The organism is Dickeya chrysanthemi NCPPB 402, from assembly GCF_000406105.1.
Classification (GTDB): Bacteria; Pseudomonadota; Gammaproteobacteria; order Enterobacterales; family Enterobacteriaceae; genus Dickeya; species Dickeya chrysanthemi.
The window spans coordinates 2,266,599-2,324,269 of record NZ_CM001974.1 but is presented as its reverse complement, the minus strand read 5'-3'; the positions used below and the strand labels follow the sequence as shown (position 1 = coordinate 2,324,269).

The 57,671-nt window shown below is 51.8% G+C and carries 43 protein-coding genes and 3 pseudogenes (1 of these 46 only partly in view); 28 read left to right on the top strand and 18 right to left on the bottom strand.

The window, feature by feature from the left end; translation table 11 throughout:
- Positions 1-191: the 5' end (the start) of a DUF1471 family protein YdgH gene (ydgH, locus tag DCH402_RS10375; RefSeq protein ID WP_040001012.1), read on the bottom strand. 760 nt of this gene lie to the left of the window's left edge; only the first 191 of its 951 coding nucleotides appear in the window; the start codon lies at positions 189-191; its stop codon lies off the left edge, out of view.
- 510 nt (positions 192-701) lie between these two features.
- Here ydgH and pntA point away from each other — a divergent pair.
- Together pntA and pntB are read left to right on the top strand one after the other, a co-directional pair.
- On the top strand, positions 702-2,234 hold the full coding sequence (gene pntA / locus DCH402_RS10370; RefSeq protein WP_040001010.1) for a Re/Si-specific NAD(P)(+) transhydrogenase subunit alpha: 1,533 nt from the start codon (positions 702-704) through the stop codon (positions 2,232-2,234).
- Between the two features lie 10 nt (positions 2,235-2,244).
- Positions 2,245-3,633, top strand: coding sequence for a Re/Si-specific NAD(P)(+) transhydrogenase subunit beta (pntB, locus tag DCH402_RS10365; protein WP_040001009.1), 1,389 nt, complete (start codon positions 2,245-2,247; stop codon positions 3,631-3,633).
- Between the two features lie 94 nt (positions 3,634-3,727).
- On the opposite strand, the gene uspE is transcribed toward pntB, so the two are convergent.
- The 5 genes from uspE to sodC all read right to left on the bottom strand — a co-directional run bounded on the left by uspE (position 3,728) and on the right by sodC (position 9,388).
- A complete protein-coding gene (gene uspE / locus DCH402_RS10360) occupies positions 3,728-4,699 on the bottom strand; it encodes a universal stress protein UspE (protein WP_040001008.1) in 972 nt (323 codons plus the stop codon).
- A gap of 133 nt (positions 4,700-4,832) precedes the next feature.
- Positions 4,833-5,585: a fumarate/nitrate reduction transcriptional regulator Fnr gene (gene fnr / locus DCH402_RS10355; RefSeq protein ID WP_012769793.1), complete on the bottom strand. Its 753-nt coding sequence runs from the start codon at positions 5,583-5,585 to the stop codon at positions 4,833-4,835.
- 288 nt (positions 5,586-5,873) lie between these two features.
- On the bottom strand, positions 5,874-6,413 hold the full coding sequence (ogt, locus tag DCH402_RS10350; protein WP_040001007.1) for a methylated-DNA--[protein]-cysteine S-methyltransferase: 540 nt from the start codon (positions 6,411-6,413) through the stop codon (positions 5,874-5,876).
- A gap of 174 nt (positions 6,414-6,587) precedes the next feature.
- The gene (locus tag DCH402_RS10345; protein ID WP_040001006.1) at positions 6,588-8,531 is read right to left on the bottom strand and encodes a methyl-accepting chemotaxis protein; all 1,944 of its coding nucleotides are present in this window, start codon (positions 8,529-8,531) and stop codon (positions 6,588-6,590) included.
- A 332-nt stretch (positions 8,532-8,863) separates the two neighbouring features.
- The gene (gene sodC / locus DCH402_RS10340; RefSeq protein WP_040001005.1) at positions 8,864-9,388 is read right to left on the bottom strand and encodes a superoxide dismutase family protein; all 525 of its coding nucleotides are present in this window, start codon (positions 9,386-9,388) and stop codon (positions 8,864-8,866) included.
- Positions 9,389-9,765: 377 nt separating this feature from the next.
- Here sodC and DCH402_RS10335 point away from each other — a divergent pair, with 377 nt between their 5' ends.
- Both DCH402_RS10335 and DCH402_RS10330 read left to right on the top strand, forming a co-directional pair.
- Positions 9,766-10,338, top strand: a complete 573-nt coding sequence (locus DCH402_RS10335) for a hypothetical protein (RefSeq protein WP_040001004.1) — start codon at positions 9,766-9,768, stop codon at positions 10,336-10,338.
- A gap of 204 nt (positions 10,339-10,542) precedes the next feature.
- Positions 10,543-12,504: a methyl-accepting chemotaxis protein gene (locus DCH402_RS10330; protein ID WP_040001003.1), complete on the top strand. Its 1,962-nt coding sequence runs from the start codon at positions 10,543-10,545 to the stop codon at positions 12,502-12,504.
- A gap of 79 nt (positions 12,505-12,583) precedes the next feature.
- On the opposite strand, the gene DCH402_RS10325 is transcribed toward DCH402_RS10330, so the two are convergent.
- On the bottom strand, positions 12,584-13,861 hold the full coding sequence (locus tag DCH402_RS10325) for a PTS ascorbate transporter subunit IIC (RefSeq protein WP_040001002.1): 1,278 nt from the start codon (positions 13,859-13,861) through the stop codon (positions 12,584-12,586).
- 204 nt (positions 13,862-14,065) lie between these two features.
- Positions 14,066-14,572 (bottom strand): phenolic acid decarboxylase, encoded by a 507-nt coding sequence (locus DCH402_RS10320; protein WP_040001001.1) that lies wholly within the window; start codon positions 14,570-14,572, stop codon positions 14,066-14,068.
- 143 nt (positions 14,573-14,715) lie between these two features.
- Here DCH402_RS10320 and DCH402_RS10315 point away from each other — a divergent pair, with 143 nt between their 5' ends.
- Entirely contained in the window at positions 14,716-15,678 is a 963-nt protein-coding gene (locus DCH402_RS10315) for a LysR family transcriptional regulator (protein WP_226051427.1), read from the top strand.
- On the opposite strand, the gene DCH402_RS10310 is transcribed toward DCH402_RS10315, so the two are convergent.
- Positions 15,646-16,770, bottom strand: coding sequence for an ROK family protein (locus tag DCH402_RS10310; RefSeq protein ID WP_050583291.1), 1,125 nt, complete (start codon positions 16,768-16,770; stop codon positions 15,646-15,648). The two genes, DCH402_RS10315 and DCH402_RS10310, sit on opposite strands and share 33 nt — an antisense overlap.
- Positions 16,771-17,258: 488 nt before the next feature.
- Between DCH402_RS10310 and DCH402_RS10305 the strand changes: the two genes are divergently transcribed.
- The 6 genes from DCH402_RS10305 to DCH402_RS10280 all read left to right on the top strand — a co-directional run bounded on the left by DCH402_RS10305 (position 17,259) and on the right by DCH402_RS10280 (position 22,864).
- On the top strand, positions 17,259-18,338 hold the full coding sequence (locus tag DCH402_RS10305) for an ABC transporter ATP-binding protein (RefSeq protein WP_040001000.1): 1,080 nt from the start codon (positions 17,259-17,261) through the stop codon (positions 18,336-18,338).
- Positions 18,335-19,189 (top strand): ABC transporter permease, encoded by an 855-nt coding sequence (locus DCH402_RS10300; protein WP_040000999.1) that lies wholly within the window; start codon positions 18,335-18,337, stop codon positions 19,187-19,189. The genes DCH402_RS10305 and DCH402_RS10300 overlap by 4 nt, the downstream gene beginning before the upstream one ends.
- A gap of 3 nt (positions 19,190-19,192) precedes the next feature.
- Positions 19,193-20,026: an ABC transporter permease gene (locus DCH402_RS10295; RefSeq protein WP_040000998.1), complete on the top strand. Its 834-nt coding sequence runs from the start codon at positions 19,193-19,195 to the stop codon at positions 20,024-20,026.
- A gap of 38 nt (positions 20,027-20,064) precedes the next feature.
- Positions 20,065-21,198, top strand: coding sequence for an extracellular solute-binding protein (locus tag DCH402_RS10290; RefSeq protein WP_081642156.1), 1,134 nt, complete (start codon positions 20,065-20,067; stop codon positions 21,196-21,198).
- A 127-nt stretch (positions 21,199-21,325) separates the two neighbouring features.
- Positions 21,326-22,084: a glycerophosphodiester phosphodiesterase family protein gene (locus tag DCH402_RS10285; protein ID WP_040000997.1), complete on the top strand. Its 759-nt coding sequence runs from the start codon at positions 21,326-21,328 to the stop codon at positions 22,082-22,084.
- Positions 22,085-22,099: 15 nt separating this feature from the next.
- Positions 22,100-22,864, top strand: a complete 765-nt coding sequence (locus DCH402_RS10280) for an inositol monophosphatase family protein (protein WP_040000996.1) — start codon at positions 22,100-22,102, stop codon at positions 22,862-22,864.
- A gap of 73 nt (positions 22,865-22,937) precedes the next feature.
- Here DCH402_RS10280 and DCH402_RS10275 read toward each other — a convergent pair whose 3' ends face one another.
- From DCH402_RS10275 to DCH402_RS10250, 6 genes are all read right to left on the bottom strand, one after another.
- Positions 22,938-24,494: a ferritin-like domain-containing protein gene (locus tag DCH402_RS10275; protein WP_040000995.1), complete on the bottom strand. Its 1,557-nt coding sequence runs from the start codon at positions 24,492-24,494 to the stop codon at positions 22,938-22,940.
- A 115-nt stretch (positions 24,495-24,609) separates the two neighbouring features.
- On the bottom strand, positions 24,610-26,448 hold the full coding sequence (locus DCH402_RS10270; protein WP_050583363.1) for a GMC family oxidoreductase: 1,839 nt from the start codon (positions 26,446-26,448) through the stop codon (positions 24,610-24,612).
- Positions 26,445-26,903, bottom strand: coding sequence for a hypothetical protein (locus tag DCH402_RS10265; RefSeq protein WP_040000993.1), 459 nt, complete (start codon positions 26,901-26,903; stop codon positions 26,445-26,447). Before DCH402_RS10265 ends, DCH402_RS10270 begins: the two co-directional genes overlap by 4 nt.
- A gap of 560 nt (positions 26,904-27,463) precedes the next feature.
- Positions 27,464-29,983: a putative virulence factor gene (locus tag DCH402_RS10260; RefSeq protein WP_040000992.1), complete on the bottom strand. Its 2,520-nt coding sequence runs from the start codon at positions 29,981-29,983 to the stop codon at positions 27,464-27,466.
- Entirely contained in the window at positions 29,980-32,970 is a 2,991-nt protein-coding gene (locus DCH402_RS10255) for a virulence factor SrfB (RefSeq protein ID WP_040000990.1), read from the bottom strand. The genes DCH402_RS10260 and DCH402_RS10255 overlap by 4 nt, the downstream gene beginning before the upstream one ends.
- A gap of 2 nt (positions 32,971-32,972) precedes the next feature.
- Positions 32,973-34,301, bottom strand: coding sequence for an SrfA family protein (locus DCH402_RS10250; RefSeq protein WP_040000989.1), 1,329 nt, complete (start codon positions 34,299-34,301; stop codon positions 32,973-32,975).
- Positions 34,302-34,725: 424 nt separating this feature from the next.
- Here DCH402_RS10250 and DCH402_RS10245 point away from each other — a divergent pair, with 424 nt between their 5' ends.
- From DCH402_RS10245 to DCH402_RS10205, 9 genes are all read left to right on the top strand, one after another.
- Complete coding sequence (locus tag DCH402_RS10245) at positions 34,726-35,583, top strand: SDR family oxidoreductase (RefSeq protein WP_040000988.1); 858 nt, start codon at positions 34,726-34,728, stop codon at positions 35,581-35,583.
- Positions 35,584-36,108: 525 nt separating this feature from the next.
- Positions 36,109-36,492, top strand: a complete 384-nt coding sequence (locus DCH402_RS10240; protein WP_040000987.1) for a M10 family metallopeptidase C-terminal domain-containing protein — start codon at positions 36,109-36,111, stop codon at positions 36,490-36,492.
- A 256-nt stretch (positions 36,493-36,748) separates the two neighbouring features.
- Entirely contained in the window at positions 36,749-37,060 is a 312-nt protein-coding gene (locus DCH402_RS10235) for a protease inhibitor Inh/omp19 family protein (protein ID WP_040000986.1), read from the top strand.
- A 16-nt stretch (positions 37,061-37,076) separates the two neighbouring features.
- Entirely contained in the window at positions 37,077-38,804 is a 1,728-nt protein-coding gene (locus tag DCH402_RS10230) for a type I secretion system permease/ATPase (protein WP_040000985.1), read from the top strand.
- A gap of 13 nt (positions 38,805-38,817) precedes the next feature.
- Positions 38,818-40,164, top strand: a complete 1,347-nt coding sequence (locus tag DCH402_RS10225; protein WP_040000984.1) for an HlyD family type I secretion periplasmic adaptor subunit — start codon at positions 38,818-38,820, stop codon at positions 40,162-40,164.
- A 12-nt stretch (positions 40,165-40,176) separates the two neighbouring features.
- Positions 40,177-41,577, top strand: a complete 1,401-nt coding sequence (locus DCH402_RS10220; RefSeq protein ID WP_040000983.1) for a TolC family outer membrane protein — start codon at positions 40,177-40,179, stop codon at positions 41,575-41,577.
- 167 nt (positions 41,578-41,744) lie between these two features.
- On the top strand, positions 41,745-43,187 hold the full coding sequence (locus DCH402_RS10215; RefSeq protein ID WP_040000982.1) for a serralysin family metalloprotease: 1,443 nt from the start codon (positions 41,745-41,747) through the stop codon (positions 43,185-43,187).
- A 151-nt stretch (positions 43,188-43,338) separates the two neighbouring features.
- Positions 43,339-44,778 (top strand): serralysin family metalloprotease, encoded by a 1,440-nt coding sequence (locus DCH402_RS10210; protein ID WP_040000980.1) that lies wholly within the window; start codon positions 43,339-43,341, stop codon positions 44,776-44,778.
- A gap of 416 nt (positions 44,779-45,194) precedes the next feature.
- Positions 45,195-46,631: a serralysin family metalloprotease gene (locus tag DCH402_RS10205; protein WP_081642154.1), complete on the top strand. Its 1,437-nt coding sequence runs from the start codon at positions 45,195-45,197 to the stop codon at positions 46,629-46,631.
- Between the two features lie 275 nt (positions 46,632-46,906).
- On the opposite strand, the gene DCH402_RS10200 is transcribed toward DCH402_RS10205, so the two are convergent.
- The gene (locus DCH402_RS10200) at positions 46,907-47,602 is read right to left on the bottom strand and encodes an expansin EXLX1 family cellulose-binding protein (RefSeq protein WP_040000979.1); all 696 of its coding nucleotides are present in this window, start codon (positions 47,600-47,602) and stop codon (positions 46,907-46,909) included.
- Positions 47,603-47,896: 294 nt separating this feature from the next.
- Positions 47,897-48,334: pseudogene (locus DCH402_RS23085) on the bottom strand (hypothetical protein).
- A gap of 1,177 nt (positions 48,335-49,511) precedes the next feature.
- Here DCH402_RS23085 and DCH402_RS10190 point away from each other — a divergent pair.
- A pseudogene (locus tag DCH402_RS10190) lies at positions 49,512-50,515 on the top strand (acyltransferase).
- Positions 50,516-50,630: 115 nt separating this feature from the next.
- Here the strand turns inward: DCH402_RS10190 and DCH402_RS10185 are convergent.
- Positions 50,631-51,524, bottom strand: coding sequence for a LysR family transcriptional regulator (locus DCH402_RS10185; protein ID WP_040000977.1), 894 nt, complete (start codon positions 51,522-51,524; stop codon positions 50,631-50,633).
- 154 nt (positions 51,525-51,678) lie between these two features.
- On the opposite strand from DCH402_RS10185, the gene DCH402_RS10180 reads away from it, so the two are divergent.
- The 7 genes and pseudogenes from DCH402_RS10180 to DCH402_RS23075 form a co-directional block, all read left to right on the top strand.
- Entirely contained in the window at positions 51,679-52,830 is a 1,152-nt protein-coding gene (locus tag DCH402_RS10180) for an NADH-dependent flavin oxidoreductase (protein WP_040000976.1), read from the top strand.
- A gap of 42 nt (positions 52,831-52,872) precedes the next feature.
- Complete coding sequence (locus DCH402_RS10175) at positions 52,873-53,472, top strand: FMN-dependent NADH-azoreductase (RefSeq protein WP_040000975.1); 600 nt, start codon at positions 52,873-52,875, stop codon at positions 53,470-53,472.
- A gap of 229 nt (positions 53,473-53,701) precedes the next feature.
- Entirely contained in the window at positions 53,702-54,106 is a 405-nt protein-coding gene (locus DCH402_RS10170) for a YybH family protein (RefSeq protein ID WP_040000973.1), read from the top strand.
- A gap of 907 nt (positions 54,107-55,013) precedes the next feature.
- On the top strand, positions 55,014-55,907 hold the full coding sequence (locus DCH402_RS10165) for a hypothetical protein (protein WP_152486913.1): 894 nt from the start codon (positions 55,014-55,016) through the stop codon (positions 55,905-55,907).
- Positions 55,908-56,054: 147 nt separating this feature from the next.
- Positions 56,055-56,381 (top strand): hypothetical protein, encoded by a 327-nt coding sequence (locus DCH402_RS22330; RefSeq protein WP_152486912.1) that lies wholly within the window; start codon positions 56,055-56,057, stop codon positions 56,379-56,381.
- A 444-nt stretch (positions 56,382-56,825) separates the two neighbouring features.
- Positions 56,826-56,987, top strand: a complete 162-nt coding sequence (locus DCH402_RS22610; RefSeq protein WP_161624069.1) for a hypothetical protein — start codon at positions 56,826-56,828, stop codon at positions 56,985-56,987.
- A gap of 491 nt (positions 56,988-57,478) precedes the next feature.
- Positions 57,479-57,671 (top strand): annotated as a pseudogene (locus DCH402_RS23075) (hypothetical protein); the annotation flags it as partial.

Sequence of the window (57,671 nt, the reverse complement as noted above, 5' to 3'; positions counted from 1 at the left end):
CCACGCTCATCTGCCTTTTGGGACGCATCAGCAGCGGCTTCGTAAATGGCATCGTAACGACCAAAAAAGGTAATACGTTCAAAGGGTTTGAGTGATTCTGCTTTCTCTGGCGTAAGTTCCTGCGCAGCCTGCGCCGAAAACGCTACTATTGATAAGAAAGTGGATGCAACAACGCAAGTTTTCAGCTTCATAAACAATCCTTTCGCCTGACGCATACGGTGAATACGTACCAAGCCGTGTTCTGTGGTAGCCGCTGATTATGGCACGGAACATCATGTTATGCCTCTGCATTTTAAGCCAAATTCCGCAAATTCGGCGGGCGGATGGCGGAGAAAAAGAAAAATGGAAATAATCACGATTAATAATCGAATTCATTTTATAAACCATATTTATCGCAATTAATGTGGTTAACAAAGCGTTAACAGTGCCTTTTTGTGAGATAGCGTTGAATATTGTGATAGCAATAATGCTAGAAAAACTTGTTTTAGCTGTGATTTTTGACCGTAAACAGACGCTGCCGCCTACCATAACTCTGCTTTTAGAACGTAATGGTTTTAGCAGTGGATCATTAATTCCATTTTAAGTAGGTTATAAAGGGACTTATCGCTGCCGCCAAGGGTGCCGGCAACAGCGACAAGTTATTTTTCAAGTGATTGATACAGCCTATATAAAACCTTCGTGACAACGAAAAGGGATTCACAATGCGTATTGGTGTACCAAAAGAGAGGTTGGCCAATGAAGCCCGTGTCGCAGCCACGCCAAAAACGGTGGAACAACTGCTGAAACTGGGCTTTGAGGTCGCTATTGAGAGTGGGGCAGGCAAGCTCGCCAGTTTCGACGACAGTGCTTACGCACAAGCGGGCGCGACGATCCTGGATACCTCGGCGGTCTGGCAGAGCGATATCGTGCTTAAGGTGAATGCGCCGCTGGATGAGGAAATCGAATTAACCCGCGCCGGCAGCACGATTATTAGCTTCATCTGGCCGGCGCAGAACCCGGCGTTGCTTGAAACGCTGGCGGCGCGTCAGGTGACTGTTTTGGCGATGGATGCCGTGCCGCGTATTTCTCGTGCCCAATCGATGGATGCGCTGAGTTCGATGGCGAACATCGCCGGTTATCGCGCCATCGTTGAGGCGGCGCATGAGTTCGGGCGCTTCTTTACCGGCCAGATCACGGCGGCAGGTAAAGTGCCGCCGGCCAAGGTGTTGATTATCGGCGCCGGCGTGGCTGGCCTGGCGGCGATCGGGGCGGCGGGGAGCCTGGGCGCCATCGTGCGTGCGTTTGATACCCGCCCGGAAGTAAAAGAGCAGGTTAAAAGCATGGGCGCCGAATTCCTGGAACTGGCGTTCGAAGAAGAAGCCGGCAGTGGCGATGGCTATGCCAAGGTGATGTCCGAGGCTTTCATTAAAGCAGAGATGGCGTTGTTCGCCGCGCAAGCGCAGGACGTGGATATTATTGTCACCACGGCGTTGATCCCCGGCAAACCGGCTCCGCGTCTGATTACCCGCGAGATGGTACAGAGCATGAAACCCGGCAGCGTGATTGTTGATCTGGCGGCACAGACCGGCGGTAACTGCGAATTGACCATCGCCGATCAGGTCACGGTGACGGAAAATGGTGTGAAAATCATCGGTTATACGGATCTGCCAAGCCGCTTGCCGACGCAGTCGTCACAGTTGTACGGCACCAATCTGGTGAACCTGTTGAAGCTGTTGTGTAAAGAGAAAAATGGCGAGATCGATATCGATTTCGACGATAACGTGATTCGCGGCGTGACGGTCATTAAGTCCGGCGAACTCACCTGGCCGGCACCGCCGATTCAGGTTTCTGCACAACCGCAGCAGGCTAAACCGGCTGCCGCTGCCGCAGCTAAGCCGGATGCCAAGCCAGCTTCACCCTGGAATAAATTTATTTTTATTGCCATCGCCATCGTGCTGTTCGGCTGGCTGGCGAATGTGGCGCCGAAAGAGTTCCTGTCTCACTTTACGGTATTTGCGCTGTCCTGCGTGGTGGGATACTACGTGGTCTGGAATGTCAGCCACGCGCTGCATACGCCGTTGATGTCGGTCACCAATGCCATTTCCGGCATTATTGTGGTGGGGGCGTTGTTGCAGATTGGGCATGGCGGATGGGTGTCCTTCCTCTCCTTCATCGCCGTGCTGATCGCCAGCATCAATATTTTCGGCGGGTTTACCGTCACTCAGCGCATGCTGAAAATGTTCCGCAAGAATTAAGGGGTAACGGATGTCTGGAGGATTAGTGACGGCAGCGTATATCGTTGCTGCAATTTTGTTTATTTTCAGCCTGGCGGGTTTATCCAAACACGAGACGTCACGTCAGGGGAATATTTTCGGCATTAGCGGGATGACCATTGCGCTGTTGGCGACCATTCTGGGGCCGAATGCCGGCAACGTCGGGTGGATTATCGCGGCGATGGTGATCGGCGGCGCTATCGGCGTGCATCTGGCACGCAAGGTAGAAATGACCGAAATGCCGGAGCTGGTGGCGATTCTGCACAGTTTTGTCGGTCTGGCGGCGGTACTGGTCGGTTTCAACAGCTTTATCGGCGAAGGCGATATTGCTGACCCGATCATGGAAAATATCCATCTGACCGAAGTGTTTCTGGGCATTTTCATCGGTGCGGTGACTTTTACCGGTTCGATTGTCGCGTTTGGCAAACTGCGTGGTCTGTTTTCATCCAAACCACTGATGCTGCCGAATCGCCATAAACTGAATCTGCTGGCGCTGGTATTATCATTCCTGTTGCTGCTGGTGTTTGTCAAAACCGCGAGCACCGGTATGCAGGTGTTTGCGCTGTTGTTGATGACGCTGATTGCACTGGCGTTTGGCTGGCATCTGGTGGCGTCTATCGGCGGTGCGGATATGCCGGTGGTGGTTTCCATGCTGAACTCCTATTCCGGTTGGGCGGCAGCGGCGGCAGGGTTCATGCTGAGCAACGATCTGTTGATCGTCACCGGTGCGCTGGTGGGTTCTTCCGGTGCCATTCTGTCTTACATCATGTGCAAGGCGATGAACCGTTCGTTTATTAGCGTGATTGCCGGTGGTTTCGGCACGGATGGCTCGTCTACCGGTAGTGATGACGCGGTCGGTGAACATCGTGAAACCACGGCGGAAGAGGTGGCGGAATTACTGAAAAATTCCACCTCGGTGATCATTACGCCGGGCTATGGCATGGCGGTGGCGCAGGCACAATACCCCGTGCATGACATTACCGCTAAATTACGCGCTCGCGGCATCAACGTCCGTTTCGGTATTCACCCGGTAGCCGGGCGCTTGCCGGGTCATATGAACGTCCTGCTGGCGGAAGCGAAAGTACCTTATGATATCGTGCTCGAAATGGATGAAATCAATGATGATTTCACCGATACCGATACCGTACTGGTGATTGGCGCTAATGATACGGTTAACCCGGCGGCGCAGGAAGATCCGCATAGCCCGATTGCCGGTATGCCGGTGCTGGAAGTCTGGAAAGCGCAGAACGTTATTGTGTTCAAACGTTCGATGAATACCGGCTATGCCGGCGTGCAGAATCCGCTGTTCTTCAAAGAAAATACACAGATGTTGTTTGGCGATGCGAAAGAGAGCGTCGAAGCAATTCTGAAGGCCTTGTAAGTCAGGCTTCTCGGAAAGTGAATACCTCTGATAAACCAGGGGCCGATGGCCCCTGTATCTTGTAGCGTGTTTATGTAGTGTGACCTTTCGGCCCTCAGGCCGTTTTGCCCTGATGGCTAGCCTCGTTTTCTCCCTGCAATGTGATCGGAGAAACAAAGTCATCCGGTTTAATCGCCAGCAGATCACATTTAAGGTGATCGATCACATGTTCTACCGTATTGCCGATGAACGCAGCCGATAGGCCGGTGCGCCCCAGCGAGCCCAGCACAACCACCCCCGCCTGCAGATGCTCCGCCAGGTCGGGAATCACCTCTTCGGGCAGCCCTTTCTCTACATGTGTCACACGTTCATCCAGATTGAATTTCTGACGAAGCGACTTCATGGCCAGCAGGTGTTGACCGCGGATAGCGCCGTTATAGACGCCGGGGTCGAAATCCGGCAGTTCAATCGCGATATTGATGGGGGTAACCGGATACGCCCCAACCAGGTGCACCTCGGTTTGATTCACCTGACGCGCCAGGTCCAGCGCTTCCGATACCAGTTTGATATTGAGCGGGTCGTGATACGGGTCTTCGCTGGCCAGATTGACCGCCACCAGCGCACGACTGCCTTCCGGCCATGGCTGATCTTTCACCATCCAGACTGGGCAAGGACATTTGCGCAATAACTGCCAGTCGGTAGGGGTGAAAATCACCGCTTCCAGCCTGTCGTGTTGGTGAGCCATTTTGAGCAATAGATCGTGATGACCGGCAATAATCTCCTGAATAATGGCTTCATAAGGTTTGTTATGCCAGACTACCTTGATATCAATGGAAATTCCCGCATCAAGATAGTATTTACACTGTTCCGCAATCCATTCGGTTCGTTGGGCGATAACCCCTTGTCTCATCTCGGTTCTTTCATCCGGAGAGAGCAGAGTGGTCATTTCGTAGGAAAAGTCGTAAATGGGCAAAAACGCCTTGATACGCCCCCCCAGTCGCTGGACCAGATAAACGGCACGCCGCAGTGCGGGTTGGTCATCCTGATTGGGGTCAATAGCTACCAGTAAATTCTGATACTTCGCCATAGCTCCTCCTGTTGGCTGTCACTCTGCAGCCTGCCCGTTAAGAGTAACGCAAGGAAATCGCTTTGAACAACTGGTGATAGAAGCCGGATCAACAATTCAGAGCAATCATTGATCCGGCACAGGGCTGGTAGAGTTAAGCTTTACTGCGTGATGAACCCGCCAGTTCAGCCAGCAACTCCGTATTTTCGATAGTGATATATTTGCCTTTCACCGCCAACATGCCGGTTTTCTGGAAACGGCCAAGCAGGCGACTAATGGTTTCCACCGTTAAACCGAGATAGTTGCCGATGTCGCCGCGGGTCATGGTTAGACGGAATTCCCGAGGCGAGAAGCCGCGCTGGGCGAAACGGCGGGACAAATTGTAAATGAATGCAGCCAGACGCTCTTCAGCATTTTTCTTCGACAACAGCAGAATCATGTCCTGATCGCCACGGATTTCGCCGCTCATCAGCCGCATCATTTGCTGGCGCAAATTAGGCATTTTACCGGACAGGTCATCCAGCGTTTCAAACGGGATTTCACACACCATGGAGGTTTCCAGTGCCTGAGCGAAGCTGGGGTGCTGGGCGTTGCCGATAGCGTCAAAACCCACCAGATCGCCGGCCAGATGGAAACCGGTGATTTGTTCATCCCCTTGCTCGGTAATCGTGTAACTTTTAATGGTGCCTGAGCGGATGGCATACAGTGATTTTAGTTCGTCACCCGCCTTGAACAACGCTTGCCCTTTCTGGATGGGTTTTTTCCTTTCGATAATGTTGTCGAGTTGATCGAGTTCGTGCTCGTTCAACGTGAAAGGAATACAGAGCTGGCTGATACTGCAATCCTGACAGTGGATTGCACAACCGCCAGACTGAATGCGTCGGATTATTCGCTTTTCAGGAATCATAGGCTTTACTCAGGCGATAATTGATATTGGTCAATTTTAACAGCTTTTATTGGGTCTGATAAGAGCCACTATCTGTGGAACTGGTCAGTAAATAGTGAGCTTATTAATATTTTTACCATGATATACCCGTCATACTTCAAGTTGCAGGTGCGTTGGCTGCGTTCGTTCACCCGAATCACTTACCTGAGTAAGCTCATCGGGATTCTCTCTCTTGCCGCCTTCCTGCAACTCGAATTATTTTGGGTATATTGGGCGTTTTTAACCCGTTAACTCGCGACGCTCGCTAACTTATCGACGGGTATTGAATAAATCTTGCTGCGGCAAATACCCTTCATGGGTTAATAGCCAGTGTTTACGATGAATACCGCCGGCATAACCGGTCAGCGTGCCCTGTGAGCCGATGACGCGATGACAGGGGACCACAATACTGACGGGATTAGAACCGTTCGCCAGGCCAACAGCGCGTGCAGCGCCGGGTTGTCCGAGTCTGGCGGCCAGCTCGCCGTAGGTCGTGGTACTACCGCAGGGGATCGTGCGAAGCGCCTGCCATACCTGCCGCTGAAAGTCGGTACCCGCTGCGGCTACCGGCAAGGCGTCAATAATATTGAGGTCGCCGGCGAAATAAGCGCGCAGGGTATCGGTTAATTCACCGGGGTTATTACAGGCCTTTAACACAAACGGATCGTGACGATAACGCTTATTCAGAGATTGATAGAGCTTTTCTTCATATTCACGCCATTCCACCGCCCTAAGATGATAATTTTCATCGGTTATCAATAATAATTCCCCTATGGGCGTGGAAAGCGAATCAAATAAAAATGTCTGCATGGATATCGTGTTATAAAACGCCGGTCAATGATAATGACGCGCTAACCTGATTTGATCGTGGCGGCATTGTCGCTTTAATAGCGTCGTCTGTCACATAAAAACTGCAGGATTTTTTCAGAAAGGGACGGCGGCGATAATCGGGCAACCCGACATCGCCGCCGATTGGGGCGGGGTTTAGGATGACGCCAGTTTTTGAAGTGTAGTCAACTGGTTAACCGCATCCTGCATCGCATCCATGCCTTTGGCCAGGTTTTTAAGGTTACCCAGATTAGACGTCATATTGCTCCGGTCTTTATCTGTCTCCGCACTCATGTCGGCGATTTGATTCGCCGCCGAGATACTTTTATCCGCCATTTGCGCCGTCGTTGTGACCGTTTGCTGTGCAATGGAGCGAATATGCGCGATGGTTTGAACCGCTTCGTTGATGCTGTGAGTAGTGGCATCCACCTGTTCTTTGGACGAACTGGCCAGTTTGCGTACCTCTTCGGCGACCACGGCGAATCCCCGTCCGGCTTCTCCCGCCCGTGCCGCTTCCACCGCCGCGTTCAATGCCAACAGATTGGTTTTATCGGCAATAGCGTTGATGCCGCTGGTAATCTGGCTGATGCCTTTTGAAATGCGTTCCAGATCGTTGAGGCCGGTTTCAAGGCGGAGTTGCGCTTCCTGGGTTTTTGAGGCGGATTCACTGATCGCGCGGATACTCGTCTGGGCGATATCCAGCGTATCGCTTTGCCTTAGCGTCGCCTGTTCCAGTTGGGGCATGGTCGTCAGCAAGGGGACCAGCGCCTGTTCATAATCAACCACTTGTTTGACCACGTTGGACTGGATGTCATGCAGCGCTTCCCAACGCCGTAAGGCACGCTGGGCATAGTGCCCGGCATAGGCCGCGTATTCGACCGGAAAGTGCGTCATGGCTTTCACATCGCGATCGAAAAAGGCCAACGCCGACAGCGTCTGGTTGATAGGGACCCCCAGAATTTCGCCAAAACTGGAAAACCCTGCCGCAGGCACCTGATCGAAGAATTGGGCCTGTTCCAGTTCGGTGTTGCCTGCCCGGCGGAGTACGCAGTCGTTAAGCAGAACCAGATCCGGTTTACCGTATTGCGAGACGAACTGTTGCCAGTCTCGCTCGGTGGTGGAGATAAAATCTGTTGATTGCATAAGGTACAGACGGTCGCCGAACTCCAGATCGCAGAAAAAAGAAATGTGGTCTTCTTTGATTGAAGCCACCGAGCGAACGAAGTACTCGTCATTGACTTTAACTGCAAAGGTTTTTCCCGCCAGATGTTCACCGATTTGATTCGGCTGACAACGCAGGCATGAAGCGATCGCCTCAATAATAGGTTGCTCATGGCCACTGGCGTCAAAAACGGACTTCACTGTGCGGTCGACCGGGTCCGCCTCTGCGACCAGCCAGCTTTGTTTTGTCGGTTCAAAGTTCTGGCTCTTGAATGGCGCGAAGGACTTGCCGGGTGCCATTTGGCAGAACACTATCACCGCTTTTCCTTGCAGTACCGCATTGTCGGCGCCAATGTACGTTCCGCTAAAGTCCAGCCGTCCGCCCGCTGCACCGCCGATAGTCAGACAAGGGAAACGGCGACAGGCATACCAGGCTTGCATCAGAAACCCTTCCGACGCCGCCAGACCGTCACAATAAATCAGCGCAAAGGTGTTATCCGAAGAGAGCGGCATGCTGACATTCAGACGTTCCAGCTCCCGCTTGATCCCCTCGATTCTGGCACGGGCGCTGTGCTTGTCATGCACGTGCAGGTCTACCAGATGCACTTCATGTTTGGCGATCAGCGACTGCGGCATCCATAGCCAACTACCATACGGGCTGTTCATGTCGCAGTACGTGGAGTTATTACGTTGACTGCACAATGCCCCTGTAGACGACAGAGTAATAACGGTTCGATTAGGCGCAGAGAAACGTTGCCAGGCGCGGTTGACCTCCGAAAAGTTGGCTTCGGGCGGCACAAATGCCAACAGCAAACCCGGTTTTGATGGTAAACCGAGTGCCGACAGCGAGGTGGGCAAAGCATCACAGCGATAGGCCCCACGAGCAGGGCGATTCCTTTTTAAACCCGGGATTGTGATATTGCTCAGGAAAGAAGACATAATATTCCCACTCCCTATATTTAAATTAATTTAATGGGAAGCCCAGTTCATCCTACGAGATGCCATCAGTGCGTAGGGTGATCCTGATCACCTGATTTCACTGAAATAAGTAAGAAATTCATTTCCGTGTACAGGATCACACCGATAATTACCCTCGTTACTGTAGCGATTGCATGGCAATTGCTACATTTTGTAACATCTGGTAAATATTTAGCTTAGTTAATGTATTCTTAAGGTTGCCTTACTTCTATGACGTAGCGTGTAGGTTGCTGGAGACTATCTGGAAAGGGGGCCGATACCGTCTGTTTTAGGCTACATCGGCCAACCTTGTGTTATTGAATGACGCCGCAGGCGATACGCATGCCGCCGCCGCCGAGTTCTTTCGGCGTATCCGCGTAGTTATCACCGCCGGTATGAATCATCAGCGCGTGATTTTTTACTTCCGCGAGCGATTTTAGCCGTGGGGCCAGCACTTCGTAACTGGCGGTGCCATCGCCATTAACCACCAGCCCCGGCAGGTCGCCAGGATGGCCTTTGTCGTTATAAGGGCCGAGATGTTTACCGGTTTTCAACGGGTCCAGGTGTCCGCCCGCGGCCAGAGCCGGTACTTTGTTGCCATTTTGTTCACCCGGCGCGCAACTGCCGTTGGCATGGATATGAAAACCGTGGATGCCCGCGGGCAACCCTTTCAGGTTGGGGCTGAACAGCAGCCCGTATTCCGTTTCGGTAATCGTGATATCGCCAAGGGTATCGCCGTCTCCTGTCGGTAGCGCCTCTTTTAACGTTACCGTGGTGCTGGCCGCGTGGGCTACCGCGCTGACCAACAGGCCGGACAGAATTAATGCTTTTAGTTTCATGATGTTCCCTCTTTTCCGTTGCGTTGGTTTGCTGTGCGGTGAGTATTGCGCGGCAAAACCGCGGTCATGCCGAAGACATTAAGGTGTCGATTCGCTCAACAAAACTGATTCACCCATCAAAACTGATTTACCCATCAAAACTATAGTTGCCATGATGCGGCACGCCAGTATTTTTAGTGACGTTGTCACGTTTGATTGGCATAAATCCGGCGGCGAAATCCGGATTACAATGGTTTATCACACAGGATTGGGGGGATGGAGTGACGCAATCGCGCTAAAAGTTGGCGCTATCACACTGATAAATCAGCAATGCGATATATAGTGTAATCAGGGGATGGAATGATGATTAAAAAATTAGGCATGAAGGAGACAAGAAAATGAGTAAGGGCGTGATAACGAAAGGGCTGTGTGGTCTGTTGCTGGCGATGCCGCTCTATGGTTTTGCCGACAACAATAATCCGGATCTGATTGCCGGTTATACCTCACAACAATTGGCTGATGCCTTACCGACAGTGATTGACGGCCTGAAACGTCGGGGTGTGCAAGTGGATGCGAAAGAGCATTCGGTGCAGGCGGAATATGTCGATACGGACACTAAACGTAAGACATTGGTGACTATTTATATGCCGCCGACGGCGAGTGGGCAGGCGACTGTCGGTGATAATGAACTGGATGCGGTGGTCGCCAGTTCTGAGAAAGAAATGCTGCGCCAGCGTATTCGGCCGGAAAAAAAGGATCTGGTTGCCGATGGCGCGCCAAGGTTCCGTTGTCTGTTGACCATCCTGAATGATCAGGTCGTGCATTCGTTATGTTCTGCCGTGGTGAAAGGTCGGGTGGTGGAAATCCAGCCGGTTACACTGGTCGATAATAAAATGTTTGAACCGGCACAGCAGCGTCAGGCCGGCGTGGTATTGGCAATCGGCAAGAGTTTATTAGCCCCCGCTAAATGATGATAGCCAGTATTCAGCCCTGCCGACCGGCAGGGCTTTTGTATTTTGATGATAAAAAATCAGTAATGATCAATTAAAAGCAAATTGTGGGTTAAAGTGTGATATTTATCACATATAATTGCTAAAATAAAACCAATATTTTCCGATAAGTAAAATATCTGTACGCCTTTATCATGGCGTATCCACCTGGTCGGAGAAGCAAGGATGAGTGTATTTGGGAATGCAGTGAGAAATTTAAAAATTTCTCATAAGCTGTATGGCGGGTTTGGTATTGTATTGCTGCTGGTTATTCTGGCATCCGCTTTTAGCTCGGTGCGTTTTTTCATGATTCGGGACTTGTATATTAAAAGTTCGATTATGAATGACATGGGAAATTTTATTGATCTTACCCGAATTGCCCGTATTAAGTTCACCTATACCCTCAATAATGACAATCTCAACAACCTGAATAAATATCTGGATCAAGCCCGTCAGTTAAATGAAAAAACGAATGCATTGCGCTGGGATGAGGCTTATCAGGCGGATTTTAAAAATGTGGCGCAGGATTTTACCGATTACGCCAAAAATATCGATCGCGTCAAAAGTAGCGTTGACGGCATGAATGAGGTCACGAAGGATATCGCGGCGCTTGACCAGAAAGAAGCCCTGAGCGATGTGCTTTACACTACTGCAAATGATATCAATCTGTTACGTCAGTATCATCAGACCACCGTGCTCTATGCGCAACTGGTGGATAAAGTGCATTTGTTGCAAAAAGAAGGCAGCGATGCGGCGTTTAAAGCGATGCAGGGCGTTTACTCTCAGGCGAAGAAATCTTTCGATAGTTTGAATGGCGCATTCTCCGCGGAAGCAAAAAATAGTATCAGCGAGCTGGGTAACCGAATTGAGCGTTACAATCAGAGCGGGGTGAAATATAACGAGAAGGTTAATCAGTTGAAAGCGTCTGATGCCGCGCTCAGAGCGACCGGGGATAAACTGATTAATGACATTGATGGCATTCTCAAAAAGATCGGTACCCGTAACGAAGATATCATCAATAATTCAGTGTTCCAGACGGTCATTTCCGGCATCATCGCTGCGATGCTGGGATTATTTATTGCCTGGTCGGTCACGCGCCAGATTACCCGACCGGTGATTGCCAACCTGAAACTGGCGGAGAAGATCGCCAGCGGCGATTTGTCGGCCAGCGTGACGGTAGAGCGCCACGATGAGCTGGGGCAGTTGACGCTGGCCATGATGTCGATGACGGAAAAGCTGCGCCAGTTGATCGCCGATATTCGGCATAGCGTTTATAGCGTGGCAAAAGCCTCGTCTGATATTGCAGCCGGCAATAATGACCTGTCGTCACGTACCGAACAGCAGTCGTCGGCGATTGTCGAGACTGCCGCCAGTATGGAGCAACTGACCGCTACCGTGAAAAACAATGCTGACAATGCTCGCCATGCCAGCCAGATTTCTGAACAGGCGTCTGATAACGCCAACCGGGGCGGCGAGATCATTCACCAGGTGATTCAGACGATGGATGATATTTCCGGTAGTTCGAAAAAGATTTCCGATATCACTACCGTCATCAACAGTATTGCATTCCAGACTAATATTCTGGCGCTGAACGCTGCGGTGGAAGCGGCGCGCGCAGGGGAGCAAGGGCGCGGTTTCGCGGTCGTCGCCGGTGAGGTACGCAATCTGGCGCAACGCAGTTCGCAGGCGGCTAAAGAGATCGAGGGGTTGATTTCAGAATCGGTGACCCGGGTCAATACCGGCACGGTGCTGGTGTCGGATGCGGGGAGCGCCATGGATGACATTATGGCATCCGTCAAGCGGGTGCACGACATCATGGGGGAAATCGCCTCGGCGTCGGATGAGCAAAGCCGCGGCATCGCACAAATAGGCGCGGCGGTATCAGAAATGGATACCACTATCCAGCAGAACGCCTCAATGGTGCATGAATCATCGGCGGCGTCGAATTCACTGGAAGATGAAGCGGCGAAGCTGTCGCAACTGGTGTCGGTATTCCGTCTGTCGACACAGGATGAATCACAGGCATCGGGCTATCTCCCGTCGCTGAGCAACCACCGGCCACGTCAGGCCGAACCCGCCAATCGGCCGGCGGCGCTGCCTGGCAGCCGCTCAGCCCGTTCGTCAGCGGATAACTGGACGACGTTCTGAGTCGGCGCATTGGGTATGACGGATAACAACGGCAGGCCCTGGTGGCCTGCCGTTGTGTTTGATAGACCTTAACGCTCGGTCAGTTAAACCAGCGCAGCAGACGATCCAGAATCAGTGACGGCAGTGTGAAATCCGGATCGGCGAACGTGACGCCTTGTGCGCCGAGATGCGAAAACAATGGCAGCGTCAGCGCCGGCAACACACAGAGCAACAGGCCGTTCAGGCTGCTGGCCAGCACCGCACCGCGCACACCGCCGGTCGCGTTTCCGAAAATAGCGGCGGCGCCGCCGGTGATGAAGCTGGCCATGATACCCGGCACGATAATCGGCAGCCCGATCAGCGGGAACAGCAGAATACAGACCAGCTCTACCGAGAAGCTGACCAGAAAACCGATCAACGTAGCGTTGGGGGCTTTGGTAAAGAGCACCATCACGTCGACGGCGGGAATGGCGCCAGGGGCGAATACGTTGGCGAATCCTTTAAATGCCGGCACGATTTCAGCCGTAAACAGGTTAACGCCTGCTTTCGCCAGATACAGTCCGCAGGCAAACGTAGCGGATTGCTCCAGAATAAAGATCACTACGTTTTTATCCGCGGCACCGGTGCCGTATACCATTACCATGGCGTCTTTAATTTGCGGCTGGGTGGCAAACAGGCAGGAAAGCAGCAACAGCACCAGCATGGTCAGCAAGGTGGCGACATTCGGTTCCCGCAAGAAATCAAAACGCTGGCTGAGCGTCAGGTGCTCCGTATCGCTGTTTTTGTTGCCAAACCATTTTCCCAGATAAGAACCGATCACGTAGGAGGTGATGGCGGCGTGTGAAATGGCGTACTCGTTAGAACCGATTATCGCGCGACTGAACCGGCTGAGAATATAGGGCGAGGCGGCCATATAAATGCCGATCAGCAGTGATGAAACGATAATAATCGTGGTGTTGCTGTAATTGAGTTGAATCAGCACCGCGGTAAACGCAAACGCCATGAACAACACCAAATGCAGCGACAGGTAGATATATTTTAAGCGGGTAAAGCGGGCCAGCAGAATATTCAGCAACATCGCGAACAGCAGAATCAGTGCGGCGGTGGCGCCGATCTTGTCGATGGTTGCCGCCATAATGGCTTCATTACTGGGCACCACGCCGGCGATATCGAAAGCATGAGAAAACAACGAACTGAAAGCCGTCAGTACTTTCATCAGAATGCCGCCGCCGATTTTTATCATGGTAAAACCGATAAACGACAGAAAAGTGCCGGTGATCAGGCGGGAAAGCGACGCGCGCTGAAACAACAAACCGAGAAATGCCACGATGGCAATAATGACCGCGGGGGTTTTAACCAAACTAAGCAAAATATCCATGTTTCATCATCCATAAAGTTAGCGGTTATCCAGTAAACCGAAATAGGCCGTATTCACGCTGGATGGCGGATTTTTGCATTTTTTAAAATGGCGTTCCACTTTAATCTGGTGATGACATGACGCCTGATAATGCCGGTAAAAGTGAGGGAAGGTAGATAAAAATGAGCCGAAAAGCGGCGGACCGAATAGTCCGCCAGGCGATGTTTAGCGCAGGTTCTGCGGGAAATTGTCCGGCAGATCGCTGGCCGGGCAATTGATTACGCTATTGTCGTTTTCGCCGCAATCACGCACAAAGGTAATAGTGGCAAATTCGTCAATCACTTCAGTCGGGTAGGCGGGGCCTGCCGCACGGTAAGACTCCATCAACGGAATGTGATCATTCTGGAAGCAGACGGTTTTTTCCGGATTGTTGATGACCCAGCGCGGGAAGAAAATGGTGCCGTGGAAAATCCGATCAGCCAGATTAATGATCAGGCTCACATCGGTACCGGTGGGTTCCGTCCAGGAGATTTTATAGACGTCGCGCGCGACGCGGGCGATAAATACCTGCTGGTCCTTCACCCAGCGATTGGCCACGATACCACTATGAATGCGGTAATCCAGCGTGTGGTCATTTTTCACGTATATCTCGTAATTCCAGCCGTTATCGTAGGTATAGACCAGATGCTTTCCCACAAAACCGCTCAGATCCTGCTTGTCGAAATTGCTCATACTCTTTTCCTTTTTGTTGGCTGGAGATGAGTATAAAGGCGAGTTAATTTGATGAATAACGCTGTTTTTAGTGTTCATTAATTCAATAATTGGATGAATTGAAGTGATGGATCTGGCGATATCAAAAGGCGGGCTGAGGCATGATGTTGACGAAAACGACACTGGAACAATGGGCGTTGCTGCAGGCGGTCGTCGAGCTGGGCGGGTTTGCTCCGGCGGCGCAAGCGTTTAATCGTAGCCAGTCTTCGGTCAGTTATCAGTTGTCGTTGATGCAGGAGCGGCTGGGGGTGTCGTTGTTGGTGCCCTCCGGACGCCGAACGGTGCTGACTGCCCAGGGGCAGCAATTGCTGACGCAGGCAATCCCGTTGCTCAATGCCTTCAGGGCGCTGGAATTGCGGGCAGATATGCTGCGACGCGGCGGCCGAGCCAGGCTTGATCTGGTGGTGGACAGTATCTTCCCTAAACCAATCTTGTTTGGCGCATTACGCACCTTTCAGTTGCATCATCCACATACGCAGGTGCATCTGATGGAGGTGCTGCGCAGTGAAAGCCGGGCGCAGCTTGCCGGGTATCAGGCCGATATCTGGTTAATTTCTCAGCCGTGGGAAGGGGTTAATCGGGGGCGGTTGTTGATGGAAATGGCGTTTGTCGCCGTCGCGCGGGCTGACCATCCGTTGCATCAACTAACAACTCCCTTGTCATTTGCCGATCTTGCTGCTTATCCGCTGATTGAAATCATTGACCGGCAACAACAAAAAGACAGCCTGTATAAACCGGCCAGTACCGAAAACTGGACGTTTACCACCGTCGAGGCGGCGATAGAAGCGGTGATGCACGGCGTCGGCTATGGCTGGATGCCGGAAGCACGTGTCGCATCTGGGCTGGCCTCCGGTGAATTGAAGCTGTTGCCGTTACCACAGGGAGGGCGGCGTTTTACGCCGCTCTATCTGGTGGTGGAAGAAGAGAAACAGCCTTATGACACTGAAGTCGCCATGCTGGTGGCGTTGTTGACGGAAGCGACGGCGGCATCTGATTATCGTGACGTTGTCACTTTATCGGGCGGTACGCCGGCATCAGGTGAAATAGCGGGCTTTGAAAGGCATTAACGCCGCGCCAATGACCGCAGGGTCATGTTGTATCTTGCTCAGCAAGAGTCGCGGATAGCGGGCGGCCTGTCCATAACGTGGCGGTTGCTGGGTGGGGGGAACGCTGAGCAACATTTCTCCCAATGCTACCGGTAATTCGCCGCCAAATACGATGGCGGCCGGGTCTACCACCGCCCGTAGCGCATCAATGGCCCGATTCAGATACGGCCTGACCTCATCAACCCACTCGCGTACGCCAGGCCATTGCGGGTCAAACTGTTGGCGCAGCGCGCTGACCTGCCGGATATTGATGCCGCGGGCATTAAGCCGTTTGAGTAACTCTCCCAGTGCCGGCCGCGAAGGGAATTCCTGCTCGGTATAAATACGGCTGATTTCGCCCGCATTACCGAAAGAACCGCAAAACGGCTGGCCGTTGAGAATGAGGCCGGCGCCAAAACCGTAATTGAATGACAGGTAGCCGAAGGTGGGATAGTTCAGTCCTGCGCCCAGCACGGATTCGCCAATCGCACCGGTGGTGGCGTTGTTTTCTGTCCAGACCTCCAGGTCAAACAGGGTTTCCAGCTCACTTTTGAGATCGATCAGCGACCAGTCGTGCAGCGGCTCCGGTGCATTAAATAACCGTTTTTCTTCCATTAGATAACCGGCGATGGCGAACCCGACGCCAACTACCGCCTGCGCGGGTATGGCGTACTGTTGCAGTGCCTTACGTATCCGTGTTTTCAACATAAACATGGCCCGAGTGCGGTCATCCGGCGGGAGGTCCAGTGTTTCTTCATGCAGCACCTGACAACTGAAATCGCACAGGCAAAATGCCAGCGTATCGGTATTCACCGAAATGCCGATGCTGTAACGCGCGGACGGCGCCAGCTCCAGCGCCGGGCTGGGTTTGCCGCGCCCGTGCACGATACTTTCGCCCAACCGCAGCAATCCGCGATCCAGCAGGTTATCAATAATGCGGTGTACCGATGGCTGGGTGAGATTGGTTTGCGGCGAAACGGCGGAGCGCATGATGCAGCGATGGCGGCGAACAATATCCAGAACCAGACGTTCGTTCACCGTGATGCTTTCGTTGTCGTGAAGTATTGGCCGCATCAGGCGCAACCTCCTGCGAGTGTAGTCATGGTGTGTAGATCCTTTTTATAGTGATAAACCGTACAGTTAGCCGTTTGCTAAGAATGACCTGCCAGGAATGCATTCGATGTCAATTATTAAACGTATTGAATGATAATGTCATTATGTACGAGGGGGATATTGATAAAATAACGCCATTCTTACCAAGGTAATGGGGCTTATTTATATATTTACTTACATATCAGTCTATTGATGAATCTATTTTTTATGACATATATGTAACATATCTGTCATTATTATTATGCATAATGCATTATAAATTGAATTAGCGACGTTTTCACCTTGTATACCCAAAATAATTCGAGTTGCAGGAAGGCGGCAATCTAGCGAATCCCCAGGAGCTTACACAAGTAAGTGACTGGGGTGAGTGAGGGTAGCCAACGCACCTGCAACTTGAAGTATGAAGGGTATAAAACAGGTGTATTGCGGGCTACGGGAGAGCATACGTAATGAGTCGACTGGAAGTAGAATGCGCCAGCGTGGCTTACGGTGATATTCCCGTCCTCAAGGGAGTATCGTTTGATGTCGGCAAAGGTGAATTCGTTACCCTGCTTGGCCCGTCAGGATGTGGTAAAACCACGTTATTGCGCGCGATAGCCGGTTTTGTACCGCTGGACGACGGGCGTATTCGTATTGGTGGCCGGGATATGAATGGCCTGGCGCCGGAAAAGCGCAATACGGCGATGTGCTTCCAGTCCTATGCATTATTTCCCCATCTTACGGTATCGGAAAATATCGCCTTTGGGCTACAACAACGGCCTGTAGAGCGGGAGACGCTGAGCCACCGGGTGGTGGAAACGGCGCTGATGGTGGCGATGGCCGGACATCTCGACAAATTGCCCGGCCAGCTCTCCGGTGGACAACAACAGCGGGTGGCGCTGGCGCGATCGATGGCGGTACGACCGGATGTGATGCTCTTTGATGAGCCATTATCCAATCTGGATGCCAGGTTACGCGAGCAACTGCGTTTACAGATCCGTATGTTGCAACGTAAGCAGGGCTTTACCGCCGTGTACGTTACACATGATCAGGCGGAAGCGCTGGCAATGTCCGACAAGGTGATTGTGATGCACGGTGGCCGCATTATTCAGGCCGGTACTCCGCAGGACATTTATCACCGGCCGGTCAACCGGTTTGTCGCCGATTTTATTGGCACGGCCAATATCATGACGGGTTCCGTCATATCACGCGATGAATATAGCGGGCATTATCGGGTCGCCACCGCACTCGGCGAGCTGATTGTGGCGTCGGATGAGGCGCCGCGTCAGGATCGCGTTTATTTGTGCTGGCGGCCGGAAAACGCCCGTCTGCTACCGATGCCTTCACAGGGGCAAAATATCTTTTCGCTGCGCATCAAACGCCATACTTTTCTTGGCAACCTGACTGACATTGAAGGGTGTTCGCCAGATTCCGATACCCAGAGCTACCGCATTCAATTGTTGGGCTCCCAGCCGTTGCTGGAAGGTGATACCCACTGCTTTTCAGTGCCTCCCGGTGCGTTGCGTTTTTTGCAGGAGGTGGTGACATGAGAGCGTCATTGATGGCGTATCTGTTGCTGTTGCCGGGGGTGGGCGTGATCGTGCTGGCGATGGGGGCCGTCGTAGGGATGGCGTTTTCTCAGTCGCTGGGTTTTTTCAATTTTGCCGGAGACAGTGAATTCTCGCTGCGTTTTTGGCAAACCATGCTGGCTGACGAGCAGCTCTGGCGCTCTTTTTTCTACTCGGCGCGTATTGCGCTGCTCAGTGCGGTGCTGTCGGTCGCATTGGCTTATCCTTTGGCCATCTGGTTACGTAAACCCTTTCCTGGTGCGGTGACCCTGCGTGCCGTGTTGAAAGCGCCGTTGCTGGTGCCGGGGCTGACGGCGGCATTTCTGTTCGTCAATTTCATCTCTTATCAAGGGTTTCTCAACCTGGCGATGCTACGGTTGGGGCTAACGGAACGGCCGATTCGCCTGCAAAACGATGCCAACGGCATTGGCGTGATTGTGCTTCAGGTGTGGAAACAGATGCCGTTTGCGTTGTTGCTGCTGAGCGGTTCGGTGCAGGCCATCGGCGATACCCTGCTGGATGCCGCTCGCAATCTGGGGGCCGGTATGTGGGTTCGTTTCCGCCGTATTGTGTTGCCGCTGACGTTGCGGGCGTTGCAGACCGCCATGATGCTGATTTTCATTGGTGCGGCGGGTGATTTTTCCTTTCAGTCGGTAGCCGGCCCGGTCAACCTGAATTCGATGTCGCAACTGATGTTGCGCGTACAGCAGGCGGGAACGGAAGGCTGGAATCAGGCGGCGGTGGTGGCGGTAATGCTGATGCTGTTGTCGCTGGCGGGAGCCGGGTTATTGGCCTTCGCTACGGGTGCGGCCGTACGTGGCATAAGGGGATAAACGATGCAGCAAACGGCCGTTAACCGACTCAATCGTCTGCTGGTGGCGTTGCTTCTGCTGCTGGGGTGTGTGTGGTTTATCCTGCCGTTTGCCATGGCGGTGCTGTGGTCGCTGGTGGATCCTGCGCATCCCTGGGCTTACCCGGATGTGTTTCCACCGGTGTTGTCACTGCTGCGCTGGCGCGATCTCTGGAATAACACCTCATTGCCTGATGCGCTGTTGCACAGCTACCTGCTGGCACCCTTAGTCACGCTGACTTGCCTGTTGTTGGCGATGCCGACCGCGTATGCCTTAGGCCGGTTGTCGTTTCCCGGTAAAGGCGTCGCGCAGGTATTGACGCTGTTGCCGATCGTATTGCCGGGATTCGTGGTGGCGGTGTTCTTCTCTTCATTGCTCATGCAACTGGGCATCTATTCACGATTTCTGGGGATTTTTCTCGGTCACACGGTGCTGTTCCTGCCGTATGCCATTCGAATTATGAGCGTCTCCTTCAGCCAGGTGCGGCAGGATTTGATTGATGCGGCGCGTAATATGGGGGCGTCGCGCTGGCGTGTCTTCCGGGTAGTCTATTGGCCGTCGCTTCAGTCCGGTGCAATGGCATCGATGATCATGGTGTTCATCCTGTCGATTGAAGAATTTTCCGTTTCTTACATCGTGGGGGCGCCTGATTTCATCACCGTTCCTACCATCTTGTATTCCTATCTTGGCTACAACTTTATCCGGCCTAATGCCGCTGTAGTGTCACTGATCCTGGTGCTCCCCAACGTGGTGTTGATGTTACTGATGGAGCGCTGTCTCAAGCATGTGCCGACATCCGCATTCGTTAATAAGGGATAGCGATGATGTGGCTTAATCTTCAGGGGAGGGAATATCGCATGTTTACTCGATTTACGCTGTCGACGCTGCGCAGGCTGGTTGCGTTGCCGGTTTTGTTGCTGCCGTTGTATCAGGCTCAGGCTGAACCCGTTGATCTGAAAACCCTGTCGTGGACGGATGTGGAAGCGCAGGCGCGTCAGGAAGGGCAACTAACCTGGTTTAACTGGTATTACCAGGATCGGCTGCGCGACGAAGTGAAGGCATTTGAGCGGCAGTATGGTATTCGGGTCACCATTCCGGATGGCGAGGCGGCAGCCAGCATTAACAAGTTGCTGGCGGAGCAGTACCGCGAGCGGGGGGATGTCGACGTGATCTCGGTGGGCGGTAGCCAGTTTGGGTTACTCAACGGTCCCAAATTGTTCTGGGGGCCGCTCAGATCCCGTTTACCTGATGGCGATAAACTGACTTACCAAATCGAAGGCGTTGATACCCAGGGGTATGCGGTAGCATTTTGGGGTAACCAAACGGTCATCGCTTACCATTCGGCCCGCATCAACGAGCGCGATCTACCGCGTACGCTACCCCAGTTTGAACAGTTTCTGCAGAAAAACCCCGGCGAATTCACCTTTAACGTGGAAAACGGCGGTTCCGGCCCGGCATTTATCGAATCCATCACACGGACGCTGGTCACCGATGTGAACTATCGGGACGGTCACGTCTCGCCGGAGATAGTGCAGCGGCTGGCGCCGTCCTGGCGCTGGTTCAACCGTTACAAAAGTAGCCTGGTGATCAGCGCCTCCAATGCCGATAGCCTCACCCGGCTGAATGCCGGCGAGTTTAAACTTGCCGCATCCTGGGAAGATTTGGTGCTCTCGCAACAGCATAAAGGGGACCTGTCGCAGGACATCAAATTCTACCTGCCTGAATTCGGTATGCCGGGCGGTGGGAATGTGGTCGGCATCCCGGCGAATGCCAGACATAAAGCGGCGGCCTTGTTGTTTATTCACTGGCTGACATTGCCGGATACGCAACGACGTTTCCACGCGCAGTTCGGCACCGCGCCGTTGTTGCCGTCCGGCACTGACGACGCAACGGAAGGCGTACTGGACCGATCGCATAGCTTTGCCTGGGCGGCTAAACCCCTGGGCGATGAAATCAAAAAACAATTTATTCAAAACGTGATGCTGAAATGACATCGCGAAGCCTTGTGATGACGTTTGAACAACTTGTTTGTATCCGACGCGGGCAAGGCGGAATGTACCTGGCTCCAACATATTTTTTTACTTAACACCGATGCACTGAAACACCAGGGAAACCATTATGTTTGATGTTGCAACTGAGAATCTGCGCCAGAGGCGTGTGGTAAAGGCGGCGCTGATTGCCCATCGGGGGGCGCCATCACTGGCGCCGGAAAATACGCTGATTGCGATGCACAAGGCGGCGCAACGCGGGGCGACGTGGCTGGAGGTGGATGTCAAACTCACCCGGGATCGTCAGCCGGTGATCATCCATGATGATCGGGTGGATCGCACTACCAACGGGCGCGGCCTGGTAGCGGGGCTGACGCTGGCGGAAATTCGTCGGCTGGAGGCGCGCGCCCAATATGGCGAGGCGTTCGCCGGGGTGACCATCCCGACGCTGCAGGAGTTGATCACCTGCGTACTGGAGCTGGATATGGGGTTACAGCTCGAGCTGAAACCCACCGCGGGAGATGACGTTGAAACCGCCGAGGTGGTGCTGGCCGTCCTGAAATCGATGTGGCCAGCCAACCGTGACAGCCTGTTTTTGTCGAGCTTTTCCGTGCGTTCGATTCAGGCCGCCGCAAGGCTGATGCCGGATGTCCCGCGGGCGTTTGCGGTGGTGGTGCCGCCCAAGAAACCGCTGGCGTTGTTGCAGGAAACACACTGCCAGATTTTACACTGCCTGTCTGAATTGATGGATGAGGACGCACAACGCATTCTGGCGGATAGCGGTATCGAATACGCGGTGGCGGTTGTCAATGACGCGGCGCAGGCCCGGCGCTTTCTGGACAATGGCGCCCAGACGGTGCTGTCTGATATTCCTGATTTGCTGGGTTAATAACCGGAGGGTGTGATGTCTGATTTGCAATTGCGTTTTGAAACCGCCAACGCCGTCATGGAGGAAGCCGCGTTGCTGGCAAAACAACTCTTTGCCCGGCGCGACAGTGTGGTCGTGGAACAGAAATCCGCCAATGATTTTGTGTCGGAGGCGGATCGCCAGGTCGAACAGTTGATTCGCGATCGTTTGAGCGAGACTTTTCCGCAGGATGCCATCCTCGGCGAGGAAATGGGCGGAGAGGTCGGCGACAGTTTTTGGGCCATCGACCCGATCGACGGCACGACCAACTTTCTGCGCGGTTTGCCGCTGTGGGGGATTTCCATCGGGTATGTTGAAAACGGGCTGGCGGTGGTCGGTACGATTGCCTTGCCGATGCTGGGCCTGACGCTGTCGGCGGCGATTGGGTGCGGCGTGTGGCGCAACGGTATGCCTTATCGCCGTCAGGTGCCGTTCAGCGAAATCCGGTTGGTGGCGCTGGGGGAAAGCAATAAATGGGCGGCGGTGGAAGTGGCGGTGATCGATGGTTATCTGCGCGACGAAGGGTGGGCCGTGGCGCGCTATCGTTGCGCGACGGTTGGGCTGAGTTTTGCCGCGCTGGGGTTTACCGACGGTTATGTGGAGAAAAACACCAGCATTTGGGATATCGCCGCCGGGGTAGTGATTGGCTCGGAAGCTGGATTGGTGGTGAAATATCGCGGTCATTACGGCGTAGGGGGAATGCATGTAGCGACAGCCATTCCCGACGTACAACACATTGTCGAACCGTTTTTCAGTATCTGACGGCGTTATCCCAGCCGAAAAAAAGCACCGCCAACGAGGCGGTGCCGGTATGCCGTTTGTCAGGAAAGCGGTATTACTTGTTGATGAATGACCGTGGTTTCGGTGGCGTGGCGGCCAACGCAGCCTGAATCTTCATCGGGTTGAAATAATTACGCATTAGCCGGATGCGATGATCATGGGTGAATTCATAGCGTATCGCCCAGTCGTAGCTGTAAGGTACGCGGGTGGATTTGGTGATGCCTTGCTGGCTGCCGTAAGCCATCGCCTGATTGTCGCTAAAGAAGACTTTTTCCACCACTTCGCTGCTGAATTCCACCGTCTGGCCCATCAACGACCAGAAGCGTGAGAAACCTTCGTGACCATAGAACACGCCGGTATACGGCACGTCTACCGGGCCGGTCATATCCCACACCAGTTGCTCGCTCAGACATGCCAGCGCCATTTGCAGATCGCCGGCCTCATACGCCTGTGCCAGTTTTTCCAGCGTAGCCTGATTATTGGCAAAGGTTACCGCCTGGCTCTTGGCCTGAAAGCGCGGCGGCGGCGGCGGCGTATATTCGAATGTCGGGGCGGCGTGGTAAGCGCTATCGCCGGGGAACGGGTGAGCGACAATGGCACGGAAATCTTCACGCAGTGAACCCATCGCCATCACGGCGGGGGTCAGTTTGAGCGGCCGGCCGGACAACGCCAGTTGCAGATTTTCCAGAATTTCGGTGTAACGACGATTGAAGCGCACAATCGCTTTGCGCAGCTCGCTTTCCGGATAGTCGCTGATCTTGGCTGCACTGTGGGTTCTTACGGCTTTATCCCACTCGATGTTCAGTGGGTCGCCGGTGGGGCCGCTGGCGATGGTATCGCCATGCGCATACATGCGTTCGCAGTAAATTTCGTTGAACCGGTAGTAATGCGGCACATCGTTTTCATCGCCCTGCCAAATATTGTGCGGCGAACCTTCACCCTGATCGCAAATCTGACGCAGGGTGTTGATAGCGCTTTCCAGATCGACCACCGGAATGATGTTGCCGTATGAGCCGTGGCAGAACTGAGCCGGTTCAATCTGACGCGTCGGGTCGCCGCAGAACACCGCTTTTTCGCCAAACGACTCTACGGCGGCGCGTAAGCGCGATTCGATATAGACGTAATACTCGCCGATAGACATGTCGCTGCAAACGTGACTGGCTACCACTTCAGGACGCACATACTTGGGATGTTCGATTTGCATCGCCTGATGTATGGCATGCTGGGAGAAGGGGTGTAACTGAATTTCCAGATCTTCAATACCGAACGGCAGCGTAGCCGGATAATCAGGCATGAAGCTGGGGCTGTTGATATCCGGCGTGCCGCCTACCGCATTAAGCAAGTTGCCGACCATGACGAAGTGCAGCATTTCTTCAATCACGACCGAGTGGATCACGTCGGGAACACGCTGATCGATATCGTCATTCACCGTATAAAGCATGGTCAAATAAGGGGGAATGACCGCGTGCTCCAGAACCATCGCTTTTTGTAATAGATCCCGTATGTCATCCAGTTCATGGGCCAGATCTTTGTGACTGGTCAGTTTGACGTAGCCCTGCTCCCTGAATGTGGTTTCCAAATCGTGCTGTTGGCTTTGTTCGTTTAAGTTCATAGCGTTATTCCGTCTTAGTCAGTTGCGGCAGTGACGAAGTGTGTAGTTAGTCTTATCTATTTATTCCTAGCATGAAACCTGAATATCATCATCTTTTGTAGCGTTTTTTTCTCATTTAACGTGTTCTGGCACACATTCTGTCCAGTTCGGAAAGAATTGTGTGCGCAGCCCATAACGTCAACGCCGCCAGCGTCAGCGTGGGTGGCGCTGTCCCCATGCTCACCATATTTCCGGCGCCGACTAAATAGAGATTCTTATGAGTCCAGCTACGTTGCTGGCGATCAACGACCGAATGATGGGGGGAATTCCCCATGCAATGGGTGCCGGCGATGTGTCCGGCTCCGGTAAACGCCAGTGGTTGCCCTTGATAGGTAAAATATCCGGGGTCATCTCGTAAGTAGTGGCTGTGGTCACGAATACCGGCGTGCCTGAAAATGTGTCGCATGGCGGCGCCAGCGCGTGCGACGCCGGCACGGGTATACAACGACAAATCGTAGTGAATCACCGGGCGGTAATTACCCAGCGCATCCCGGTAATCCGGATGAATCGTCACCCGATTATTGTATTCCGGTAACTGTTCTACCATACAGCGCGCGCTACATTGCCGCGATAGCCGCTCGCGCATCTGTTTACGCAGGTGAGGGCCGCACAGCGGCTCCGCCAGTAACTGTTCGACATCCTGATAAAGCCGGTTGACCGGCCACCGCCAGCCATCGTTACTCAGTTCGATGCGATAGGCCGCCCGTTGCGCACGGGCCGGGCCGCCCCGCATGACTTCAATACCCGATGTTGTGAGCGGGCCGCGCATCGGCCACCATGGCGTATCGGTTCGCCCCCACACCGGCAAGACCGGATGATCCATCAAATGACGGCCTACCAGGTCATTGCCTTTGCAGGCGTCGGACGCCAGCAGCAGAACCGCATTCGCGATCGCATTGCCCGCCAGAACATAGCGCCGGGCGCTAACGGTATGCAGGCGATGTAACGCTGTATCCTGATGAACATAATGACGAAACTGAATACCGGTAATGGCGTCTGTCGCAGGGTCGATCAGCAGTTTATGCGCCACGCTGCAGGTGAGGACATCCAGCCGTTCAGGCGCGGCGTCTTCCAGCGTTTTCAGCGCATTGTAACGAGCCTGCGTCGGACAGAACGGCGTACAATGGCTGTTGCCGGTGCATTGCCGCCCAAGCGGCGAACCGCCAGCCGCGCCATGAGGATGATAACCACGGCCATGGTCATAATCGGGATGCGGTACGCCGTTACGGGCGGACGGCGTACCGTGCAGGGACAGCGCAATAGACTCGCCATCTTCAACCAGACACGCCCCGCTGAGGCGACGGGCCAACTGGCGAGCGCCCCAGGCGGGCGGCAGTCCCTGCATGGGATAGACGTAATCCGGCGGAAAACGAATGCCCAGATAGGCCTGTTCTGCTACGTTGGCGGATACGCCCAGCTCATACTCGGCTGCCCGATACCAGGGTTCGAGATCCGCATAGCGCAACGGCCAGTCCAGGCCGATGCCATAGCGGCTTTGCAATTCAAAATCTTCCGGCAGCATACGCATGGCGCTGCCGAGCCAGTGCAGCGATGTGCCGCCAAGTTGTCGGCAATACGTGGAGCTGAATGGTAACGGGCCGCGTTGAACCAGATAACCGCCGTCGTCATAGCCGTCAGGCTGTAGCGAATGCCATGCCGTATCATGAGGCGTCGGTGCGTTGACGTTATGCGGCCCGGACACCTGATGGCGTTTATCCGGTCGCTGGAGATAATGCTGTAGTGTATGCCGGTAGCCGGCGTAGTGCAGATTGTCGCCGTCGCCGGCCTCCAGTATCAGACAACGTTTTCCGCCGCGGGTCAGTGTTTTGGCCATCAATGAACCGGCGATACCGCCGCCGACAATCACCACATCGTAATCGGTTTGCTCTGCCTGATGAGGGGTGACGAAATTCATCCGCGCGTTCCCCATTCGGCCATCGGCGGTTCTGACCAGGCGCCGAATTCCTGCTGACTAATCGCCTGAGGATGCGCGTGTATAGCCTGCCAAATCAAGGCTTCGCGCCAGGCGGCGTGACTGAGAAAGTCGGCGTTGTCGTCGGGAGGCTGGCTGATGGGAAACCACTGCCCGGTGTACCACAAACGCAGCAGGCTGCGGGCGACCGGGCCAAGCGACGGCGATGTCAGCACCGTGGTTTGTAACCAGTCGAGCCGTATGGTTTCATCATTCGGTTGGGCTAAAAAATCATGCCGCAACTGTTTAAACGGTATGGCTGCGGCGTGTTGCAGCCAGGCGAAGTATTCATGGGCCAGCCCGGTTCCGGTCAATTCAAATCGACTGAAACCGGTGAGCAGGGCGGAAAGCGTCAGAAAGTCGTCGAATGCGCCATCGGATTCACTACTGTTACTCATGATGCGTTACCTGTGCCATGTCGTGAACCGCTAAGAGAAAACCACGCGTCTGATCCGGGTATCTGGCGTCGTGGAACGGGAGAACCATGATTTAGGGTATCTATTCATCGTTTTACGGCGGTGCTGGCCGGTAAAGCGATATCATCAGCAGTTGGTGTACGAATGCGCGTAGTCGGTGCGTTCGAAACATACCAATCGATAAAACGGCTGCTGATATCCCTGGAAGAGGTGCCAGCCTGTTTTCTTTGACGGAAAAACAGAGCGGCATCAAGGTGGTGGAAAAAGACCGGGGTGGCCTGTGTTCCTTTTTTAACTACCAAACGTTGCTTTAAACCGGGCGAATTGAATTAATGAAAAAACATGAAAAGAATAATAACGGGTACAACAGTACACACCCCGTCTAAAACTATGACGTGAGCGCTGCATTTTTGCAAGACCAGCCTGATTTCTAACATGATTTTGATGAAGGGAATAACGAAGAAGTCAACATAATTATTTGATTGTGTAAACTTTTATGCCGAAAAACGCGGAAGGCGGAGCGTTACGCTCCACCTGTATCGTTAACCTTCGGCCGGTTTGATCACGTTGAGGATGGTTCCCAGACGTTCACGTTGTTTAGGTTTGATATCACGACCGGCGGCGTAACCGGCGTTCTGGATAATCATCTCATTAAGGCCGATTAGCCAGTCATAGATGTAATACGCCGTATTATTGACCGGCGTTGCCGAGAGCTTGGTCAAGCGACGGGATGAACCAAAGTTGGCCACCTGCTTTTCCGGTTTGGCAAAGATCTTGTTGCCTTTGTTCACGCGGCTGTCCGGGCGTTGCGCTTCCGGCACCTGCTGGAACCCCAGCCAGGCGACGAAATCGCCGAGGACATTAAGCGCGCGCGATACCTGCCTGTCCGCTTTGCTCTCCCGGTTGATCCCTAGCTGCCCGGAATCCACCAGCATGGTTTGCAGTTCGTCGTCGATCTTCAAGCGAACGCTGGCTGTGATCAGTTCCTCCACCAACATTTCGATGGTAGGGCGGTTGATGCCCAACAGTTCGATGATGGCGATGTTTTCCGGCAGATTGCGCAGGTGGTTAATCCAATAACGGTACAGATTACGGGCAAACTCCGCCTCATAGCTGCGGCTGTCTGCTGGCTCTTCGTCGGCGTGCGCGGGAATGACCAGTGTTTCTTTGGCTTCTTTATCTTCGCTTTCTACCGGCTCCTCATCGCTGAACAGATCGATATCCAGACCTACGCCGAACGGCTCGTAACTGACCAGCGGCACCGCCGTATCCAGCGTCTCCTGATAGGACGCAAAGTTGCGCGGCGGTTGCTGCTCCTGTTGCTGTAAATACAGGCGGCGCAACTCCTCGCGAGAAGGCAACAGCCGCTCGAGCAATTCGCCGTGCACCCCGGTACGGGTTTGCAATGCTTTCAGCATCGATTCGGCAATATGCTGCTTGTGCGCCGGATCGTCGGCACCGGCAGGTTGATACCAACTGGCGAGCAAATTATCGGACAGTTCGCGCTGTAATTCGCTTAACTGCTCGTTGATACGGCCCAGTTTCACTTCGCGGCGCACTTCAGCATCGAGCCAGGCGGCCATCCGGTTGATGCCGCGTTTGTCCATCGCCAGCATGGTGCCCCAGGCATCGCCGGGATTGCCGACATAACGCTGCACCGCTTCGTCGTTGTTATGGCCGTGGGTAAAACGCCGGTCATGGCGCGTGACCGCCCAGATCAGGCCGGGTTTGCGGCGACTGCGGATCTGCGGGTTTTCACCCTGAGTGTGGCGCACCCAGAAATCCAATGCCCGGCCGACATGGCGTACGTCGGCTTTGCAGGCCGCGGCGGTACAGACCATCAGCAGATTCATTTCCTGATCGTCGGTATAACGCTCCAGCAGATAGGCGCGTTTGGCACGCAGTAATGCACGGGATAACGGGTGGGGTTTGTGCCGCAACAACCGGTCCGGGTTATCGTCATCCGACTCGGGTTCGGCGTCGTCCTGTAGACTGAACCCCGGAAAATCAAGCAGATCGACCTGCCCGAAGAGTGTTTCCTTCGGCGGAGATAACAGCGGAATTTGCACTTCCGCTGCCAGCATAATCAGTTCGGCCAGCGACAGTTCCACGCCTCTGGCGGCCCGGCCGTTTACGATAGGGCGTACCTGCACGCTGAGATCGGAAGGGCTGTTGAGCCTGTCGAATTGTCCGGCATTGAAAATACCGCTGTCGGGTTGCAGTGATTCATCCACCAGCAGGCTGATCGGCGCCAACACCTTGCGGGCGCCGGACAACTGCTCCAGTGTGTGGGAAAAGTGGCGGTAGAGCGATGTATATTCCGCCTGCTCACCCCATAACACCGAGAACAGGGCGGCGCGATCGTCGATGCCGAGGTAGGGCGCCAGCTCGACCGCCAACGGCCAAAACTTGCGCTCCAGCGGTTTTTGCCGCCGCGCATCATGGCGCATCAAATAATCCCACAGCGCCACTACATCATCGCTGGTCAGCCCGGAGACGTGTTCTTGCTGGCGGTGTAGCGACAGGGTTTTCAGGTGGTCGGCAATATGCTGCTCATCGAGTTCCGGCGCGTTACTCTGATCCGTATCAAGAATGAAGGCGTAAGCGATAATGCGGGCAATATCGGCCTCGTTCAGCAACTGGAGCTGTACCGGATTCGGGGTGCTTTTGCCTTCGACCTGCCGGGTAAAGCGAGTGACGAAGGCCGGTTGCTGGTTATCCGGATTGATGTTTTTCTGGTAATCCAGCGTTACGCCGCCGATAGAGGTTTCGATTCGCCCGTTTTCTCCCCCGGCCAACGAGGTCAGCAAATAGGTTTTTCCTCCCTGAGCCAGTCCGAACATGCCCATGGCAATCTCTTTGAGCGATGATTCAGACAACCCGCGCGCTTTATTGCGGCAACGCCGCAACTTAATGATCAGCCTGTCGGCTTCCATATCTAAACGGGGAACATTACGCCGGGTTTCTTCTATCCAGGCGATCGCCTGATCCACACCTTGTGAAACAGATTGCAACTGACGGCTGAGACGGCTCGACAACTGTTTGGGCGTTAATGCTTTCATTTCTTAAAGACGCTCCCGCTATCGATCCAGTAATGTGCCATGCCGGAAACCGTGCTGGACAAGGTATTCAGTTTTAACCTCAATTGATGCGGTGAAATGGTGTGCCCTGACCCCAACACCGCGTGAGCTATTTCAAAACGCTCCGGCGTGAGATTGTCGTCGCCCGGCACCACTTTCAGGCGCACATGCAGTACGCTGTCGCCGGCCACTTTGCGGGCCAGTTCCGGGTCGACTATCGATAACGAGTAGAGCGGCGAGGCGGGCCAGCGTTCGTTGTCTAACTGGCGGAAACCGAGGCACAGCGAACCGCGCACTTCAAAACCCGCCTGTTCGTCCAGTGTGAAATCGGCATCATCCAGATCGATGTCGTTATAGTAGACATTATCGGTAGTGAGCGTGTTGGTACTGTCCAACATGCCAAGATAACGCACGGTGGAGTAGGGTTCGAAATCTCCGGCTTTGAAGTAGAAACCCGGCAGGCGTAGATCCAGCGCCAACAGACATAGCATCGCTCCCACCGCGGCCGTGGATTTCGGGTTTTCAATTCGGCCGCGTTTGTTGAACGGATACCAGTCGCTGGTGTGATACCCATCCAGCGACATCATGCGGTTGATCGGCAAGGGTTGCAGATGGCGGAACAACGCCTGAATGCCCGGGAAGCGAGACGGCCGACCGGTGAGCAACAACACGTCGCAGGCATACAACGAGACCACTTCCGACATCAAGCGCAGATGTTGGGTAATACTCATGCGATTCGCCAGAAATTCACCGTGTAGTTTGCCAAGACGCAGGATCAACGGCACGTGCAGGATGTCGAACGGCGTTTCTTCATCCGGCAGTTCCCGCTGGATTTCGTTATTGATGTACTCCAGTACCTTGCGCGTCGGCGTTTGCGGCAGCATTTCACCGAACGTGGTGTCGATTTCCGCATTCAGATCGAGCGGATCGAACCGTTCATAGGCTTCCAGAATCGCCTGACCGATAGGAATGAACATCTGCAGCGTGACCTGCTGGCGCAACGTCAGTTGACCGTCCATGCGGCCTTCACTGCCGAACAAGCGGGTCATCAGGCCATCCGGGCTGACAACGCCGACTTTTTTCAACGCAGCCTGTAAGGCCGGCAGCACATACAACTGGATCACATCCAGTAAAATGTCGTCGCCAGCGACTTTAAATCCTTCACGAAACAGCAGCCGGGGGATGATTTTGACGTTGCTACCGACGCCATCATCCAGCCAGTATTGGGTAATCGCCAGATCAGTGGTGCCGCCGCCGATATCAATCGAGGCGATACGCAAGGTTTTTCCTGGCTGTTCGTCATCCGCCAGTTCCTTATCCGGGCGAGCCATGCTGGCGAAGAACGCCTCCGCTCTGCCGCCGAAATTCACCTGCGCTTCGTTGTAGAGGTACACCATTTGCCCGCAAGTGGCCTCATCCCACTCCATCTGAACGTCCGGCACCGGCACGCTGCTGTTGCGCTGGCCTTCTTCCGTCAGGAAGTCCTCATCGGCCGGGTGCCAGCCCATGGCTTTCCATACCAGACCGATCGCTTCGATCATCCGGCGCCGGAAAATCTCGCGTTCCGGTTTGGGCATGGCCGACGGCAGGGTCAGAATGATATTGCGCAATTGACGCGGCGCGTTGGCATGGATCATTTTCAGGCGCTGGGCGGCGCTGTTCATCTGCATCAGCGCCTGCGCCAGCAGCTCGGAGAGCATGAACGTCATCACGGAACTACGGCTGTAGTGCGGGTCGAATACCGGCAGACGTTCGTCCAGCGGCAGGCTGAACAGCGGTTGTCCTTCATCGTTCACCAGCATGGTCAACGGCAAGGCGGTTGCCAGCGGTTCCTGTTGCCGCGGGCTGGTAGTTTGGCTGAAACGCCAACCCGGCACATAGGGCTCTTCGTCCCACAAATAACGACGCGGGCTGGAAATACCGCTGGAGCCCTCCGTTCCCTGACGCTGCAACGCCAGACGGCTGGCCTCGCGTCCGACACGGGTCATCGACGGCCAGATAAAGGCATCGTCACGCCCGCTTTCAAAGGAGAAATTCTGCTTGCCAAAACGCGCCTGCGCGAATTCCACCCGGCTGTCGAACAGTTCATTGTACAAATAATGCGGCTGACTTAAATCGCGGATCTGCAACTCGTAGGTTTGCCGCAGGCCATTGCTTTCGTCGGTGTGATCCTCCACCAGAATCCCGGCGGTATGGGAGTTACCGACATCAAGGATCAGATCGACATTAATGGCCGGTTCTTTCAAGGTACTGCTGGTGATACGGATTTCCGGCACATTCAGCAGCGTCGCCATAATATCCAGCAGATTCAGATAATGCGCCTGATATTCGAACTCACGCAGATTCTGGCGGATGTCGCGAGGTTTACGGTTTTCTACCGCAAGCGCTTGCTGAGAAAAGGCTTCGCGCAGCCAGCCGTCCACCCAGGTCTGGTCGAGAAAATCGTCCAGTTCTTCGCTGTGGTAGGCCAATGTGAACAGCCGCCCGGCGTTGATGTCGTTTTCGCTGGGGGCCAGCGCTTCCAGATCATGACTTTCCGGATACACGCGGGTATCGAACGCCAGACAAAGGCGGTGGGTGTTGCCGTCATCGTCGGGCTCGCCCAGTTCCAGCACCTGTATCCGCGCCCAGTTGTTCGGGCCGCCCATGAAAGTGCGCGGTGGGTTAAAGCGGAAGAACGGTAGCGGCAGCCATACGTTGCTGAGCAGGCGTAGCGACTGCTCCAGCGTGTAGCTGGACTCCGGGTTAACCGCTTCCGGCAGCACCTGTACCGCACTCGGCAATGTGTATTTTCCGCTGTGGTCGTTATACGTCAGTCGCAGTAGCGGCCCGTTGGCGCTTTTGCGCACGAAACGATTGGCGAAGCCTGAGCGCGCCGGCGTGAGCTTCAGTGCAAAATCAAGAAACTGAATGCCGCTATTCTGAATCAGCGTAATGTGTTGTTTATAGTCAGTCAGGGTTGCCAGCATGGTTATTTGCTCTCACGCTTAATCGTCACCGGTAGCAAAGTATCGGCATCATAGCGGCCTTTACATTCAGCGGCTTCGCTTGCTTCCTGTCGGGTACAGACGATTTCCGGCATCGGATAGCGGGAACCATCGCTGCAGCGCGCACGATAGCGGCTGTTGATCACCAGATTACCGGACTGATGCAGCCCGGCCTCTACCTCGGCCTGGCAGGTGACTTTTTCGCCATAGGTAAAATGCACCCGGCCTTTGCCGTCTTTGATCTGGTAACGGAGAACCGGCGGCTTGCCGGTCAGAGGATTTTTCACCGAGACAGTCGCTTGCCAGTTGCCGTCGAGGAAACGGATGGAGCCGATTTTCACCGCGTCGGCAGGCATCACCAGCGCGCCTTTTGGCGCAGCGGCGATTTCGACGATAGCAGGGGCTTCTGGCGCTTTTTCTTCGGCTTTTTTCTGCGATTCGGCGTTGATCGGCTGCGGCAACAACGTCGCGACGTTTAACGGCAGATTCGGCTGAATGACGGGATCCGCCGGTGGTGTGGCGCTCAGCACGCGTTTTTCCGGTTTCATGGCGGTTACCGCCGCCGGCGCGCTATTGTCAGGGTGAGAAACGCAACCGCGGATCTGGAATGCCAACGTCGCCAGCAGCGCCGCGCCCGGTGCCCACAACCAAATACTGGTCCAAACCCGGCGTGGCGATGGCGCGGCTTGCGGCGGAGAAGCCGGTTCGGCCACCGCAACCACAACGGGTTCCGGCTCAGCCGGCAGCAGCGGTTGTTCCGGTTCAGGATCGGCAACCTGCGTGGTCACTTCCGGCAGCGGTTCCGGAACCGGTTCTGGAATCTCGACCGGTTCAACCGGGCGCAGGCATTCCAGCACGTCAGTGCGGGATTTTTTCCCCAGGCTGACAAACCCCCAGAAGGTGATAACCGGTTTATCGTCTACCAGGTAGACGTGATTGGAACCCGGAAACTGAAAGGCTTTCGATAACAATACCCCGAAGAGTTTTTGCGCCGGTTTGTCGGATTGCCGCGCCCGTTCACTGATAGCGTCGACGGTGTTGAGATACTGCTCCAGTATCGTCAACGCCTGCTCGCGTTGCTCGTCGCTGGCCGCCATCCAGGAGGTGATTTTACCGGAAAAAGGGGAATACCAGTCGATGTGATCGCCATCCTCGTTAGGTTGGGGAATGGCCAGACAGTCAGCAATAGGCTGTTGTTTGCGAAGACGCAGCGTTTCCCGTAATTGTAGCGCCGAGGTATAAACGGGCTGACCGTTTTCTCCCAACGCAAGAAAATCGTCTAAATTTCCACTGCGTAAAAATAATTTTGCCACGCCAAAGAGACCCTTTTTGATAAACCGTCAAGACAGAAAATCGTGTTCACTATCTGCGATTATAATTCTGATGGTCACGAATCAAATACGTAAAAAAGTGACAAATATGACAAATATTTGCGTCATCAGTCCGCTGAAAAAGCAATATCGCATAAGTGCGATGTGACTGAAACTAAAAAACCGACAGAGCGCTCGTCTCACAGGTTACCCGGCAACACGCCGGCGGGAAGCCGGCGGCGTGTATTCTGTGATGATTCCTGCATTTTATTTCACACTAACATTTTTGTTAGTACTTACTAAAAGTGAGCTTAAACTCTATGCTGTGGATGTGGGCCTCAACCCGATAACGGCATTGGAATATTCGGGTTGGAGCGACGTGGAATATGTTGATTTACGTGGAATGTGTTGATTATAGGAGTACATGATGTTTGCGATTACAGGAGCAACGGGCCAACTGGGCCGTTTGGTCATTGATGCACTGACAAAGTCAGTACCGACAGAGCAGATCGTTGCGGTGGTTCGTGATCCGGCTAAAGCCAGTACGCTGGCGGCGCAAGGGGTTCATGTTCGCTACGGCGATTACGACAGACCCGAAACACTGGTTAATGCGCTGAGAGGGGTAGACAAACTGTTGCTGATTTCATCAAGTGAAGTCGGTAAACGTGATGCTCAGCACCGTGCGGTGATCGACGCGGCCAAAAAAGCGGGAGTAGGCCTCATTGCCTACACCAGCGCGCTGCATGCGGATACGTCGCCGCTGGGGCTGGCGGCCGAACATCTGGTGACGGAAGCGGCGTTGGCGGCTTCCGGCATCCCTCACGTCATTCTGCGTAACGGCTGGTATACCGAAAACTATGCCGCCAGCATTGCGCCTGCGTTGGCGCACGGCGCGTTCATCGGCGCCGCTGGCGAGGGGCGTATCGCTTCGGCGGCGCGTAGCGACTATGCACAAGCGGCGGCCATCGTGCTGCAACTGCATGATCAGGCAGGAAAGGTGTATGAGTTGGCCGGTGATCACAGCTATACGCTGGCGGAATTTACCGCCGAAGTTGCGCAGCAGAGCGGCAAGCCGGTGCAGTATGTCAACCTGTCGGAAGCCGATTTCGCTAACGCGCTGAAAGGCGCCGGTCTGCCGGGCGGCCTGGCCGATATGCTGGCGGATTCCGACGCCGCTGCGGAAAAAGGCGGGCTGTTTGATAACAAGAATGCGTTGTCGGCATTGCTGGGCCGCCCGACCACGCCGTATGGCGACGTCATTCGCGCTGCGCTGGCGTCGTTGTAATTTTTTTTCATGTCATGAGCACGGCGGCGCGTCTGGTTACAGAGGTGCCGCTTTTTATTCTATTAATTTTTACTTCTGCGGTGTTCTGTCTGGTTTTTTTTCTTCAGTCTGAACTGTATGTCACTAAACATCGATTTTCTTGACGGAATCTTGTCATTTTATTTCTGTTTTACTAACCTGTCTGTGTTGCCCGGTTTGCACTATCGCTACCGGGCTATCTGATTTAACGCATAACAACGCATAACAAGGAACATTCACTTTCAATAGAGGAAAGCGAATGGTTAGTGTTTAACAGTAATTTTATAAAAACACGATGTTATAAACAGTGCTGTTATAAACCCTAAATAATTCAAGTTGCAGGAAGACGGCAACCGAGTGAATCCCCAGGAGCTTACTCAAGTAAGTGACTGGGGTAAGCGAGGGCAGCCAACGCACCTGCAACTTGAAGTATGACGGGTATAAACAGATGCCATCCCATAAGGGATAACATCATCAGATACAAAATGGTTTCATGGAGGAAACATTATGGCTTTATTCGGCAATAAAATTGATCTTTCATTTGTATCATCCGGTAGTTGTAACGGGGTGGCGAATGTCTATCAATTATGGAATCCCCATACGCGAGGGAATGGCGTTATCGGCGATAGGCCGTCAGATGCGTTGGAGCAGGCCCGCGTTCAAATAATCCACGGCAATATTTCTATTGCAGCAAGTTCAGTGATTGAAAATGCCATCGGCGGTTCAGGCAACAATATGATTGTAGTCAAGCCGTCTGATAATCGTATCGACGGCGGTGCCAGTAATGATGTGCTTTATAGTGATGGCGACGCTGATATTTTAACCGGCGGCGCAGGTAAAGATATTTTTGTCTCTGCCGGGAAAAACGATTCAATATGTGGTTGCATTTAAGCGGACATAACACGGCTGGTTTTTTGGTAAATATTCAGCCGTCTGATTTCGTTGTTTAACAATAAGTCCAATATGCCCAATGACGTGTGACGGGTATACCCTCGTTATTTTAAGGGAATTGAAACATGGCAGATATGGTGGCGTATTTAACAGCATGCTTTCAATTATTAAACGCGTTCGCTGATGGCCAAATGATGGGAATATCATGAAGCAGCTTATTATTGCGACATTACTGGGTGTACTAAGTGGAGGATGTATGGCGAGCAGTCTGAGATTACCGTCCGCAGCGGAACTGAGCGGTGAGTGGGTATTGAGCGGTGCGGAACAGCGCTGCGATATCCGCCTGAAGACGGATGTGCTGGATAGTACCACCTGGACGCTGAGCGGCGACAGTGCGTGCCTGAATACATTGCTTCCTGAGGTGCCGGCCGGCTGGCGGCCTACGCCTGATGGGCTGACGTTAACGCAGGCGGACGGCTCGGCAGTGGCGTTTTTCAGCCGTAATCGCGATCACTACGAGCACAAGCTGGCTAACGGCAGTGTTCGCATTCTGAAAAAGAAAGCCTGAGGGAGAGTGCTCTGCCGTGAATGCTTCCTTTGAGCAAGATCGTTCGTTGTTCGGCGTGCTGCGCCGATTCCGTCGTAGCTTCTGGAGCGTCGGAATATTCAGCGCCGTGATTAACCTGCTGATGCTGGCGCCTTCGGTTTATATGCTGCAGGTGTATGACCGGGTACTGGCTTCCGGCAATGGCATTACCCTGCTGATGCTGACGCTGCTGATGGTAGGGCTATGTGCCTTTATGGGCGCGCTGGAGTGGGTTCGCAGCCTGCTGGTGGTACGGTTAGGCACGCGTATCGATCTGGCGCTCAATCAGGATGTTTTCAATGCGGCGTTTGCCCGCAATCTGGAAGCCGGCGACGGCCGTGCCGGTTTGGCGTTGACCGATCTTACCCTGTTGCGTCAGTTTATTACCGGCAATGCATTGTTTGCCTTCTTTGATGTGCCGTGGTTTCCATTATTTCTGCTGGTACTGTTTTTACTCCACCCCTGGCTGGGATTGCTGGCGCTGGGGGGAACCGTCGTGTTGGTTGCGCTGACCTGGCTGAACCAGCGTTTGACCAATCAGCCGTTGGCGGAGGCGAATCAGCACTCGCAGCAGGCCACCCATCTGGCCGATGCGCAACTGCGCAATGCCGATGTGATTGAAGCCATGGGGATGCTCGGCAACCTGCGTCGGCGCTGGCTGACGCGTCATTATCGCTTTATTTCCCTACAGAACCTCGCCAGCGAACGTGCCGCAGCGGTAGGCGGCGCCTCCAAATACAGCCGTATTGCATTGCAATCATTGATGCTGGGGTTAGGGGCGTTGCTGGCGATCGACGGCAAAATTACGCCGGGGATGATGATCGCCGGGTCCATTCTGGTTGGCCGGGTACTGAGTCCTATTGATCAATTGATTGCAGTCTGGAAACAGTGGAGCAGTGCACGCATCGCCTGGCAGCGGCTGACCAAACTGATCGCCGCCTATCCGCCCCGACCGACGACCATGGCGTTGCCCGCGCCGGAAGGACATCTGGGCGTCGAGCAGGTGTCGCTGCGTTCGGCGCAAGGCCATGCCCGGTTGCAGAATATCCATTTCTCACTGCAGGCCGGCGAAACGCTGGTGATTCTTGGGTCGTCCGGCTCGGGTAAATCTACTCTGGCGCGGTTATTGGTTGGGGCGCAGGCACCGACGCAAGGCAAGGTGCGTCTGGACGGCGCCGACCTGAATCAACTGGACAAAAGTGCTTTTGGTCCATCCATAGGGTATTTGCCGCAGGACGTGCAGTTGTTTAAAGGCACGCTGGCGGAAAACATTGCCCGTTTTGGCGAGGCTGACCCGCAAAAAGTGGTGGCGGCGGCAAAACTGGCCGGCGTACACGAACTGATCCTCTCTTTACCAAATGGCTATGACACGGAGTTGGGCGATGGGGGTAGCGGTCTGTCCGGCGGTCAGCGTCAGCGTATCGGTTTGGCGCGCGCGATGTACGACGATCCTTGCCTGTTGGTTCTCGATGAACCCAATGCCAGCCTGGATAGCGAAGGCGATCAGGCTCTGATGCAGGCGATTGTTGCATTGCAGAAACGCGGTGCCACGGTGGTGCTGATCACCCATCGTCCGGCGCTGACCACGCTGGCGCAAAAGATTTTGATCCTCCACGAGGGCCAGCAGCAGCGTATGGGGCTGGCACGAGATGTGCTGACGGAATTGCAACAGCGTAGCGCCGCGAATCAGGCCCGGATGACTACTCCGGCTGCGATGCCGCAATGACAGGGATTAACCGATGACAGGTATCGATGTAACGACACAGGACGAATTGCATGAAGCGGCAATGCGCGACCGCGCCAGCCGCGATGAAGAACGGGCGTTGCGGCTCGGCTGGTGGCTGGTGTTTGCCGGTTTTGGCGGCTTTCTGCTGTGGGCGCTGCTGGCGCCGCTGGATAAAGGGGTGGCGGTACAAGGTAACGTCGTGGTCTCCGGCAACCGTAAAGTCATCCAACACATGCAGGGCGGTATTGTCGAGCGAATCCAGGTGAAAGAAGGGGATCGCGTTACCGCAGGGCAGGTGCTGTTGACGCTGAATGCCGTCGATGCCCGCACCACCAGCGAAGGTCTGGGCTCCCAATATGATCAGCTGATTGCCCGCGAAGCCCGTTTGCTGGCGGAACAGCGCAATCAAACGTCGCTGGTGGCGACACCGCGGCTGGTAGAAGCACGGCAGCGGCCGGAAATAGCCGCCATCGTCGCGTTGCAGGAAGATCTGTTGCACAGTCGGCAGCAGGCGCTGAAGCTGGAGACGGACGGTGTGCGCGCCAGTATCGAAGGTTTGGAAATGTCGCTTGTTGCATTACAGAAAGTAATGACCAGCAAGCAATCGGAGCAGGCGGTGTTAAGCCAGCAATTACAGGGGTTACGCCCGTTGGCGGCGGATAATTATGTGCCGCGTAACAAAATGCTGGAGACGGAACGGCTGTTTGCACAGGTTAGCGGCGAACTGGCGCAGACCAGCGGTGAAGTCGGGCGAACCCGGCGAGATATTCAGCAACAGAAACTGCGTATTGCCCAACGCCAGCAGGAATATGACAAAGAAGTCGGCAGCGAATTGTCTGACGTGCAGGCCAAATTGAATGAAGTGATCAGCCAGCGCGAAAAGGCGGATTTTAATCTGGCCAATGTGCAGGTGCGCGCGCCGGTCGCCGGCACCGTGGTGGATCTGAAAGTGTTCACGGAAGGCGGTGTGATCGGCGCCGGGCAGGTGATGATGGAGATCGTGCCAGAAGATCAACCTTTGCTGGTGGACGGCCGTATCCCGGTGGAAATGGTCGATAAAGTCAGATCCGGCCTGCCGGTTGAGTTGCAGTTCACGGCATTCAGCCAGAGCACCACGCCGCGAGTACCCGGCACGGTGACCTTGCTCTCTGCCGATAGGTTGGTGGATGAAAAAGACGGCTCGCCATATTACAGCCTGCGTATTCAGGTGAGTGAAGAAGGCAAACGTTCGTTGCATGGCTTAGAAATAAAACCCGGCATGCCGGTGCAGGGGTTTGTACGCACCGGAGAGCGTTCGTTTATCAATTATCTGTTTAAGCCTTTGATGGATCGTATGCATCTGGCGTTGACGGAAGAGTAGCGGAAAAAAGCAATGCGAAGGAAAGCGGTATTACTGGCGAGATTATTAGCGGTGGCGTTATCCCTGCCGGGCGTCGGCGCTCAGGCGATGGGGCTACTGGATGCATGGGAGCTGGCGCTGCGTAATGATGCGCAACTCCGTGCGGCGGGCTTTGAGCGCGATGCCGGGCAGGAAGAAGTGGCGATCGGTCGGGCCGGGTTGTTGCCATCGTTGCAATATAGCTATGGCGCCAATTACAGCCACTCTAAGGTGACGCAGCGCGACCGGACGACGGATAACACCACCCAGCGTGATTACAACAACTATGTGTCGACCCTTACGCTGCGTCAGCCGCTGCTGGATTATGCCGCCTGGGCGCGCTACCAGCAGGGCGTTACCCGGAAATTGATGGCCGATCAGCGGTTTCGCGAGCGCAGCCAGGATTTGATGGTCCGATTGTATCAGGCCTGGAGTGATGCGCTGTTGGCGCAGGAGAAACTGATGCTGCTGGATGCGCAGCGCCGCGCCTATCAGGAACAGCTGGCGTTGAATCGTCGCCTGCTGGCGGCGGGTGAAGGAACACAGACCGACCTGCGTGAAACGGAAGCCCGCTATACGGTGATCGAAGCGCAACGTATCGAGCAGGAAGACACGTTAGATGCTGCGATGACCGCGCTGGAAAATATGATCGGCTCGCCGCTACAGATTCAGGATCTGTCCCCGCTGGTGTTGGAGGAGTTGCCGGATAATGTGACGGAGAACCGCCCTTTGACGCAGTGGCGCGAACTGGCGGTGCGGCATAACGCTAAGCTGGCCGTGCAACGAGAGAATGTTGATTACAGCCGCTATGAAATTGAGCGTAATCGTGCCGGTCATCTGCCCTCTGTGGATTTGGTGGCGTCTACCCGTAATAGTTTGTCGGAGTCCGAATACAACTATAACCAGAAATACGATACCCAGACGGTCGGGGTGCAGGTTCGCGTGCCGTTGTATTCCGGAGGCGCGGTTTCCGCATCAATGCGTCAGGCGACGGCGGAGTATGCCCAAAATCAGGCGGAGCTGGATAATCAAACCCGGCAAACCTTTGCGGAACTTCGCCGTCAGTTCAACCTGTGTATCAACGGTTCGGCCAAGATCCGCGCCTGGCAGATGAGCGTTACCACGGCTGCGGAAGCCATCCGCGCTACCCGGCAGAGCGTTGCCGGTGGTGAGCGTATCAATCTGGATGTGCTGATGGCGGAGCAGGAGTGGTACAACGCCCGGCGCGAACTGACTGAAGTGAAATATCGCTGGCTCCAGGCGTGGTTGAATCTACGTTATACCGCCGGCACGTTGAATGATCAGGATATGATGCAATTGGCCGCCTGGTTTCAACCTGCCGACGCCGCTAATAAAAACAGGGCTAAAACGGTATCCGGCAATAAAGTGAATTGATAATAAATTTTTTGCATTAACTCATGCAGTTTCCACGATATTTCTTTCACGGCACGCGGTGAAAGATTGGTGTGTCATTAAATCTCGTTGGTTGTTAATTGACGAAGATTTAATGGCGAAATAAGGCATTCTGACGGTAATAAGTCAGACTTTATGGAAGAAGTAATATGCAACAAAACGAGAATGTATCGTTAAATACCTCTGCTGCCGCCAAGGCCGGTAGTTATACCGGTTATGCAGATGTGTATGACTTTTGGTATTACCATCAGCGCGGTGACGGTGTCACGGTTAATGGTAAGCCGTCTTATTCTACCGACAAAGCGGTGGAAGAGGGGTTAACCCGGCCGCATACCACCTGGAATGGCGACAATGTATACGGCAAAGCGGCGAATTTGACCTATTCGTTTTTGAATACCTTTAGTTCAACGCCTAATGGCCATACCGGACCGGTTAAGTTTACTCCGGTGCAGATGCAACAGGTAAAATTGTCTTTGCAGTCCTGGTCTGATGTGGCGAACCTGACGTTTACTGAAGTCAGCCCTAACCAAAAAGCCAATCTGACCTTCGCTAACTACACTCGCAACGCGGATGGCAGCATCGAAAACGATACTCAGGCCTATGCCGCTTACCCGGGGCAACATCCGTTGTCCGGCAGCGCCTGGTTCAACTACAACCAGCCGAGTATTCGCAACCCGGATACCGAAGAATATGGTCGCCAGACCTTTACCCATGAAATCGGCCATGCGCTGGGGCTGAGTCATCCGGCTGAATATAATGCCGGCGAGGGCGATATCAGCTACAAAAACAGCGCTGTTTATGCGGAAGATTCCCGTCAGTTTAGCATCATGAGTTATTGGGATATCGAAAACACCGGCGGCGACTTCAAAGGCCATTACTCGGCTGGTCCGCTGATGGACGACATCGCGGCTATCCAGAAGTTGTACGGCGCCAATATGACGACCCGTACCGGTGATTCAGTCTACGGTTTCCATTCCAATACCGACCGTGATTTCTACACCGCGAACGACAGCAGCAAAGCGCTGATTTTCTCGGTATGGGATGCGGGCGGTAACGACACCTTTGATTTCTCGGGTTACAGCAATAATCAGCGCATCAACCTGAACGAAGGTTCGTTCTCGGATGTCGGCGGCCTGAAAGGCAACGTTTCCATCGCACACGGTGTGACCATCGAGAATGCGATCGGCGGTTCCGGCAACGATCTTCTGGTAGGTAACGGTGCCGACAACGTGCTGCAGGGCGGTGCGGGCGATGATGTGTTATACGGCAGCACTGGTGCTGATACGTTGGTCGGCGGAGCCGGACGCGACATTTTTGTGTATGGCAGCGGTCAGGATTCCACCTCATCGGTATACGACTGGATTAATGATTTCCAGAGCGGCGTGGATAAAATCGACCTGTCGGCGTTCCGTAATGGAGGCCAGTTGAGCTTTGTTCAGGATCAGTTTACCGGCAAAGGGCAGGAAGTGATGTTGCAGTGGGATGCGGCGAGCAGTGTCACTAACCTGTGGCTTCATGAAGCGGGCCACAGCTCGGTGGATTTCCTGGTGCGTATTGTCGGTCAGGCAACACAGTCCGATATTATTGCATAGTTGATCGCTGAAAATATTAAACAGGGTGGCCTAGCCATCCTGTTTAATAAGATTTCAAAGGAAATCTTATTTTATATGTCATTCTGGCAGGGTGTCGTTCGCCCTGAATAACCAATGACGACTCATCTTTATATTGTTTCAAGAGGATTTTATGGGAAAAAATCTGTCTTTACGTCAAGATGACGCACAACAAGCATTATCCGCCAATACGACCAGCGCGTATAATTCCGTTTATGATTTTCTGCATTATCATGACCGTGGTAATGGCCTGACGGTTAATGGCAAAACATCCTATTCTGCCGATCAGGCAGCCGCGCAAATTACCCGTGAAAATGTCAGTTGGAACGGAACCAATGTATTTGGCAAATCAGCCAATCTGACATTTAAGTTTTTGCAGTCAGCGACGTCAACACCGGCTGGCGATAAAGGCTTTGTAAAATTTAATGCAGAACAGATAGCACAGACGAAATTGGCGCTGCAATCCTGGGCTGATGTGGCAAACCTGACGTTTACCGAAGTAACGGGTAATAAGTCAGCCAACCTTACCTTTGGTAACTATACCCGTGATGCGAGCGGTAACCTGGATTATGGTACACAGGCTTATGCTTATTATCCGGGGAATTATCAGGGCGCGGGGAGTTCCTGGTATAACTATAATCAGTCCAACATCCGTAGCCCCGGGACCGAAGAGTACGGCCGCCAGACTTTAACCCATGAAATTGGCCACGCATTGGGACTGGCGCATCCAGGTGAATACAACGCGGGTGAAGGTGACCCAAGCTATAATGACGCCGTGTATGCGGAAGATAGCTATCAGTTCAGTATCATGAGTTACTGGGGTGAGAATGAAACCGGCGCAGACTACAACGGCCACTATGGCGGCGCGCCGATGATTGATGATATCGCCGCTATCCAGCGGTTGTACGGCGCCAATATGACGACCCGTACCGGCGATTCAGTCTACGGTTTCCATTCCAATACCGACCGTGATTTCTACACCGCGAACGACAGCAGCAAAGCGCTGATTTTCTCGGTATGGGATGCGGGCGGTAACGACACCTTTGATTTCTCGGGTTACAGCAATAATCAGCGCATCAACCTGAACGAAGGTTCGTTCTCGGATGTCGGCGGCCTGAAAGGCAACGTTTCCATCGCACACGGCGTGACCATCGAGAATGCGATCGGCGGTTCCGGCAACGACCTTCTGGTGGGTAACGGTGCCGACAACGTACTGCAGGGCGGCGCGGGCAACGATATTCTGTACGGCGCTGCAGGTGCGGATACGCTGAGCGGTGGTGCGGGCCGCGATACGTTCGTTTACGGCAGTGGTCAGGATTCTACCGTATCGGCATACGACTGGATTAATGATTTCCAGAGCGGTGCGGATAAAATCGACCTGTCGGCGTTCCGTAATGAAGGCCAGTTGAGCTTTGTGCAGGATCAGTTCACCGGCAAAGGGCAGGAAGTCATGCTGCAATGGGATGCGGCGAACAGCATCACCAATCTGTGGCTCCATGAAGCAGGCCACAGCTCGGTAGATTTCCTGGTGCGTATTGTCGGCCAGGCAACACAGTCCGATATTATCGTGTAATGGTATTTTGATCATATTTTACAGGGCAGGTAATCTGCCCTGATTTACCAATAATATCATTCGCGAATATTATTTTTTTTGAAGCAATTCCGGATGAGTATAATCATCTTTGTTTCTGCGCAATCGTTTTCTTTTTTTTGCCCCATTCGAATAACTTATTTCACTTTCATCAATTAGCAATATACTAAAAACAAAAAAATAATTTATTGAATAAAATGAAAAAAATAACGTACTTTTCTTTACAAAAACATTACGGTGACTTATATAAATAGTCAGCGCTATTAATAGCGCTGATTGCATTCACCCAATATCACTGGATTTCTACAGGAAATATGTCATTAAATTGGCAAGGCGTTATTTACCTGTCGATTTAATGGTGATGGGGTTCTCTGGTTATTAACGTCAATGAGGGTTTTATGGAAAAAAATCTGTCTTCACGTGATGATGACGCCTTACATTCATTATCTGCGCCCAGCAGCAGCTATAACTCGATTTATGACCTGTTGCATTATCATGAGCGTGGTAATGGATTGACGATTAACGGTAAACCATCCTATTCAATTGAGGATGCGGGAGATCAAATTACCCGTGATAACGTCAGTTGGAATGGAGCCAATGTATTTGGCAAGTCGGCTAATCTGACTTTCAAATTCCTTCAGTCTGCACGTTCCACTCCGGATGGCGATACCGGTTTCGTCAAGTTTAATGCGGCGCAAATTTCTCAGGCCAAACTGGCATTACAATCCTGGGCGGATGTCGCTAACGTCACCTTTACGGAAGTCACGGGTAATCAGTCGGCCAATGTCACCTTCGGTAACTATACCCGTGATTCCAGCGGCCGCCTGGATTATGGCACGCAAGCGTATGCTTATCTGCCGGGGAGTGGTAGCGCGTCGGGGACGACCTGGTACAACTATAATGTGGATAACATTCGTAGCCCGGATACCATGGAATACGGCCGTCAGACGTTGACCCATGAAATTGGCCACGCGTTGGGCTTGAACCATCCGGGAGACTATAACGCCGGCGAGGGTAACCCCAGTTACAGTGATGTGACCTACGCCGAAGACACCCGTCAGTTCAGTATCATGAGCTACTGGAGCGAAAAAAATACCGGCGGGGATTTCAAAGGTCATTACGCCGCCGGCCCGATGCTGGATGATATCGCCGCTATCCAGCGCCTGTACGGCGCCAATATGACGACCCGTACCGGTGATTCGGTTTATGGTTTCAACTCCAATACCGATCGTGATTTTTACACCGCGACCAGCAGTAGCAAAGCGCTGATTTTCTCGGCGTGGGATGCGGGTGGCAATGATACCTTTGATTTCTCGGGTTACAGCAATAACCAGCGCATTAACCTGAACGATGGCTCACTCTCGGATGTCGGCGGCCTGAAAGGCAATGTATCGATTGCCGAGGGCGTGACGATTGAAAACGCGATTGGCGGCTCCGGTAATGATTTGCTGATTGGTAATAATGCTGACAATACTCTGCGTGGCGGGGCAGGTGATGATGTTCTGTTCGGTGGAAGCGGGGCTGATCGACTGTACGGCGGCAGTGGCCGAGATACCTTTGTGTACACGGCGGCGTCCGACTCCAAGGTCGCGGCACCCGATTGGCTTCTCGATTTTCAGACCGGGGCCGATAAAATCGATCTCTCTGCACTGAATACCGGCAATAATCTGCATTTTGTTAACCAATTCAGCGGTAGTGGCGGTGAGATCATGCTCAACTGGGATGCTTCTGCCAACACCAGCAATCTTTATCTGAATCTGGATAACAACACTTCTCCTGAGTTTTTGGTGAAGATTGTCGGCCAGGTATCTCAGACGGCTGATTTTGTTGTTTAAACTGCATCGAAGGGCGGGTCTCCGCCCTTTATTTTCCCTTTTAGGTTAACCATGTTACGCTGGTTTTCTAAATCAATTTAGTTACAACATACATATGTAATATAAACACCACTCGTCTGAAACAACCGCGTTTTTATTACACTACCGAGAAAACAACATTTGAACAGGTCGAAGGGGGACTGCGATGGTGCAGGCTTTCTCGTTGTCATAACGGAAAGAGGAAAAGGGTTACCGATTGGCTAAGATAACCCTTCAGCGTTGGAGACGTTTACAGGTTAGGGCAGTTGGACTTTACCGGTGATCAGATAGGCTGACGACGTACTGTCCGACATCGGCGGTAACGTATCGCTTAATATATTGCCTTTAATATCGGTGAATTCGATTGGAATATCATTTTTACCCACAAACTCCAGAATGAAATGATTGTAATCCGTTTTTGGTGCGCTAACCCATTGCGTACCTCTTAAATACTTCATTTCAATAATCGGGTATTTAACGTTACGGAATTGTACCGCTGCCCAATAAGGATTGGAGCCTTCTTTAACCCGGTATACAACATTACCACTCACCGGTGCTTTTACCAATTCCCATTGGATATTGATTTTCCCATCCTGTAAGTTACCAATTTTTTCGAAAGCATTGAATGATAAATCCAGTGCACAATCACCGCCTTCAGGATACAAATCCGTAACATATACGATAGTGCTTCCCTTAGGGCCGGTAACTTTTAGATAAGCGCCGGCGAGTGCCGCCTTAACGCCTTTATAATCCAGTTGCGCCCTGTTTAATGCGGTAATCTCCATATTGGAAGGAATCGGATCTAATAATAAAGCACCGCCGGAATAGCCTGATCCGGTGGCCGTCGCATATCCATAACAAATATCACCGAGTTCCCAGGCGGCCTGGGCTTGTTGAGTCAGAGGGAAAAATAACACTGAGGATGCTAATAAAACATTTCTGAGCTTCATCATTTTCACTTCCATATAGTATTTGATGTAAGAATAAGAAGCATGTCCTGCTTCATGTTTAACAGTGTTAGACATTTATTTTTTAAAGAATAGGATAATTCTTAAATTAAGAAAATTAATAAAAATAAATTCGTCATTATTACGACAAAATTCCGGCATCAGGACGGCGGAATAAAGAAACTGATATGTACAATACAATGATATTTACCGTACAAATAACGGCGTAAAATGGAATATTTATGGTAACGATAAATGCGTTCCAACACTGGCCGCAGCCGGTATTTTTTATTGTTTTCATCATTCGTTAACTGTTTCTTCCCAGATGATGAGCTTCCCTTTGAATAAAAGCACACATGTTTTCACGATAAGTAGAGCGATAATAAAATTAGATGCAATGAATAATGGGAAGGCCATCCAGTATAATGCTCCCCCCGGCGCTGCATACCCCAGCCGAATGGATGTCGTCGCCAGCGACGCCACACCGAATGAAAAACTCCAGAATGCGGGAGTAAACGGTTGGGAGCAGTACCAGAGAATCAACCTGATATTGGCATGTCTGACCATTCTTACAATCAACGCAACCATGAGCATCGCCCATATGATGATGGCCAGACCTGCCGGTATGGTTGTCACCGGCCATATAGTCGCGGCAAATCGTCAGGAAAAGCCCAGCCCAATGATCCCCAGAACGATGCCAAAGTAACCTGCGGGAAGGTTAAGGTGTGAATTTTTCATCACCGTTCTCCTGAAAATTTCAAATGATTATTCAATGCAGCGTTCATGGGCCAGGAAGGGGTCGTTATTGTCCCTCTTTCTTACTGGTGTTCAAAAAACCATCCCGCGTTATCGGCCGTTATACTTATATCGTTGTCTATCCCTCATATAGGGAATACTGTCTCTAACCTTTGTTATACCCGTCATACTTCACGTTGCAGATGTGTTGGCTTTCCTCTCACCCCAGTCACTTACTTGCGGGGATCCGCTGCGTTACCGCGTGACAAGACTCATGATCAATCTCACCCTGAAGGGCCAACGCGAATTATTTTGGTATATAACGTGTGAATAACAAAACTGATGCATTTACGGAAAATACGGGTAATAAACTAAACGGCGGTTAACGTTAGAAGATTCTTTCTTATATAAGAAATTCTTACTGATAGGTGGCAATACACCCTGTTGTTATAAGGGGAACCGTGTTAGTCGGCCCACGGCAGGTCTGTGGAGTAACGCAATCAGCGAACAGCCTGAAAGCGGGGATGACGCGGTGATACCACGCTCACGATTCTTTCTGATGTCGTGTTTTATACGTGGAATGCTATTTTTACTGTGATATGATTACTCCACCTTCTCATTAGGGCCATTTCACTTGCCATTTTTTAATTTTGGTTGTCCTCGATATCTTCGCATACTCTGGGTGAATCGATACGCTGAATTATTGAGCAAGGCCTTCTACCTGTCAGCTCGTCACATCCATCGGATATAAGGCTGGCAAAAAATTGAGATAGATTTTATACCCAAAATAATTCGAGTTGCAGGAAGGCGGCAAGAGAGAGACAAATTCGTCGGGAACGAATTTGACCAGCCAAAGGCTGGCCTCTGGTGAGAGACAGGATGTCTCTCATTTCATCCCGATGAGCTTACTCAGGTAAGTGATTCGGGTGAACGAACGCAGCCAACACACCTGCAACTTGAAGTATGACGGGTATATACCCCAAATAATTCGAGTTGCATGACAAAACGCTTTGCGTTGGCTCTTCAGGGTGAGATTGATCATGAGTCTTGTCACGCGGTAACGCAGCGGATCCCCGCAAGGAAAACCAACACATCTGCAACGTGAAGTATGACGGGTATATAAAAAATAATATGCTGTTGAACATTTTTATGGAATACATAACAAAGAGAACGTAATAGAATGGAATGGCTCTATATAGCTAGAATTGTTTCGACTTTTGCTGTTATTGTTTTGCATATCTCTGCCTATACGGTAAGCCTGGCCGAGCTTGGCAGTTTTTCCTGGTGGGCAGGAAACGTATATGATTCATTGGCCCGTTGGTGTGTTCCCGTTTTCGTCATGATTAGCGGAGCACTATTACTCGCACCTGAAAAAAATGAAAACCTTTCTTTCTTTTACAAAAAAAGGATGAGCAAAGTATTTTACCCGTTGGTTTTCTGGTCTGTTTTTTTATTTTATGGGGGATAGGGAAAGCAAAACTCAGCGGAGGAGGGGAGAACGATGTATTAAAAAACATCATAAATGGAAGGCCCTATTATCACATGTGGTTTTTATATATGATCATTGGGTTATATATTTTCACTCCATTAATTAGAATCTTGGTGAAAAACGCCAGCGAAGAAAATCTGCTGTTTTTTATCTTTTTGATGTTTGCTTTTTGCTCATTAAGCGATGCGTACAATTTTTCGATCGGGAGCAATGATTTTTTATTCATTAGCGAGTTCATTTATTACCTTCCTTATTATATTTCTGGTTACCTGATAGCCAGAAAAAAATCGACCAGACCATCCTCACATTTTCTTTTTCTATTCTTTATTTCATTTTCTTTCACTTGCATTTCTTTTTATCTTTTGTCTATTGCATTAGGAAAAGAGAATGGACTCTATTTTTATAACTACCTCAGCATCAATGTTATTGTAATGTCTATTTCTTTCATGTGGATATTTAAAAACTGCCACATCAATCATCTTTATATTGAAAAGCTAAAGTCTTTAGCTGATTTCAGTCTTGGCACGTATTTGATCCATCCTGTCTTTGTCGAGTTACTCTATTACCTGGCTTCTAAGAAGTGGATAGAACAATCCATCTTCGCGATACCGTTAATTTCAGCGATCGTTTTTTCATGCTGCATTATTTCGGTCTTTCTGATAAAGAAAGTGCCTTACTTAAGAAGAGTCGTGTGATTTTCAACATCTTTGGCGCTATGATCCCAAGCGTACGGCATAATGTCGTTATATGGCAAACGCCTTCAGATAATTATCTGAAGGCGTTACATCCGTTACGCGTTTCTCAACCCGCCTACGAACGATACCGAAGGGTTTCGACGAATAAAGAGAAGGCGGAAGAGTGGTGCCGGCGGTTAGGGTAGTAGAGATGATAGCCAGGTATGTCCAGTGTAAACTGGCTGAGCACCTGGATAAGGCTGCCGTTGTCGATAAATCTCTGTACCTGATCCTTATGGATCCACGCCAGACCATGCCCATCCAGTACCGCGTCGATCAGCAGATCAATGGTATTAACGACCAGTTGCCCCTCGCACCGAACGCTTATTTCTTGTCCGTCACGCATTAGAGGCCATCCAATCAATGTGCCGGATGTCGGCAGACGAAAGTTGATCACGCTATGGTCGAGCAACTCTGTCGGCGTTTTCGGTGCGGGACGTCTTGCCAGATAGGCCGGGCTGGCAACGATAGCCATCGGGATGTCGGGACCAATCCGCATTGCAATCATGTCCTTGTCGATGCCTCCTCCCAGGCGAATGCCCGCATCAAATTTATGGGCAACGACGTCTACCAGTGCGTGATCAACGCTAACCTCAATATGAATGTCGGGACTGTCTGCCAGCAACGGCTTCAGGGCCGGCATGAGTATGGTCTTTGCCGCATGTTCCACCGTTGTGATCCGGATCGTTCCAGAAGGGCGGTCACGCAGTTCACCGAGGGAGCTTATCACCGTGTCGAGGTCATGCAGCATGGGCCCAAGCTTCGCAAGCAGACGCTCTCCAGCCTCAGTCGGCGCGACACTGCGCGTCGTGCGCGAGAGCAGGCGCAGTCCCACTCGTTCCTCGACACGGCGAACGATCTGGCTAAGGGCTGACTGCGCCATTCCCAGGCGGAGAGCCGCCTTCGTGAAGCTGCGTTCCTCGGCAACCACCACGAAAGCGGTCAGATCGGCAATCTCGTCGCGACGCAAGGTTTTCTCTCCTCACTATTAATCACTGAAATGATAAGGCTAAGTGTTTTTATACATCTAGTCCACTTAATCGATAACCCCTATCTTAGCCAACAACGCCGAGGCTCGCTCCTCCCGGATCAAAATTGTTCGCATTCATTGCAAGGAAAATCTCGTGACCCATTCAAACCCGCTTTTTGACGGTTTCCACTTTAAAAATGGTATTACGTTGAGAAATCGCGTTGTCATGACGCCAATGACAACCTGGTCCGCCAATCCAGACGAGACTATCTCCGACCAGGAGGTCGCCTATGTCCAGGCTCGCGCCAAAGACGTTGGCATGGTCATCACCGGATGCACGCACGTCACTCCGGAAGGGATCGGCTTCACGGGCGAATTCGCCGCCTACGATGACCGTTTCATCCCCAGCCTGCGCAAGCTGGCGCAAGCCGCAAAGAGCGGCGGTGCTCCGGCTATCCTGCAGATCTTTCATGCAGGCAGTAAAGCGGTGCCGGAACTTGTTCCGAACGGGCGGATCGTAGGGCCCAGCACGATGGAAGTGCCCGCCGGTTTGTTTAACAAGGGGGGGCATACCGTCACTCCGCTGACGCACGACGAGATTGAGAGCATCATCAAGGCATTCGGTGATGCGACACGCCGCGCGATCGACGCTGGTTTCGATGGCGTTGAGTTGCATGGCGCACACGGATTCCTCCTTCAGGACTTTTTCTCGCCCTTGGCTAATCATCGCGACGACGAATGGGGCGGCTCTCTGAACAACAGACTTCGCTTCCCGTTGGCCGTCGTTCAAGCCGTCAGCCAGGTCATCAAGGCGCACGCTGATCGACCTTTTCTGCTGGGATACCGTATTTCACCTGAAGAACAGGCGGAAGGTGGGTTGCGGATCGCGGATACCAAGATACTGATCGACGAGCTGATCAAAGCCGGTGTCGATTATATCCATGCGTCGCTATACGACGTGCTCAATGGCAAGCCGATTGTTGATGACGGCGGCAAGACGACGGCGCAATTGATCATTGAGCACGTAGCCAACCGCGTTCCCGTAATCGCGGCCGGTGGCCTCAAGACGCCGGCGCTGGCACAGGCGGCATTGGACGCAGGCCTCTCGTTGACAGCCATCGGTCAGGCTCTGGTCATGAATCCAAATTGGGTCGCACTGGCCAAGGCCGGTCGTGCGGATGAAATCGTGAACGTCCTCGACCCTGCGTCGGTGCCGGATCTGAACATCCCGGAAAAACTGTGGGCTGTTATCAGCTATGCGAAGGGCTGGTTCCCGTTAGTTGAGACCGAGCCGGCGGCTGAGTGACGCTTTCCAACTGTCAATAGTTTTTTTCAAGAGAAAAATATAATGGCAAACATACTGGTTCTACACAGCAGCATCAATTTATCGGGTTCCGTGACCCGCGAGCTTGCAGCTGCCTTTATCGAACGTCATCAGGAACAGAATCCAGAAGATACGATTGTCGAGCGCGATCTTGTCAAGACACCTATACCGCACATGCCACCGACACTTCTGGAGTTACAGCTTGGCGCTGCGGCGCCTGAGCAGCCGGACGAGTATGCAGCGCTCGCTGAAGAGCTCATCTCAGAGCTCGAAAAGGCAGATACTGTCGTTATTGGTGTTCCTATGTATAGCTTCACCGTACCCTCAGTTCTCAAGGCTTGGATTGACTACGTTGCTCGGGCCGGTCGTACGTTCACTTATGTAAACGGTGCTTCCGTTGGTCTATTACAAGGAAAGAAGGTCGTACTCCTTATCTCAGCGGGTGGCATTTATACCAGTGGTCCGACAATGAGCTCCGATTTTACAGAAAATTATTTGCGCGCCGTGCTCGGCTTTTTAGGCCTCACGGCAGTTGTCGCAATCCGCGTCGAAGCACAGGGAAAATCGGGACCTGCAGGCTCCGTCTCGCGCGCGAAAGCGCTTGAACTCATCCGCACGATGTAACGGTGAACTTCGCACCGGATAACAGGGTTATTGTCGTACTCGCTATTTGCTTGGTCGTGATACTGCGTAGGTCGATGCTGGATGCTACAAAGCCCCAAAGGTACGTGGCGCAACTGGTGTTTAAGGCAGATTGAACAAGCAAAGGAGAGATAAAGTCTAGCGGCCTGTGCATGTAATGGGGTTTGAAATAATTTGCCTGGCTTCCAGGTAATGCTGGTGAGGAATGATAATGAATAAGACATCTAATGAAGAACTGGCCGCTATTGAAGCGGCGGCGGTCGCTTACTTGACAGCCTTCAATCGCGCCGACATCGCTGCTGTAATAGCAACATATACTGATGACGGCGTACTGATGGGGCCAGGCAGACCAGCAGCAGTGGGCAAGGACGAGCTTGCTGTGGTCTATCACAGCGTGTTTGAAACAGTCGGCTTCGATATGGCCTACGAAATAAAAGAGGTTGAGCAAATCAGCGCCGACTGGGCCTTTGTTCGGAGTGCCACCGAGGGAATCGAAACCGACAAAGCAACCGGCGTCGCGACTCCTGCGGCTTATCAGGAACTGTTTCTGCTACGGAAGTCGGCTACCGGATCATGGCAGACGGCGCGATATTGCACGTCCAAGATCAGTCCATAGAGCCTGATTAGCATACTGGCGAGAACACGGCTTTATCATAACTGGGGTTGTTGTAGGTCTTTTGTTTCTGCAGGCGCTGCAACACTCCAGATTTTTCTGGTGTTGCGGGATCTTCACCAGCGGGGGGAAGGGATTAAGAGTGCAGAACCAGACGTAACGTTTGGAAAAAAAGCCATCATCATTTCAGCCGTGAGGATTCGAAATCGTTTCATCTATATACCTCAGCGAGACATAGAAGTGAGTGGTGGGGTAAATGGCGGTGGGAATTAAGCTAAAGGTTCATTCAACTTAATTTAACTTATGTTGCGTGGAAATTCAGTTCATAAGATAAATCCGTAACACTCAGTTGTTTTAACTTAATATTTTTAATAAAAAGATTAAGTTACTTCCAAACAGCTTCATGAACTAGCTAAGAATGCGCTTCTTATGAGCATTTTCTAACCACTTTTTCTGCTACAGATGATAAACCATGTCTCATCGCAATCACATAGCCAAGCCCATCAAGTTTTAGGGGGTTATCTGATTGCCTTCTTGAACAATCCATGAAATTTGGTAGCATTTGATACATCAATACTTTATCGGAACTTATGACTCTGATGGCGGTAGCATTGTTAATGCTTGCCGAGGTATACATGAAGAGTATCGGCAGGATAAGAAGGCTAGTTAGGATTGAAACCCATCGTGGTCGAGCGGTTTGAAGAACAGCCGAAAGTATATTATTGCATTTTGCCAAGCCTACAAAGGCAGAATATTCTATGAAAGATATTATTGAGCATTTGATAGAAAGTGGGACTGAAGGGCCCTGGTGGGATTATAAAGGAATTCATCACCATACTTGTTCATGCTATTCTCTGTAAGTCGAATGATTACAGTCCCTAAAATTTATAATAAGGAGTATGTGGTAATCATGAACGAAGATGAGAACGAAAGTTTCAATAGATGGAGTTGTCTTGATCCAAATACAAATTCTTATCGAATTTTTAACAAACACCATTGTGAAATAAATGATTATATTTGGAGTTTTGTACCATTACAAAGCTTTGGGGAGTATTTAGTAAGGCATGAAAAAGCTGATAAAACTATTCATGATATATTTCATGTATCCGGGATAGACTCTAGAAGAGTAGAGAAAAGTAAAATACTCTGGATGAAAAACTTCAAGAGCTTCCAGAATTTATGCTATATAAATGCTTTAACCTCAATACTTTCATATTTAGAATTTTATATAAAAAGGATTAGCACAATTTCCTTGTTATCAGACCCAGGAGTCATGATTGGAGAATCTAGAGCAGTTGATGGGACGAGGTTAATTAAAAACACCAAAACAGTGAACACTGAAAAAATAATAACCTCTCTTGTGAAGGGGACTTGGCATGATAGGGCTAAAAATTTCGAATTGGTTTTTTTGGAATTACCATCCTCAATTCGTGATAACATTGAAATATTGGAAAAAATAAGAAAAATAAGAAATCGAGCGGCGCATTCATTCAGCAGAATGGATAATGGCGTCCTTGTTGATCGAGTGGAGGATAAATTCCATGACAAGGTTGAGTTGGAATCATTGAAGAGATATATGTCACTAATTAGCGATATAGCAGTTGATATAGATAAACAGCTCTTAAGAAATAATATTGGAGAATTTGAATCAATATACATCTATCACAGCAACCAAGACAAATTCAAAGGGTTCAATAATGAAAAATCTCGACAATTTGGTACTTTGTTAAACAGCAGCTATGTTGGTAACATCCGAAGCAAGAGATTTTGTAAGCAATTAATTGACTATTATAGCGGGTTGTAGATTTTAGTTATATCTGAGATGGCATAAATGCAGCTTTAACAAAAAATTTAGACTCTTAGAAGACTAAATATGTTTAAAAAAATACATAAGGATACTTAAATTTTATCATGTTAAAAATTAACAACTTAAGAATGCAAGGGAAGTAAAATGAATAATATAGCTAAATTGCTTACCGTTGGATTGTTATCGCTTCCATTAACCGCTATTTCAGCATTTTCATCCAGTGGATGGGTAATGGTACCACGCTCAGACCAAAATGACTTCAAGATTATTTGCAAGGAAGGGAATAATATTGTATGGGGGATTTACCCGCGAGGTGATACATCGGAATATCAGGTAGCAAGAAATATCTATATGCTTCGGACAGATGATGGTCGCTTTGTATTGAGTTTCATGCGGGGTTTTATCTCTGCTAACAAAGAAACGACATATATACCTGCACAAGGGGTCAGTTGCGAAGCATCTGAGAAATAGCAAGGTTACACGGTAGACCATTGATTTTAAATTTTAAATCATATGGTTATGTGGTAATGTAAAAATGAATTCACATCCATAGAGGTTCATGAACTAACAGAGAATGTACTTCTTATGAGCATTCTCTGACAGCTTACTTTACTTCAGTTCATGAACCATTCCCTATCGCAATCGCATAACCAAGCACATCAAGCGCTAAGGTTTATCTGATTGTTTACTTGAACAATTCGTGAATTTCATTAACATTTAATACAGTAATACTTAATCAGGACTGATGTTTCTGATGGCAGTAGCGTTGTCAAGACTGGCTGGGTTTACCTGAGGAGTATCGATCTGATAAGAAGATTAATGCTAGCCGAGAGCGACGTAAATATCAGGCGAACGAACGCAAGGGGCACGTTATATTCATCAGTATTTTTTTGCCTCTCATTATAGGAATGACTCATGGATGAATTAGCAACTAATCTTGCCAAAGATCTGAGGAGCGTCTTATCTAATAATAGTGATTATTTGGCAGATGCAGGTGTTCCGTTCTTTGGTGCGTTTCCTGCAAATTGTTGCCAAGGATCATCCGTATTTTTTGGGATGCTTCTGAGCCACTTTTAACACTATAATTCAATAAAAGTAATTCATGGTTCAACTCGGAATAGGATTTATCATCACTTCTGGGTTGAAGTCAACTCCAAAATTTATGACCTCACAATTGATCAATTTCATGAAAATCTTGGGAGTAAGTACTCTAGAATAGAAGCCCCTGTATATGGGGAAGAGAAACACCCCCTAAGGAAATACTTTTTCTATAAAGAAAGGATGAGCACAACTCTAGCGTTCTCGATTTTTGTGCAAAAGCACGCGAATCTAGAGCAGATATTTCCTGCATATCAATTTATTCGTAGAGAGATTGAAAAGATGGGATGGAATTTTCCATAACCGGATAGACCTAATACTATATAGAACCATTTTTTGTTGGCAGGTAGCTGTCGGACTAGATGAAACTTTCGATGTTGAAAGAATATGATTGCAAGATTAGGTCTAGAGCCCGCGCCTGACGATGAAGGTTACATATTTCTGGAACACAACAAACATAGGGATGTCATATGGTTTCTGAAATTGAACTTAGAGATATTCAACCCAAAGGGGTCGCAGGTGTTCCATCCTCTTCACATGTCCAGACTGGATTACCGATTCCGAAAACAGTGAGGGTTCAGTTCTTTAGCCCTGAGGAATGGGAGGCGTTTACGGAGGAATGGGCAAGTCATCTCAAAAACGAATATGTAACGGCTAGACGTT

Excerpts from the sequence above, each read along its gene's own strand:
- ogt (WP_040001007.1), bottom strand. The coding sequence starts at position 6,413 with ATGCAGACATTTTTATTTGATTCGCTTTCCACGCCCATAGGGGAATTA.
- DCH402_RS10255 (WP_040000990.1), bottom strand. The coding sequence starts at position 32,970 with ATGCTGGCAACCCTGACTGACTATAAACAACACATTACGCTGATTCAG.
- DCH402_RS10225 (WP_040000984.1), top strand. The coding sequence starts at position 38,818 with ATGACAGGTATCGATGTAACGACACAGGACGAATTGCATGAAGCGGCA.
- DCH402_RS10345 (WP_040001006.1), bottom strand. The coding sequence starts at position 8,531 with ATGTCTTCTTTCCTGAGCAATATCACAATCCCGGGTTTAAAAAGGAAT.
- DCH402_RS10300 (WP_040000999.1), top strand. The coding sequence starts at position 18,335 with ATGAGAGCGTCATTGATGGCGTATCTGTTGCTGTTGCCGGGGGTGGGC.
- DCH402_RS10165 (WP_152486913.1), top strand. The coding sequence starts at position 55,014 with ATGAACGAAGATGAGAACGAAAGTTTCAATAGATGGAGTTGTCTTGAT.
- DCH402_RS10295 (WP_040000998.1), top strand. The coding sequence starts at position 19,193 with ATGCAGCAAACGGCCGTTAACCGACTCAATCGTCTGCTGGTGGCGTTG.
- DCH402_RS10235 (WP_040000986.1), top strand. The coding sequence starts at position 36,749 with ATGGCGAGCAGTCTGAGATTACCGTCCGCAGCGGAACTGAGCGGTGAG.
- DCH402_RS10240 (WP_040000987.1), top strand. The coding sequence starts at position 36,109 with ATGGCTTTATTCGGCAATAAAATTGATCTTTCATTTGTATCATCCGGT.
- DCH402_RS22330 (WP_152486912.1), top strand. The coding sequence starts at position 56,055 with ATGAATAATATAGCTAAATTGCTTACCGTTGGATTGTTATCGCTTCCA.
- DCH402_RS10330 (WP_040001003.1), top strand. The coding sequence starts at position 10,543 with ATGAGTGTATTTGGGAATGCAGTGAGAAATTTAAAAATTTCTCATAAG.
- uspE (WP_040001008.1), bottom strand. The coding sequence starts at position 4,699 with ATGGCGAAGTATCAGAATTTACTGGTAGCTATTGACCCCAATCAGGAT.
- DCH402_RS10200 (WP_040000979.1), bottom strand. The coding sequence starts at position 47,602 with ATGATGAAGCTCAGAAATGTTTTATTAGCATCCTCAGTGTTATTTTTC.
- DCH402_RS10325 (WP_040001002.1), bottom strand. The coding sequence starts at position 13,861 with ATGGATATTTTGCTTAGTTTGGTTAAAACCCCCGCGGTCATTATTGCC.
- sodC (WP_040001005.1), bottom strand. The coding sequence starts at position 9,388 with ATGAAACTAAAAGCATTAATTCTGTCCGGCCTGTTGGTCAGCGCGGTA.
- pntA (WP_040001010.1), top strand. The coding sequence starts at position 702 with ATGCGTATTGGTGTACCAAAAGAGAGGTTGGCCAATGAAGCCCGTGTC.
- DCH402_RS10305 (WP_040001000.1), top strand. The coding sequence starts at position 17,259 with ATGAGTCGACTGGAAGTAGAATGCGCCAGCGTGGCTTACGGTGATATT.
- DCH402_RS10210 (WP_040000980.1), top strand. The coding sequence starts at position 43,339 with ATGGGAAAAAATCTGTCTTTACGTCAAGATGACGCACAACAAGCATTA.
- DCH402_RS10310 (WP_050583291.1), bottom strand. The coding sequence starts at position 16,770 with ATGCGGCCAATACTTCACGACAACGAAAGCATCACGGTGAACGAACGT.
- DCH402_RS10215 (WP_040000982.1), top strand. The coding sequence starts at position 41,745 with ATGCAACAAAACGAGAATGTATCGTTAAATACCTCTGCTGCCGCCAAG.
- DCH402_RS10290 (WP_081642156.1), top strand. The coding sequence starts at position 20,065 with ATGTTTACTCGATTTACGCTGTCGACGCTGCGCAGGCTGGTTGCGTTG.
- fnr (WP_012769793.1), bottom strand. The coding sequence starts at position 5,585 with ATGATTCCTGAAAAGCGAATAATCCGACGCATTCAGTCTGGCGGTTGT.
- DCH402_RS10220 (WP_040000983.1), top strand. The coding sequence starts at position 40,177 with ATGCGAAGGAAAGCGGTATTACTGGCGAGATTATTAGCGGTGGCGTTA.
- DCH402_RS10205 (WP_081642154.1), top strand. The coding sequence starts at position 45,195 with ATGGAAAAAAATCTGTCTTCACGTGATGATGACGCCTTACATTCATTA.
- DCH402_RS10170 (WP_040000973.1), top strand. The coding sequence starts at position 53,702 with ATGAATAAGACATCTAATGAAGAACTGGCCGCTATTGAAGCGGCGGCG.
- DCH402_RS10335 (WP_040001004.1), top strand. The coding sequence starts at position 9,766 with ATGAGTAAGGGCGTGATAACGAAAGGGCTGTGTGGTCTGTTGCTGGCG.
- DCH402_RS10315 (WP_226051427.1), top strand. The coding sequence starts at position 14,716 with ATGTTGACGAAAACGACACTGGAACAATGGGCGTTGCTGCAGGCGGTC.
- DCH402_RS10275 (WP_040000995.1), bottom strand. The coding sequence starts at position 24,494 with ATGAACTTAAACGAACAAAGCCAACAGCACGATTTGGAAACCACATTC.
- pntB (WP_040001009.1), top strand. The coding sequence starts at position 2,245 with ATGTCTGGAGGATTAGTGACGGCAGCGTATATCGTTGCTGCAATTTTG.
- DCH402_RS10270 (WP_050583363.1), bottom strand. The coding sequence starts at position 26,448 with ATGAATTTCGTCACCCCTCATCAGGCAGAGCAAACCGATTACGATGTG.
- DCH402_RS10265 (WP_040000993.1), bottom strand. The coding sequence starts at position 26,903 with ATGAGTAACAGTAGTGAATCCGATGGCGCATTCGACGACTTTCTGACG.
- DCH402_RS10175 (WP_040000975.1), top strand. The coding sequence starts at position 52,873 with ATGGCAAACATACTGGTTCTACACAGCAGCATCAATTTATCGGGTTCC.
- DCH402_RS10285 (WP_040000997.1), top strand. The coding sequence starts at position 21,326 with ATGTTTGATGTTGCAACTGAGAATCTGCGCCAGAGGCGTGTGGTAAAG.
- DCH402_RS10260 (WP_040000992.1), bottom strand. The coding sequence starts at position 29,983 with ATGAAAGCATTAACGCCCAAACAGTTGTCGAGCCGTCTCAGCCGTCAG.
- DCH402_RS10320 (WP_040001001.1), bottom strand. The coding sequence starts at position 14,572 with ATGAGCAATTTCGACAAGCAGGATCTGAGCGGTTTTGTGGGAAAGCAT.
- DCH402_RS10280 (WP_040000996.1), top strand. The coding sequence starts at position 22,100 with ATGTCTGATTTGCAATTGCGTTTTGAAACCGCCAACGCCGTCATGGAG.
- DCH402_RS22610 (WP_161624069.1), top strand. The coding sequence starts at position 56,826 with ATGGATGAATTAGCAACTAATCTTGCCAAAGATCTGAGGAGCGTCTTA.
- DCH402_RS10245 (WP_040000988.1), top strand. The coding sequence starts at position 34,726 with ATGTTTGCGATTACAGGAGCAACGGGCCAACTGGGCCGTTTGGTCATT.